Here is a 56205-nt window from a genome sequence, read left to right on the forward strand (position 1 = left end):
CAGCAGCGCTGCGTTTTCAGCAGCAGAGAAGCGAGATTATGAACCGTGTTTCGCAGCTCGTCAACAACTTTTTTACTGCTTCGTTGCGACTGCGGGGCTCAACTTCCTGGTCCAGTTGCGCGCCCCGCACTGCAGCACACCACCAGCTTCGCTTCCCTCTTCCGCGCTGCGTTTCCGTTAGCGCGAAAGAGGCGTGATTGTAGGCACCTGCCTCGAATCGCGCAAGGGGTGCGACGCAACTTTTTTACGAAAGCTGCGATATGGCCTGCCGACCACGTCTCGGCACGAGACCGCTTATGGTGCAAAGAACGGACTAGAATGTGAGGTTCTTCGCCTCTTTCTATATACGTGTTTAATATGCGCCAGCGAATCGCCAAACGCCTCCCCCCCGATGCCGACAAACTGGTCGGTCTGTCGCTTGCGCTCTTCGCCTCGGGCAGCCGCATCGAGGATCGCTTCTGGGAAGCGAAGCTCGATGCGCTGCTCGCCAAGATCGTCCGCAACGGTAACCAGACCACGCTCGACGCCGCGCTCGACCATCTCCAGCAGAATCACCCCGATGCCTACGGCGCACTCGCCGACATGGCCGAGACGCACAGCGAGTCGATGGTGATCGAGCACGACGGACAGCCGTTCGATGCCCTGCTGGTCGCCGTCCCGGTTCTCGCATGGACGCGCTACATGATTCCGTCGGGCCCGCTCAAGAGCGATGTTGCCGACGCCCTGCGAACGCATCTGCAGGCTCACGTTCTGGCGAACGGCACGCTCGTCGGGCTCGCGCCGTTTCTCTACAGCATCGATCAGTTGCCGCGCCACCATGTCGAGACCTACCGGCTTGCGCAGCAGCTCGCACACGGGGCAATCAGCCAGCATACGCCCAAGCTCAGCTTCGGCGACCTGCCTGAAACCTCGCCGATCCTGGCCGACCCGCGCTTCCTGCTCGCCGTCGTCGCCGCCCCCGCCGGCGCGCCGCTGTTCCGCTGGCAGGAAGAGGAAAACGGCAGCCGGATCGAACGCGGCCAGTGCCTCGAACAATGGACGGCCCAGGGCGGCCCGAACCTCTCGATCGCCCTGCCCGGCTGCGAATTCGAGTGCCTCCTTCCGGACGCGTACTATTCGGCCTGCCGCGATGCAGACGAGCGCATCCGTCCGCACACGGTTCGAACCGCCATTCGTTATCTATTCGACACACTTGGTGCAGCACCGCAAGAGCTGCGCGCGGTGGTCGCCGGCTTCGGCGAACGCCGTATCGACGAGTATCGCGTCGGCTTCACGCGACGCGCGAGCAACGACGTGATCTACGGCGTCGTGTGGCCGCTCTACGGCCGCGAAAACGGCGACGTGTCGATCGACAACGCGACGCTCGAAGGCGAAGCGCCAATCGAAGGGCCGCTCGAGGAAATCGTGAGCCTGCTGAAGGAGTGCGGCGTAACCGACGTCCGCCGGCACGCGGGCCGCTTCGAGCCCGAATACTGCGACGACTGCGGCGTGCCGCTCTACGCCGATCCGCTCGGTGAAATCGTCCATGCGGAAATGCCGGAAGACGCATCGCCGGCCCAGCCTCACTTCCACTGACCCGCCTCGCAGGCCCGTCAGGCCTGCCCGCGCCAAGCCGCTCCCGGTTCCCGCCGGAGCGGCTTTTTTCATGTCCTGCATTCCGTCGCCCGAAATTTCAGACTTTTCCTAAGCCTTTCAGCCAAGCAGACATCGTGTAAGGTCTTTGTCATTATCGAACCCAAGGCATGCCCGACGGCAGATCAATGACTCACATCACGGAGGTTGAATATGCGGTTCCTGGTGCTCAATTCAGACGCCGAGCGGCGTGACGGACTGAAGGCCCTGTTGCGGCAGATCGACCGTCACGCCAGCATCAACGATGCGCCCGACAGTTTCCAGGCGCGCCGGCTGTTGCGCACCCAGCGTTTCGACCTCGTCGCGATCGACTGGCTGGACGTCGGCCGCCTCAGCGAACTTCAGGCGCTTTGCAGCGCGTGCTCGCCGGCCCCCGCCGCCGTCCTCGTCGACGAAACCTCGCCGGAGGCCATCCAGCGCTTCTTCAACTACGGCGTCGCCGGCGTGATCCCGCATTCCACGCGACCGCACCTGATCGTCCGCGCGCTCGAGATGGTGCTGCTCGGCGGACACTTCATCCCGCCGCTCGCGCTCAGCCTGCTGCCCTCCACCGCCGCGGCACGCCATGACGCGCATTTCCAGTCGCTTGCCGGCTCGCTCCCGCGCCGCCCGCCGAGCGGCCTCCTGTCGCCGCGGCAGGCGCAGATCATGCGCTTCGTCCACATGGGCAGCACGAACAAGATGATCGCCCGCACGCTCGGCATCAGCGAAGGCACCGTAAAAATCCATCTCGCCAGCATCTTCCAGCAGCTGGGCGCCGCGAACCGCGCCGCCGCGGTCGCGATCTACAACGGGTGGCTGTCGCCGCACCTCGAGGTACTGCTGGCGAACCGCAATCGCACGCGCAAGCCCGCCATCGCCGAGCGCGGCACGGTCACGCTGCGTGCGCAACGGAACGACCGTCCGTACCCGTCGCCGGCCGCCGCTGCCGGCGCGCAAGACCTGCTGCTCGCCGCCGAACCGCCGGCGAGGTTCCGGCGCGAACGCTAGGCAAACAGTCTCGATATTGCGACGTTCGGTATGTGCGGATTCCCACCTTTGATGCTCAACGAGTAATATGAACGCATGGGTTTTCTTTTCACACCGCTTCCGCTCTGGGTTGGCATCGGTGGCTGGATCGCCGCCGCGGTCCTGCTCGCGCTCGCGATCTGGAAGCGCCCCTTCGTGCGTTTGCAGGACGCCACGCTCCAGCACGTGTGGCTCGCGCTCGTCACCGCGATTGCGGTCCTCTGGGCGTCGAACGCATGGCTCGAAGACGGCATCGTCATGCATCTGCTCGGCGCAACGCTGCTCGTCACATTGTTCGACTGGACGCTCGCACTGATCGCGATGGGCGCCGTCACGGCCGTTGCCGCGATCATCTTCGACGCGCCGTGGCAGGGCATTGGCCTGACTTATCTGATCTACGGCGCGCTGCCGGTCGCCGTATCGGCACTGCTGCAGCGCGCCGCACTCGCATGGCTGCCGCACAACCTCGCGTCGTTCATCACCGGCCAGGGATTCCTGTCGCCGGCCATCGCGATCGTTGCGGTTGCCGCTGCCGCGGCCGGGGTGCAGCTCTCGCTCGCCGATGGCGTGCCGGTCGTGATTCCGGCCGGCTATCTGCTGAACACGGCGCTGCTGGCACTTGGCGAAGCGTGGTTCACCGGCATGGCCACGGTACTCATCGCGGTCTATCGCCCCGCATGGGTCACGACCTTCGACGTCCGGCGCTATCGCCTCGGCGGCCCGCGCGCCTGATTTCCCGCGCCCGTCCGCGACACTGTCGGCCCGTGCCGGCAGCACCTTCCGCAACGCGGCAGAATGCGACATCTACTGCCGCACAACTTTTTTACGCTAAGATTGAACTCCGGTTCTTCATCGGGCATCTATACGTGCCCGATGTCTCATTCGCTCCTCACCAATAACCAGATGGACAGCTCTCCTGCGTCGCTCCGGATTTTCCGGGCGCTCGGCAAGCTGGCAGCCTGTATCGCGGGCCTGTCGCTTGCGCTTCCGACACCGGCACTCGCCGACCTGCTCGACCAGCGCTCCGAGTTGATCAACAAATTCGTCAACGAAATGCATGCCGACCCGCTCGCCGCCGATTGTGCGGCGCACGGCAGCTTCATCGCGAGCACGTCGTCCGCCTTCGACCGCGTCGACTTCGCACCGAATGCATTCGACAGCGGCAACACAACGATCACCCCGTGGAACGACTCGTTCGACCAGGGCAAGCAACGCGTGAAGGTCGACAACATCGTCACCGTCGACGGGCTCGGCATCCACAACGACGGCAGCGACCCGACGCCGCTGAAATTCCGATGCGGTTACGTCGGCCAGCAAATGCTCGCGTTCAGCTGGAACGATCCGGTTCCGCCGCTGAAGCCGCGCGTCGAACGCTCCACGTCCTCGACGAAGAAATTCAAGGGCAAGTCGCATCGCGGCAAAGCCAAGGCGAAGGCATCGGGCCGCACCGGCAGCAAGAAGGCCGTCGCAACGAAAAAGTCGAGCGGCCAGAAGAAAGCCGTGAAGAAGAAAACCGCGAAGAAGTCCTGATTCGACGGAGCGACAACGACGGAAGAAAAAAGCCGGGGCATCTCACGATGCCCCGGCTTTTTTCATGCGGCGACGCTACGCTTACGCGAACGCCTCGACGTGCACGAGGATCGCGGCCAACATCGCCGCGCCGAGCGCCGCGCTGCGCTCACCGTTCCAGCCGACACGCTCGTCGGGCAGGTTCGCGTTGTCCTTGAACGGCATCTCGAGCGTCAGCGACAGGCAGCCGAACTGGTGGCCGATGTATTTCGACGCGAGCTTGAGCGCATCTTCCTTGTACTTGCTCGCCGCGTAGCCATGTTCGGTCTGGAAGTCGGGACTCGCGACCTTGAACGCGTCGATGAATGCGCGCTGCTCCTTGCCCTGCTGCTCGGTAAAGCTCGGCAGCATTTCCGAACCTGCGACGAACACGTACGGCAGATCCTCATCGCCGTGGATGTCGAAGAACATGTCGCAGCCGGTCGCGTGGATCGCATCGCGCACGGCCAGCACCTCGGGGCTGCGTTCGCCATCGGGCTCCATCCACTCGCGATTCAGGTTCGCGCCCGCCGCATTGGTGCGCAGGTTGCCATGCACGCTGCCGTCCGGGTTCATGTTCGGGACGATGTGGAACGTCACGCGATCGTAGAGTTTGCGCGCGACCGGATCGCCGGCCCAGTCGCCCCATCCGGCCAGTCGCTTGACGAGACCCTCGACGAACCATTCGGCCATCGTCTCGCCCGGATGCTGGCGTGCGATGATCCAGACCTTCTTCTTCGACACGCCGTCGGTTTCCGGCGTACCGAGCGTCAGCAGCGACATCGGGCGGCCTTCGACCGTGCGGCCGAGCTCGACGACACCCGCCTGGGGCAACTGCTGAACCGCGCCGAGAAACGCCGCATGACGCTCTTCCGAATACGGCTCGAAATACGCGTAATAGATGCTGTCGAATTCGGGCACGTGATCGATGGTCATCGTCTTGCCATCGAACGTCGTCGGCACGCGAAACCAGTCGACACGGTCATAGCTCGCCACCGCGCTGTAGTTGCGCCAGCCTGACGGATAGGCGCACTCGGCCGCGTTCTCGAACGTCATCACGCATCGCTCGCCACGTGCGCCCGTGAGGCGGTAGTAAAACCATTGCGCGAATTCCGAGTGGCTGTCGCCGCGTACGCGCAGCCGAATCGCATCGGGGCTGTCGCACGACACGACGTCGATTGCGCCTGCGTCGAAATTGCTGGTGATCGAAAGGGTCATCTGTCTCTCCTCTGGTGCGACCGGAACCGGCGGTGTACCGCTTGCCCGGACTCATGCATGCGCCGGCCGTCTCGTGAACGGCCGGCATGGTCACTCGCCGACTCGCCGGCGATATACGTAAGTCGTATCGTTCGAAGCGGCCGCATCGAACGCGTAGCCTTCCGTCGCGAACGCTTTCAGCGCCTTCGGTTCGGCGATGCGGTTCTCGACGATGAAACGCGCCATCAGGCCGCGCGCGCGCTTCGCGTGGAAGCTGATGATCTTGTAACGGCCGCCTTTCCAGTCCTCGAACACCGGCGTGATGACGGGAGCGGCCAGCAATTTCGGCTTGACCGACTTGAAGTACTCGGTCGACGCGCAGTTGACCAGCACGCGCGCGGCGCCGCTGCGCGTTTCGAGCTGTTCGTTCAGCGCGCGCGTGATGCGGTCGCCCCAGAATGCGTACAGGTCCTTGCCGCGCGCGTTCGCGAATCGCGTCCCCATCTCGAGCCGGTACGGCTGCAGCAGGTCGAGCGGGCGCAACAGCCCGTACAGGCCCGACAGCACGCGCACGTGTTGCTGCGCATAGTCGAGATCGGTGGCGGACAGCGATTTCGCGTCGAATCCTTCGTAGACGTCGCCGTTGAACGCGAGTACGGCCTGCTTCGCATTGTCCGGCGTAAAGGTCGGCGACCAGTCCGCGTAGCGCTGGAAGTTAAGGCGCGCGAGCGGATCGGAAATATCCATCAACGTCGCGATGTCTTGCGGCGAAAGCTTGCGCAGGCCGTCGATCAGCTCCGACGCGTCGTCGACGAATGCAGGCTTCGTGTAAGACTGGACGTGCGCGGGCGTATCGTAGTCGAGGGATTTGGCAGGAGAGAGAACGATTATCATAGAGGCTCGCTGGCACGCCGTGCCTTGCGGTCAGACGAAAACCACCGATTGTAACGAATGACCCGCTCTCTCGCCCCGCACGCCGCGCATCGCGTCGTGCTCGACTCGAACGTCTGGATCGATATCCTCGTATTCGACGACCCCGCTACCCGCCCGATCCGCGCGGCACTGGAGCGCGGCGCGCTTGCCGCTGTGATCGACGGCCGCTGCCTGACCGAGCTCGAATACGTGCTCGACTATCCGCAGTTCCAGGCTCGCGCGGTCGACAAGGCGGCCGCGCTCGCGACCGTCGCCCGCCTGGCGAGCCTGGTCGAGCCGCCGCCGCTCGACGCCGATGCGCCGCCGCTGCCGAAGTGCAAGGATCGCGACGACCAGAAGTTTCTCGAACTCGCCCGCGCCGCACAGGCCGAATGGCTGGTCTCGAAAGACCGCGCGCTGCTGAAGCTCGCGAAGCGCACCGCACGCGACTTCGGTTTCCGGATCGCACAACCCGCACCTTTTGCCGAGGCTTGCGCGCTCGACGTCGCGCCGGCCGTCACCGTCACGCCGGCCTGACGCATCCGGCACCAACCGATTCCGACCGTATCGATGAACGCTCCTTCAGACATGCCAACGACTCCCGTTTTCCCCTCACGCCTGCCGAACGTCGGCACGACGATCTTCACGGTCATGAGCGCGCTTGCCGCGGAAAAAGGCGCCGTGAATCTCGGCCAGGGCTTTCCGGATTTCGACTGCGATCCGCGCATCATCGAGGCGGTTGCGGCCGCGATGCGCAACGGACACAACCAGTACCCGCCGATGGCCGGTGTCGCGCCGCTGCGCGACGCGATCGCCGACAAGATCGCACTGGTCTATGGCCGGCGTTACGACCCGGCCACCGAAATCACCGTCACGGCCGGCGCGACGCAGGCGCTGCTCACGGCGATCCTGTGTTCGGTGCATCCCGGCGATGAAGTGATCGTCGTCGAACCGACCTACGACAGCTACCTGCCGTCGATCGAGCTCGCGGGCGGCAAGCCCGTATTCGTCACGCTGGAGGCCCCCGATTACGCGATCCCGTTCGATCGCCTGGCGGCCGCGATCACGCCGAAAACGCGCATGATCCTGATCAACACGCCACATAACCCGACGGGCACCGTGTGGCGCGAGTCGGACATGCGCAAGCTCGAGGAGATCGTGCGCGACACCAACGTGCTGATCCTGTCCGACGAGGTCTACGAGCACATGGTCTACGACGGCGCACGCCACGAGAGCGTCGCGCGCTACCCGGAACTCGCCGCGCGCAGCTTCATCGTGTCGAGTTTCGGCAAGACCTATCACGTGACGGGCTGGAAGGTCGGCTACGTGGCGGCGCCTGCCGCGCTGACCGCGGAATTCCGCAAGGTCCATCAGTTCAACGTGTTCACGGTGAACACGCCGATGCAGATCGGGCTCGCCGACTATCTGCGCGACCCGGCGCCGTACCTGACGCTCCCCGACTTCTACCAGAAGAAGCGCGACTTCTTCCGGGCCGGCCTCGAACGCACGCGCTTCAAGCTGCTGCCGTGCACCGGCACCTACTTCCAGTGCGTCGATTATTCGGCGATCAGCGACCTGCCGGAAGCGGAATTCTCGAAGTGGCTGACGTCGGAGATCGGCGTGGCCGCCATTCCGGTGTCGGCGTTCTATCACGAGCCGCACGAATCGGGCGTCGTACGATTCTGCTTCGCGAAACAGGAAAGCACGCTCGCCTCCGCCCTCGAACGGCTCGCGAGGCTGTAAGGCTGTATGACCGGCACGGGCGGCATCGGGCCGCCGTGCCGGACCCGCGCGTTACGAACGCGCGCCACTCGTCGCTTCGACGTAAGCCTTGCGATCGGCCGCCACGCGCTGCGCGGCCGCGCGTTCGCCGACCTGCTTCGCGTGCGCCTTCCAGTCGATACCCGCATCGAACAGGAAGTCGCGTCCGAACACCGCCTTCGTCGCCATCCCGATGATCGGCAGATGGATCGATGCGGCAATGTCCGCCAGGGTGAACGACTCGCCGAGCACATAGGGCGAAAATTGCGTCATCTGCTTGAACGCCTCGATCGCGCGCGGCAGGCGCTTCTCGACGTGCGCTTTCATCCCGTCGCTGACCTTGCCGCCGAAAAACGCTTCGGTATAGACCTCGCGCGCCATCCATTCGAGATACAGCTCGAGCGTCCCGACCAGTTCGCGCACCTTCGCAGCCGCGAACGGGCTCGCCGGGAAGATGCCTTTTCCGGGATAGCGCGCCGCCAGGTATTCGACGATCGCCTGCGACTCGAACAGCGCGCCCTCTTCGGTCTTCAGGAACGGGATCTTGCCGAACGGCGAATCGACAAGCCGGGCCGGATCGTTGATCGGCAAGCCGCACACCGACTCTTCGAACGGGATGTCGTGCTCGAGCAGAACGAACTTCACCTTGTTGTAATAGTTGGACAACGGAATACCGCACAGCTGTAGCATCGGAGTCTCCTTCCTGGCTGGAACGCAGCCGCAACGGTGCCGGCCGCATCGGGATTCGTCGCGCTGAAAAGCACGTTCGTGCTAGTCTAAAGCAAGTTTTGCGTTCGTCACGACAACATTACATCCGCTGCGGCAGCGTATGCATCCGCGTGCGCTTCGCGCGCGGCGCCGCAGCCCCGCCCTACGATGGAGACACGCTCGCATGAGTGCTGAACTGCTGGCCTCGCGTCCGCCCGAGAGCGAATCGACGCTCGTCCTCACGCTGTCCAATCCGGGCGCGCGCAACGCGCTGCATCCCGACATGTACGCGGCCGGCGTCGAAGCGCTCGCCACGGCCGAGCGCGATCCGGGGATTCGCGCCGTCGTCCTGACCGGTGCCGATCGCTTCTTCTGCGCAGGCGGCAACCTGAACCGGTTGCTCGAGAACCGCTCGAAGGATCCGTCCTTTCAGGCGGACAGCATCGACCAACTCGCCGCATGGGTGACGGCGATCCACGCATCGACGAAACCGGTGATCGCGGCAGTCGAGGGCGCCGCGGCAGGCGCGGGCTTCTCGCTCGCCCTCGCGTGCGACCTGATCGTCGCCGCGCATGACGCGAAATTCGTGATGTCGTATGCGCGCGTCGGCCTGACGCCCGACGGCGGCGGTTCGTGGTTCATCGCCCGCGCACTGCCGCGTGCGATCGCGGCCGAGATCCTGTTCGAAGGCAAGCCGGTGACCGCCGAACGGCTGCAAGCGCTCGGCGTCGTGAATCGGCTCGCCGCCCCCGGGGCGGCACTGAGCGATGCGCTGGCATGGGCGGATGCGCTCGCCGGCATCTCGCCAAACGCACTCACGCGCATCAAGTCGCTGCTCGACGAAGCGACGACGCAGCCGCTCGACGCGCATCTCGGTACCGAGCGCGATCATTTCGTCGCGTCGCTGCATCACGCTGACGGGCTCGAAGGCATCACGGCATTCCTCGAAAAGCGCCAGCCCCGCTACAAGCGCTGATCCGCCTCGCCGTCCCCGCGGTCATCGCATCGCCGCCGCATCGATCCGTCCCAACACGGCGACGCTACCCGCCTCACTCGAGCGGGACGTCACGCCGCCGCCCGACGCGCGCGACCGCACGCGCGCGCATGCGCTGGCACGCCTGTTTCCGCCGCCAGCAGCCTGCGTCGATCCATGCTCTAATGACCGCCTTGCCGCGGCGCTGCCTGCGCCGTTTTCGCGCATGCCATAAAGGAGTTGACGATGATCGACGTCTACAGCTGGGCGACCCCGAACGGTCACAAGGTGCACATCCTGCTCGAGGAAACGGGCCTCGCCTATCGTGTGCATCCGATCGATATCGGCGCGGGCGACCAGTTCGCGCCCGAGTTCCTGAAGATCAGCCCGAACAACAAGATCCCCGCGATCGTCGATCCGGACGGCCCCGGCGGCCGGCCGATCTCGCTGTTCGAATCGGGCGCGATCCTGATCTACCTCGCGGAGAAGACCGGCAAGTTCCTGCCGACCGATCCGGCCGCGCGCTATGCGACGCTCGAGTGGCTGATGTTCCAGATGGGCGGCGTCGGCCCGATGCTCGGGCAGGCGCACCATTTCCGCCTGTATGCTCCGGAGAAGATCGAGTACGCGGTCAACCGCTATACGAACGAGGCAAAGCGCCTGTACAACGTGATGGACAGGCGCCTCGGCGAATCCGGATATCTCGCGGGCGACACGTACACGATCGCGGATATTGCGACGTTCCCGTGGACGCGCTCGTGGCAGAACCAGGGCATCGTGCTCGACGAATTTCCGAACGTGAAGCGCTGGTACGACACGATCGCCGCACGGCCGGCGGTGCAGCGCGGCGTCGAAGTACTCGCGTCGATGCGCAAGGCGCTGCAGGACGACAAGGCGCGCGAGGTGTTGTTCGGCGCGACGCAGTACGCGAAGCACTGACGCGCAGGTGACGAACGGGGCGGCATCCGTGCATGCCGCCCCGCGCTTCAGAAGTAATGCAGCGTGATGAATTCCGCCATGCACACCGGCAGCGGCGCATCGGGGTGCTCGGCCTGCACCGACACCGACCACGTCACCTGCACGCCGCCCCGCGCGGCCTCGGCGGTTTCCTTTACCGCGAACAGCGCGCGCACGCGCGAACCGACCGGCACCGGCTTCAGGAACCGCACGCGGTTCAACCCATAGTTCACGCCCATCTTCTGTTCGAGACGCATCGCATCGGTCATCAACGCGGGAATCAGCGACAGCGTCAGAAACCCGTGTGCGATCGGTCCGCCGAACGGCGACTCGCGCCGCGCGCGCTCGGGATCGACGTGAATCCATTGACGATCGCCGGTCGCATCGGCGAAGCGGTCGACGCGCTGCTGGTCGACCGGAATCCAGCTGCTCTCGAGCGGCTCCCCACCGACGAGCGCCTGCAGGGCTTGTGCCGATGCGAGCAGCGGCAATGTCGCATCAGTCATGCGTGCCTCCCGGATGACGCAGCCCGAAAATCACCTTGGAATGCACGGTGATCACCGTCTCGCCGCCGCCGTTCACGCCGATCCATTCCGTCGACACGATGCCGCGGTCGGGCTTGCTCTCCGACACGCGCTTGTCGTGGATCTTCTGGTACATCGTGATCGTGTCGCCGGCGCGCACCGGCTTGAGCCAGCGGATCGAGTCGATGCCGGGCGAGCCCATGCTGGTCGAGTCCGACCCGAGCTTCTTGATGAGCAGGCTCATGAACACCGAACACGTATGCCAGCCGCTCGCGACGAGACCGCCGAACGGCGACGCCTTCCCCGCCTCCTCGTCGAGGTGGAACGGCTGAGGGTCGTAGCGTTGCGCGAACGCCTTGATGTCGTCGGGTTCGAACGTGTAGCGGCCCACTTCGCTCGTGCTGCCGACTACCAGGTCTTCGTAACTGATGCCCACTGTATGTCTCCTTGTCTGGCGCGCTCACGCGTCGCCGTCATGCCGCATCGGCCTGCGCGAAATCGGGCAGCCCCGCGATGCGGGCAAGATGATGATCGGTGTCGCCGAGCGTCGTCTCGATGATCGACAGCCGCTTGAACAGATGCGCGGCGGCGACCTCGTCGGTCACGCCCATGCCGCCGTGCAGCTGCACGGCCTGCTGGCCGACGAAGCGTGCGGCGGCACCGACGCGCGCTTTCGCGGCCGACACGGCCTTGCGCCGTGCATCCGCGTCGCCGCTCGCGTAACGCACGGCCGCCAGATAGGTCAGCGACCGCGCCTGCTCGGCGTGGATCAGCATGTCGACCATCCGGTGCTGCAGCGCCTGGAAGCGCGCGATCGGCACGCCGAACTGCTCGCGCGTCTTCGTGTATTCGACCGTGGCGCGATTCAGTTCGTCGAGCGCACCGACCGCTTCCGCGCACAGCAGGAACGTCGCGTAATCGGCGATCTGCTCGAGCGCGGCCGCGTCGCGCGCCCCGCCCGTCAGCAGCCGGGCCGGCGTGTCATCGAACGCGAGCGTCGCGGCACGCTGGCCGTCGATGGTCCGGTAGTCGAGCACCTTCGCATTCGCGGCGTCGCGTTCGACCACAAAGAGGCCGATGCCGCCGCTGTCGACGCGCGCGGGCACGATCCACGCATGCGCCTGTGCGCCGTGCTGGACGACCGACTTGGTACCGGTCAGCCGGTACGCGCCGCCCTGCTCGCGCGCGTGCGTGTCGAGTTCGAACAGGTCGTAGCGCGCATGCGGCTCGTGGAACGCCACCGCCACGCGCTTCTGCCCCTGTGCGATCGCCTCGAGCAGCGCGGCATCCTCGCCCGCGCCGGAACCGGCGATCCGCAATGCCTCGACGCCGACCGCCGTCGCCCAGTACGGCTCGATCACGAGCGCGCGGCCGAGCGCCTGCATCGCAACCAGCATGTCGACCGGGCCGCCGCCCAGGCCGCCGTGTACATCCGGCACCGGCAGTGCGGTCAATCCGAGCTCGGCAAACGCGCTCCATTGCGCATCCGACACGCCCGCGTCGCTGCGCACGATCGCCTGGCGGGCATCGAAACCGTATCGCTCGCCGAGATAACGGCGCAGTGCGTCGGCGAATTGCTGCTGCTCATCGGTAAAGCTGAAGTCCATGGTTGTCTCCGCTCCCGTTCCGTGATCACAGACCCAGAATCATCTGCGCGATGATGTTCTTCTGGATCTCGTTCGAACCGCCGTAGATCGACGTTTTCCGGTAATTGAAGTAATACGCGGCAAGCGGCGCCGCATCGTCGTCGCCCGCCACGCTGTGCTCGCGCCGGCCGTCGAGGAACGATACGTCGAACGGGGCGGCCAGCGGGCCGATCGCCTCGAACATCAGCTCCGTAAGGGCCTGCTGCACTTCGGTGCCCTTGATCTTCAGCATCGACGCCTCGGGGCCCGGCCCCTTGCCGCTCGTCTCGCGGCTGACGACGCGCAGCACCGTCACCTCGAGCGCCATCAGTTCGACTTCGAGCGCCGCGACTTTCGCGGCGAATACCGGATCGGCGAGCAACGGCTTGCCGTTCTTGCGCTGGTTCGACGCCACCCGCTTCAGGAAAACAAGCTCGCGCTTCGACGCGCCGACGCGCGCAATGCCGGTGCGCTCGTGGCCGAGCAGGTATTTCGCGTAGGTCCAGCCGCGGTTCTCGTCGCCGACGAGATTCCCGACCGGCACCTTCACGTCCTCGAAGAACACCTCGTTGACCTCGTGGTCCTCATCGAGCGTGATGATCGGACGCACCGTGATGCCGGGCGTCTTCATGTCGATGAGCAGGAACGAGATGCCCTCCTGTTTCTTCGCATCCGGATCGGTGCGCACGAGGCAGAACATCATGTCGGCGTACTGGCCGAGCGTCGTCCAGGTCTTCTGGCCGTTCACGACATAGTGGTCGCCGTGACGCTCGGCGCGCGTACGCAACGAGGCGAGATCGGATCCGGAGCCGGGCTCGGAGTAGCCCTGGCACCACCAGTCCGAGCCGTCGAGAATGCGCGGCAGATAGTGACGCTTCTGCGCTTCGCTGCCGTACTTCATCAGCACCGGCGCGACCATCGATACGCCGAACGGCAGCACCGTCGGCGCACCGATCCGCGCGCACTCCTCATCCCAGATATGCCGCTGCGTCGCATTCCAGCCGGGGCCGCCGTATTCGGTCGGCCAGGCGGGCGCGGACCAGCCGCGCCGGCCGAGTGTCCGGTGCCAGCTCGCGAAATCCTCGCGATCGAGTCGTTTGTGATCGAGTACCTTGGCGCGCAGTGCGTGAGGCAGGTTGGCCTCGAGCCAGGCGCGGATGTCGGCGCGAAATGCGTCGTCGGCGGGGGAATAGTCCAGATCCATGCGCAGGGTCTCCTGTCGATCGGCGCGAGCGCTTCAGCGCTGACTCCGATCCCATGCTTCGCTATCGACCGGAGCGGGCGCTGCAGCGCTTGCCCCGGTCCCATGCTTCGCCATCGATCGGAGCGGGCGCTGCGGCGCTTACCCCGGCCTGTGCCCGGCGGCCGACCCGGGATGAGCGCTGTCGCGCCTGCTCGGGTCGCACGCAAGGCTTGCCGCGGCCATCCGACCCGGCAAGCCCCCCTGCATCCGTTATTGCAGTGGTTCTTTCAGCGCGGCAGGAATCGGCAGCGGCATCACGTCGATGCCTTCTTCGGCCAGGGATTGCGCATCTTCGGGCGTCGTGACGCCACGAATGCTGCGAGCCGGCGCCTCGTTGTAATGGATGCGCCGCGCTTCCTCGGCGAAGCGCTCGCCCACGTTCTCGGTCTTCTCCAGCACCTCGCGCAACGCGCGCATCACCTGCGCCTGCAGCGCACGCGGATCGGCCGGCTGTGCCTGCGTCGCGCCGGACAAATTCAGGCGCGGCGCCGACGGCAGACGGCTGACCTCGTTCGTCCCGCACACCGGGCATTCGACCAGCTTGCGGGACAACTGCGCTTCGAATTCATCGGCGGAAGCGAACCAGCCTTCGAACCGATGACCGTGCGGACACTGTAAATCGAGGACCTTCATGCTGAATCAGGGCGTGAGACGAGTGTAGCGCAAAAAGCGCTTTTGTGAACGATCGTGCTAAATACCGATCGTGAGACGCGATGGCATCGCGTCACCGGATTGTAACGCGGCGCTCCACCCGTCGCTGACGCCGCGCTCAAGGCGTCAGGATCGGCCCGAGCGGCCACGTGCCGGACAGCACCTTGTCGAGCCACATCGTGCCGATGATCGTCTTGACGTCGGAGATCTGGCCCGTGCGCACCCATTCCTGCAGGTCGGCCTGGGTGGCGATGAAGGTTTCGAGGAATTCGCCTTCGTCGAGCTTGCGCTCGCCCGCCGTCAGCCCGCGTGCAAGGTAGAGATCGATGAATTCGGTCGAGTAGGAAATGATCGGGTGAATCCGCGCCAGGAACACGTATTCGCGCGCCGTGTAACCCGTTTCCTCGCGCAGTTCGCGCACCGCGCACGCGAGCGCGCCCTCGTCCGGATCGAGCTTGCCGGCCGGGAATTCGGCCATCACCTTGCCGATCGGGTAACGGAACTGGCTTTCCATCAGCACGCGGCCGTCGTCGAACAGCGGGATCACCATCACGGCGCCCGGGTGCTGGACGTATTCGCGCAGGGCCTTGTTACCGTCCGGCAGGCGGACGGTATCGCGCTTGAGCTTGAGGAACGCGCCGTCGAAGATCGCCTCGCTGTCGAGGCAGGTTTCGGTCAGTGCGGCGTCGTGATTGGGTAGTTCGGCCATCGGCGGCTCCAAAATTGAGCGCGACGGCCAAGGGCCCGTCCGCGCTAACAACGAGCTTGCGCTGGCCGCGGGAAGGGCCGGGCGCAAGGCTTGCGACGAAGCGGATACTCAACGGTTTCGCAAGGAGCATGGCGCCGCGATCGACGCTTCCGGCGGCCAGCCCCACGCGTGATTTTTTCGGTCAGGGGAGCGCGCCGCCCGCCGCATTGCGGCGTCGATCGTCGACTGTCTGGCACGGCCGAACGACGCTACCCTCCCCTGCATTGCGGCCGGCAAGGCGCGTTCGCACGCTCGCTGTCGGCGCGGGCAGGCCCTGGTCAGCGCCGTTTGACGAGATACTGGAACGTGAAGCCGGGAAACGCGAACACGACGAAAAGACTGAACGTGATCGCGTAAAACTGCCAGCCCTGTTCGAAGCGGTTGCCGGCGCGCGACTCGAGCCAGAAGCCAAGCGCACCGACGACGAAGTACAGCACGATCAGCTCGCCGATCCGCACCCACGCACTCTTCTTCGCCGTGCCGAACGGCACGACGGCGAAGAGGCGTTGGTTCAGGAACGGCAGGTTGGCGCACACGAGCGCCAACAGCACGATGAACCAGCCGGCTGCCGACATTACAGCGGAAGCGTGTGACGAATTGCCTGCAGGCAGGCCGTCAGCAGCGGGCTCGGGATCAGGCCGAGCACGACGACCGCCAGGCCGTTCAGCACGAGGATCGTACGCTTGCAGAAGTCGCCCGAAATCGGCGTTGCATCCTGCGGTGCATCGAAGTACATCAGCTTCACGATGCGCAGGTAGTAGAACGCGCCGAACAGCGACGTGATCACGGCCAGCACGGCCAGCCACGTGAGGCCCGCGTTGACGGTCGCCTCGAGCACGGCAAGCTTCGCGTAGAAGCCGACGGTCGGCGGGATGCCGGCCAGCGAGAACATCATCACCATCATCACGAACGCGAACACCGGGCTGCGCTTGTTGAGGCCCTTGAAGTCGTCGATCGATTCGGCTTCGAAATCGCGGCGCGCGAGCAGCATCACCACGCCGAACGAGCCGAGCGTCGTGATCAGGTAGACGATCGCGTAGAACATCGCCGAGCTGTATGCATTCGCCGGTGCCGCTGCGTCGCCCTTCACGATGCCCGCGAGCAGGCCGAGCAACACGAAACCCATGTTCGAGATCGCCGAGTACGCGAGCATCCGCTTGATGTTGCGCTGGACGATACCGGTGATGTTGCCGACGATCAGCGACAGCGCGGCGAGGATCACGAGCGCGGTCTGCCAGTTCTGTGCGAGCGGCAGCAGGCCCATCACCAGGAAACGCAGGCCCCACGCGAACGCGGCAACCTTCGGGCCGCCGCCGACGAACAGCGTCATCGCGGTCGGTGCGCCCTGGTAGACGTCCGGCACCCACATGTGGAACGGCACGGCGCCGAGCTTGAATGCGATACCGGCGACGATGAAGACCACGCCGAACATCAGCACGGCCGCGTCGGTGTTGCCGCCGACCGCCTTGTACACCTCGCCCAGCTCGAGCGAGCCGGTCGCACCGTACAGCATCGAGATGCCGTACAGCACGAAGCCCGACGCGAGCGCGCCCAGCACGTAGTACTTCATCGCGGCTTCGCTCGACTGCGCGGCGTCGCGGCGCAGCGCGATGACCGCGTACAGCGACAGCGACATCAGCTCGAGGCCGAGGTACAGCGTCAGGAAGTTGTTGCCCGACACCATGACCAGCTGGCCGAGCAGCGAGAACATGCCGAGCAGGAACACGTCGCCGCGGAACATGTCGCGATCTTCGAGGTACTTGCGCGAATAGACGAGCGAGACCGCGAAACCGAACGACACGACAGCCTTCATCGTGCTCGCGAACGAGTCGACGACGACCATCTTCGAGAAGAAGTAGTACTGCTGCGGGTCGAGTGCCTGCACCGCGAACCACACGCCGGCGACGACCGACGATACGACCGCGATCAGATAGGTCAGGCGGCGGCCGGAAGCACCGGTAAAGGTGTCGTTCAGCCATGCGACGACGATGGCGGCCATCACCAGCGCGTCAGGCAACAGGACATTCATAGGAGCGTTCATGATCTTGATTTCCTCCGCTCGCGATTACTGCGCCAGCGGCAGCTTGGACTGCGCGACATGGGAGAGGAGGTTTTCCACGGAAACGTGCATCACGTCGGTGAAAGGCTTCGGATACAGGCCCATCAGCAGCGTGAACGCGGCGAGCACACCCAGCATCAGGAATTCGCGACGGCCGATATCCTTCAGCTTGGCAACGTGATCGTTCGCGACGGCACCGAAGTACACGCGCTTGTACATCCACAGCGTGTACGCCGCGCCGAGGATCAGCGTGAACGCCGCGCCGAATGCGATCCAGAAGTTGTACTGGACGGCAGCGAGAATCACCATGAACTCGCCGACGAAACCCGAGGTACCCGGCAGGCCGCAGTTGGCCATCGAGAACAGCATCGCGAATGCGGCGAACTTCGGCATCACGTTCACGACGCCACCGTAATCGGCGATCTGGCGCGAGTGCACGCGGTCGTACAGCACGCCGATGCAGAGGAACATCGCGCCCGACACGAAGCCGTGCGAGATCATCTGGATGATCGCGCCTTCGACGCCGAGCTGGTTGAAGATGAAGAAGCCGAGCGTGACGAAGCCCATGTGCGCGATCGACGAATACGCGACCAGCTTCTTCATGTCGGCCTGCACCATCGCGACGAGACCGATGTAGATCACCGCGATCAGCGACAGCGTGATCACGACGGGCGCCAGGAAGTGGCTCGCGTCAGGCGTGATCGGCAGCGAGAAGCGCAGGAAACCGTAGGCGCCGAGCTTCAGCATGATCGCCGCCAGCACGACCGAGCCGCCCGTCGGCGCTTCCACGTGGGCGTCCGGCAGCCAGGTGTGCACCGGCCACATCGGCACCTTCACCGCGAACGCGAGGAAGAATGCGATGAACAGCAGGATCTGCGGCGTCATCGCGATCTTCGCGTTCTGCCACGTCGCGAGGTCGAACGAGTGCGTTTCCGTGTACAGGTAGATCAGCGCGACCAGCATCAGCAGCGAGCCGGCCAGCGTGTACAGGAAGAACTTGAACGCCGCATACACGCGGTTCGGGCCGCCCCACACGCCGATGATGATGTACATCGGGATCAGGGTCGCTTCGAAGAACACGTAGAACAGCAGGCCGTCGGCCGCCGAGAACACGCCGATCATGATCCCGGACAGGATCAGGAACGCCGCGAGGTACTGCGCGACGTTCTCGGTGATCACTTCCCAGGCGGCGATCACGACGATCACCGTGATCAGCGCGGTCAGCACGACGAACCACATCGAAATGCCGTCGACGCCGAGGTGGTACGCGATGTCGAAGCGCTCGATCCAGGTCGACTTCTCGACGAACTGCAGCGCGGCCGTGCTCGAATCGAAGCCCGTGATCAGCGGGATCGTGACCGCCAGGCCGAGCAGCGAACCGATCAGCGCGATCCAGCGGGCCGTCCCCGGATTTTTGTCGTTACCCACCGCAAGCACGAGGAGGCCGAAAACGATCGGCAGCCAGATCGCGGTACTGAGAATCGGAAAAGCGTGCATTAAGTTGTCCCCCGCCTTATTTGCCGCCGAGCGTTACAAACAGGGTCAGGAGCCCCAGCATGCCGATGATCATGGCGAACGCGTAGTGATAGATGTAACCGGATTGGAGGAAGCGGATCACGCTGGCGAACCAGCCGATGAACCGGGCGCTGCCGTTGACGAGGCCGTCGATCACGACGACGTCACCTTCCTTCCACAGGCCGCGGCCGATCGCCACCGAACCACGGGCGAACACCACTTCGTTGATCTTGTCCATGTAGTACTTGTTGTCCAGCAGCGTGTAGATCGGGCCGAACGCGCGGCGGATCGACGCCGGCAGCTCCGGACGCTTCAGGTACAGGAACCAGGCGACAACGACACCGGCGAGCGCGAGCCAGACCGGCAGGCCCGACACCGAGTGCAGGCCCATGCCCACCCAGCCGTGGAACTCCTCGGCCATCTCGGACAGCGCCGGATGGTTTTCGCCGATGAAGATCACCTTGTCGAACGCCACGCCGTGCGAGAAGAAGTCGCCGAACAGCATCGGGCCGACCGCGATCGCACCGATGATCAGCGACGGGATCGCCAGCAGGACCAGCGGCACCCACACGACCCACGGGGTCTCGTGCGGTTCGTGCGCGTGGTCGTCATGACCGTGGCCATGGCCGTGGTCGTCGTGGCCGTGCGCAGCCGCCATGCCCATCGGCGATTCCGGATGCTTCGGCTTGCGGAAACGCTCTTCGCCGTGGAACACCAGGAAGTACATGCGGAACGAGTACAGCGCCGTGACGAACACGCTCGCGACGACTGCGAAGTACGCGAAGCCCGAACCCGGCAGGTGCGACAGCTTCACCGCGTCGATGATCGAGTCCTTCGAGTAGAAGCCCGAGAAGAACGGCGTACCGATCAGTGCGAGCGAACCGACGAGCGACGTGATCCACGTGATCGGCATGTACTTGCGCAGGCCGCCCATGTTGCGGATGTCCTGGTCGTGGTGCATGCCCATGATCACCGAGCCCGCGCCGAGGAACAGCAGCGCCTTGAAGAACGCGTGCGTCATCAGGTGGAACAACGCGACCGGGTAAGCGGACACGCCGAGCGCGACGGTCATGTAGCCGAGCTGCGACAGCGTCGAATACGCGACCACGCGCTTGATGTCGTTCTGGATGATGCCGAGGAAGCCCATGAAGAGCGCCGTGATCGCGCCGATCACCGTGATGAACGACAGCGCGGTGTCCGACAGCTCGAACAGCGGCGACATGCGCGACACCATGAAGATGCCGGCCGTGACCATGGTCGCCGCGTGAATCAGCGCCGAGATCGGGGTCGGGCCTTCCATCGAGTCCGGCAGCCACACATGCAGCGGGAACTGCGCCGACTTGCCCATCGCGCCGATGAACAGGCAGATACAGGCAACGGTCAGCAGGCCCCAGTCGGTGCCCGGGAAGTGCAGGCTCGCGAGTTCCGCGCGCTTCGCGAACACTTCGCCGTAGTTCATCGAGCCGGCGAATGCGAGCAGCAGGCCGATGCCGAGCAGGAAGCCGAAGTCGCCCACGCGGTTCACGAGGAACGCCTTCATGTTCGCGTAGATCGCGCTCTCACGCGTGAAGTAGAAGCCGATCAGCAGGTACGACACCAGACCCACCGCTTCCCAGCCGAAGAACAGCTGCAGGAAGTTGTTGCTCATCACGAGCATCAGCATCGAGAACGTGAACAGCGAGATGTACGAGAAGAAGCGCTGGTAGCCGTCTTCTTCCGCCATGTAGCCGATCGTGTACACGTGCACCATCAGCGAGACGAAGGTCACGACGACCATCATCATCGCGGTCAGCGAATCGACGAGGAAGCCGATCTCGAGCTTCAGCGAACCGACGTTCATCCATTCGTAGACGGTCGCGTTGAAGCTTGCGCCGCCCATCACGTCGAGGAAGACTTTCGCCGACAGGAGGAACGCGATCATGACGCCGAGGATCGTGATCCGGTGTGCGCCCTTGCGTCCGACTGCGTTCCCGAACAGCCCCGCAATCAGCGAGCCGGCCAGCGGAGCGAGCGGAATCGCCAGCAGCAGGTTTTCATTGAGTGTCGTTGACATAACAGCGTAGCCTGAGATTAACCTTTGAGCTGATCGAGATCCTCGACATTGATCGTGTCGAGCTTGCGGAACAGGGTCACCAGAATCGCGAGACCGATCGCGGCTTCCGCTGCGGCAACAGTCAGCACGAAGAACACGAAGATCTGGCCGTGTATATCGCCGAGGTAATGCGAAAACGCGACGAAGTTGGTATTCACCGCCAGCAGCATCAGTTCGATCGACATCAGGATGATGATGACGTTGCGGCGGTTCAGGAAGATCCCGACGATCGCGATCGCAAAGAGGATCGCGCCGAGCACGAGGTAATGAGCAAGAGTCAGCATGGTTTTCGTTTTCTCCGCTTAGCCGTTGGTGCTCGGACCGGCTTCGCTCTGCGCCGTTTCCGGCTGCGGCTTTTCCGCGTCCATCTTCACGAGGCGCACGCGATCGTTGCGGCGCACCTTGACCTGATCCGACACGCGCTGGCGCTTGCTGTCCTTGCCCTTGCGCTCGGTCAGCCCGATCGCGGCAATGATCGCGACCAGCAGCACGAGGCCGGCGATTTCAAACGCGAAGATGTAGTCGGTGTAGATCACCTTGCCGATCAGTCGCGTGTTCGACCAGTTGGCCATCTCGCCCGTCGCCATCGCGTGCACCGTCTGCGTGTCGCCGTAGCCGCGCCACAGGATCAGCGCGGTTTCGATCACGATGATCGCGCCGACCACGGTCGCCATCGGCACGAAGCGCTTGAAGTCTCGGCGCAGGTAGTCGATGTTGATGTCCAGCATCATCACGACGAACAGGAACAGCACCATCACCGCGCCCACGTAGACCAGCACGAGCAGGATCGCGAGGAACTCCGCTTCCAGCAGCATCCAGATCGCGGCGGCGTTGAAGAACGCCAGCACAAGGAAAAGCGCAGACGCCACCGGGTTGCGCGAAGTGATCACCTTCAGCCCTGATACCACCAGGAGCAGCGCGAAGATGTAGAACAGTACGGTCGTGAATTCCATGATTACCGGTTCATCGTTAGGCCATAGTCAGGCGCGGCTTGCGGGACGCTCTCGCGTGCCGCACCCGTCGCGGCGGCTCGGCCCTGGCTTCGGGCCGGCACTGCAAACACAATCAACGATACGGCGCGTCGGCAGCCTTCGCCGCGGCGATGTCCTTCTCGTAGCGATCGCCCACCGCGAGCAGCATTTCCTTCGTGAAATACAGGTCGCCGCGCTTTTCGCCGTGGTATTCGAGAATCTGCGTCTCGACGATCGAATCGACCGGGCAGCTCTCTTCGCAGAAGCCGCAGAAGATGCACTTCGTCAGGTCGATGTCGTAGCGCGTCGTGCGGCGCGTGTTGTCCGCGCGCGTTTCCGATTCGATCGTGATCGCCATCGCGGGGCACACGGCCTCGCACAGCTTGCACGCGATGCAGCGCTCTTCGCCGTTTTCGTAGCGGCGCAGCGCATGCAGCCCGCGGAAACGCGGAGAAATCGGGGTCTTCTCTTCCGGGAACTGCACGGTGAACTTGCGCTTGAACGTGTAACGACCGGTCAGCGCGAGCCCCTTCAGCAGCTCGGTCAGGAAGAAGGTCTTAAAGAAGTGTTGGATAGCCGTCATGATTTCGTCCTTACTTCACCCAGATGTTCAGCGGCGACATCATCCAGAAGCCGACCACGACCACCCAGATCACCGTGACGGGCAGGAACACCTTCCAGCCCAGACGCATGATCTGGTCGTAACGGTAGCGCGGGAACGTCGCGCGGACCCAGATGAACACCGACAGCAGCGCGAAGACCTTCAGCACCAGCCAGAAGATGCCCGGGATGAACGACAGGAATTCGAACGGTGCATCCCAGCCACCGAGGAACAGCGTCGCAGCCAGCGCCGAGATCACGATCATGTTGATGTACTCGGCGAGGAAGAACAGCGCGAACGCCATGCCCGAGTAGTCGATCATGTGACCTGCAACGATTTCCGACTCCCCTTCCACCACGTCGAACGGATGGCGGTTCGTTTCGGCGATGCCCGAAATGAAGTAGACGACGAACGCCGGCAGCAGCGGCAGCCAGTTCCACGACAGGAAGTTCACGCCGTGGCCGGCAAAGAAGCCGTGCTGCTGCGAGTTGACGATTTCCGACATGTTCAGGCTGCCGGCCGTCATCAGCACGAGCACCAGCGCGAAGCCCATCGAGATTTCGTACGAGACCATCTGCGCCGCGGCGCGCATCGCGCCGAGGAACGCGTACTTCGAGTTCGACGCCCAGCCCGCGAGGATCACCGCGTACACGCCGATCGACGAGATCGCCATCGCGTACAGCAGGCCCGCGTTGATGTTCGCGAGCACGGCCTGTGCCTGGAACGGGATCACCGCCCACACCGCGAATGCCGGCACGACGGTCATGACCGGCGCGATCAGGTACAGCCAGCGGCTGGCGGCGCTCGGCTGAATGACTTCCTTCAGCAGCAGCTTCAGCACGTCGGCGATCGGCTGCAGCAGGCCGCCGGGGCCGACGCGGTTCGGGCCGAGACGCACGTGCATCCAGCCGATCAGCTTGCGTTCCCACAGAATCAGGTACGCCACGCACAGCAGGATCACGACGGCGACGACGAGGATGCGCACGATTGCCCATACCGTCGGCCACGCGACGCCGAGAAGCTGGGCTCCGCCCGCGTTGATCGTATCGAACAAGCTCATTTACGCCTTCTCCACCACCAGTTCACCGGACAGGCTGCCGAGCGCTGCGCCGGCAGGCGTTGCTGCCGACACGCGAACGACCGTCTCCGCAAGATTCGCGTCGCGCACGGCCGGCAACTGCACCGCACGCTCGCCCTGGCGCACGCGCACGGCGTCGCCTTCCTTCAAGCCCAGCTTGTCGAACAGCGCGGCCGGCAAGGCTGCGGCATTCGCTGCCTTCGCGGCGGTCGTCAGATGCAGCGCACCTGCACGGCGCACGAGCGCGTCGGCGTGATAGATCGGCACATCGGCCAGGCGTTCGAAGCCGCCGTTCGCGGCATTCGCCGCGGCGCGCACCGGCGCAACCGACGTCTGGTTCGACAGGCGGCCCGCCACGCCGGCGTCGCCGAGCGCGGCGAGACGCACCTCGTCCGCCGTCTCGTATTCGAAGTTCGGCAGGCCGAGCAGGCTGCCGAGAACGCGCAGCACCTTCCAGCCCGGGCGCGTGTCGCCGAGCGGACGCACGACGCCGTTGAAGCTCTGCACGGTGCCTTCCGCGTTGACGAACGTACCGGCCGTTTCCGTGAACGGCGCAACCGGCAGCAGCACGTCGGCGTAGTCGAGGCCGTGCTTGAACGGCGACATCACGACGACCATCTCCGCCTGGTTCAGCGCGGCGAGCGCCTGTGCCGGATCGGCGGTGTCGAATTCCGGTTCGACGTTCAGCAGCACGTAACCCTTGCGCGGCTGTGCGAACGCTTCGCGTGCGTTCAGGCCGCCCGCGCCCGGCAGCGCGCCGACGACGTGCGCGCCGACCGTGTTCGCCGCTTCCGTCAGGAAGCCGAACGTGGCGCCGGTGTTGTCGGCGATCCACTGCGCGACGGCGTGCAGCTTCGCGAATTCCGGGTGGCGGACCGCGACGTTGCCGAGCAGCACCGCGCGGCGTTCGCCATTCGACAGCGACTGGGCCACGGCCTGCGCGGCCGGCGATGCGGTGACGCCCGCGAGCGTGTCGGGCAGCGCGACGCCGCGCAGCTGCGCGACGGCCGCGGCGATGCCGGCCAGTTCGTCGAGCCATGCCGACGGAGCGGCAACGATGCGCTGCGCGGTCGGGATCAGTGCGTCGTCACCGGTCGCGTGCAGGAAGTGCAGCTTCGCGCCGCCCTTCGCGGCCTGGCGCAGGCGCGACGCGAACAGCGGGTGGTCGCGGCGCAGGAACGAACCGACGACGAACGCGGCGTCCACGTTCGACAGATCGGCGATCGGCATGCCGAGCCACGGCGCGCCCTGGACCGGCGCCGAGAAATCCTGCTGGCGCAGACGGAAATCGACGTTCGGCGTCTTCAGTTCGCTGGCGAGCTGCTTCACGAGGAACAGCTCTTCCGCGGTGCTGTGCGCGCTCGCGAGCATCGCCAGCGCGTTCGCGCCGTGATCCGCGGCGATCCCCTTCAGGCCCTTCGCGACATATTCGAGCGCGGTCTGCCAGTCGGTCTCGATCCACTGGCCGCCCTGCTTCAGCATCGGCTTCGTCAGGCGCTCTTCGCTGTTGAGGCCTTCGTACGAGAAGCGGTCCTTGTCCGAGATCCAGCATTCGTTGATCGCTTCGTTCTCGAACGGCAGCACGCGCATCACGCGGTTGTTCTTCACCTGCACGACGAGGTTCGCGCCGACGGAATCGTGCGGGCTCACCGACTTGCGGCGCGACAGCTCCCACGTACGGGCGCTGTAGCGGAACGGCTTGCTGGTCAGCGCGCCGACCGGGCACAGGTCGATCATGTTGCCCGACATCTCGGAGTCGACCGTCTTGCCGACGAACGTCGTGATTTCCGAGTGCTCGCCGCGGCCCAGCATGCCGAACTCCATCACGCCGGCGACTTCCTGGCCGAAGCGGACGCAGCGCGTGCAGTGAATGCAGCGCGACATCTCTTCCATCGAGATCAGCGGGCCCACGTTCTTGTGGAACACCACGCGCTTCTCTTCCGAGTAGCGCGACGACGACTTGCCGTAGCCGACCGCCAGATCCTGCAGCTGGCATTCACCGCCCTGATCGCAGATCGGGCAGTCGAGCGGGTGGTTGATGAGGAGGAATTCCATCACCGACTGCTGCGCCTTCACGGCCTTGTCCGATTGCGTATGGACGATCATGCCGGCCGACACGGGCGTCGCACAGGCAGGCACGGCCTTCGGCATCTTCTCGACTTCGACGAGACACATCCGGCAGTTGGCCGCAACCGACAGTTTCTTGTGATAGCAGAAGTGAGGAATGTACTTGTCCGCCTTGTGCGCAGCCTGGATCACCATGCTGCCTTCGGGCACCTCGACCTTCTTGCCGTCTATTTCAAGTTCAACCATGATGGTGAATGGTCCTTAACCTATTTCCGCTCGTTCGCGCCTTCGCCCGACCGTGCGCTCAAATTCCGCAACCGGGTGCGCTTCAGGCTGCCGCCGCGTGCGCGTGGCCGCCGACCATGCAGTGCTTGTGCTCAACGTGGTACGCGAATTCGTCCCAGTAGTGCTTGAGCATCCCGCGTACCGGCATCGCCGCCGCATCGCCGAGCGCGCAGATCGTACGGCCCATGATGTTCTCGGCAACCGAGTTCAGCAGGTCCAGATCTTCCTGACGGCCTTCGCCGTGCTCGATACGGTTCACGACGCGATACAGCCAGCCGGTGCCTTCACGGCACGGCGTGCACTGGCCGCACGATTCCTCGTAGTAGAAGTACGACAGGCGCAGCAGCGAGCGCACCATGCAGCGCGTCTCGTCCATCACGATGACCGCGCCCGAACCGAGCATCGAGCCGGCCTTCGCGATCGAATCGTAGTCGAGATCCGTCTGCATCATGATGTCGCCCGGGATCACCGGCGCGGACGAACCGCCCGGAATCACGGCCTTGATCTTCTTGCCGCCGCGCATCCCGCCGGCGAGCTCCATCAGCGTCGCGAACGGCGTGCCGAGCGGCACTTCGTAGTTGCCCGGACGCTCGACGTCGCCCGACACCGAGAAAATCTTCGTGCCGCCGTTGTTCGGCTTGCCGATCTCGAGGTAATTCTGCGGCCCGATGGACAGCAGGAACGGCACCGCGGCGAACGTCTCGGTGTTGTTGATCGTGGTCGGCTTGCCGTACACGCCGAAGCTCGCCGGGAACGGCGGCTTGAAGCGCGGCTGGCCCTTCTTGCCTTCGAGCGACTCGAGCAGCGCCGTTTCCTCGCCGCAGATGTACGCGCCGTAACCATGGTGCGCATGCAGCTGGAACGAGAATTCCGAGCCCATGATGTTGTCGCCGAGGAACCCGGCGGCGCGCGCTTCATCAAGCGCGGCCTCGAAGCGTCGATACACTTCGAAGATTTCACCGTGGATGTAGTTGTAGCCGACGGTGATGCCCATCGCGTATGCGCCGATGGCCATGCCCTCGATCAGCGCGTGCGGGTTCCAGCGCAGGATGTCGCGATCCTTGAACGTGCCCGGCTCGCCTTCGTCCGAGTTGCAGACGAGGTACTTCTGCCCCGGGAACTGGCGCGGCATGAAGCTCCACTTCAGGCCGGTCGGGAAGCCCGCACCGCCACGGCCGCGCAGGCCCGACGCCTTGACGTCGGCGATCACCTGCTCGGGCGGAATCTTTTCTTCGAGAATGCGGCGCAGCTGCTTGTAGCCGCCGCGCGCAACGTAATCTTCGAGATGCCAGTTCTCGCCGTTCAGACCAGCGAGGATCAGCGGTTTGATGTGACGGTCGTGGAGGGACGTCATTTCGAGAGCTCCTCAAGCAGCTGGTCGATCTTGTCGCGGCTCATGAAGCTGCACATTCTGTGATTGTTCACCAGCAGCACCGGCGCATCGCCGCACGAGCCCATGCATTCGCCTTCCTTCAGCGTGAACTTGCCGTCGGGCGTGGTCTCGCCGAAGCCGATGCCCAGCTTCTGTTTCAGGTAGTCGGCAGTCGCTTCCGCGCCGCCGTCCGGGCCGAGCTGGCACGGCAGGTTCGTGCAGAGCGTGATCTTGTGCTTGCCGACCGGTTTGAGCTCGTACATCGTGTAGAACGTCGCGACTTCCTGCACGGCAACGGCCGGCATGCCGAGATAGTCCGCAACGAACTGCATCAGTTCGGGCGACAGCCAGCCGTGCTCTTCCTGAGCAACGGCCAACGCCGACATCACGGCGGACTGTTTCTGATCGGCGGGATACTTCGTCAACGCTCGATCGATTTCCTTCAGGCCTTCAGCTGAGATCATTTTCAGACACGACTCTTTCAATTCCTACCGAACGAACAACCTGCCGCACACTGTGGGTGCATGGACGGCAGACCTGGCGCTCACTCTGTTGACAGCTTGCGAAGCCGCGCCGGTTCAGCGCGCATCGCGTGTGACTTGCTGCTCGCCGCCCGCTCGCGCGGGCGGCGCAACCATTAGCGGTCGATTTCGCCGAACACGATGTCCTGCGTACCGATGATCGTGACGGCGTCGGCGATCATGTGACCGCGTGCCATTTCGTCGAGCGACGCCAGGTGCGCGAAACCCGGAGCGCGAATCTTGAGGCGATACGGCTTGTTGGCGCCGTCGGACACGAGGTAGATGCCGAACTCACCCTTCGGATGCTCGACCGCCGCGTACGCTTCGCCTTCCGGCACATGAAAACCTTCGGTGAAGAGCTTGAAGTGGTGAATCAAGTCTTCCATGTTGGTCTTCATGCCGACGCGCGACGGCGGTGCAACCTTGTGATTTTCGGTCATCACCGGGCCCTGATTCTTGCGGAGCCACTCAATACACTGTTTCGCGATACGTACCGACTGACGCATTTCCTCGACGCGCACCAGATAGCGGTCGTAGCAATCGCCGTTCACGCCGACCGGCACGTCGAAATCCATGCGATCGTACACTTCGTACGGCTGCTTCTTGCGCAGGTCCCACGCGATGCCCGAGCCGCGCAGCATCGGGCCCGTCAGGCCCATCTGCAGCGCGCGTTCCGGGCTGACCACGCCGATCCCGACCAGACGCTGCTTCCAGATCCGGTTGTCGGTCAGCAGCGTTTCGTATTCGTCGATGCACTTCGGGAAGCGCGTGAAGAAGTCGTCGATGAAGTCGAGCACCGAGCCGCTGCGCGCTTCGTTCATCTTCGCGAGCGCCTTCTCGTTGCGAATCTTCGACGCCTTGTATTGCGGCATTGCGTCAGGCAGATCGCGATAGACACCGCCCGGGCGGTAGTACGCCGCGTGCATCCGGGCGCCGGACACCGCTTCGTACACGTCCATCAGATCTTCGCGTTCGCGGAAAGCGTACAGGAACACCGCCATCGCACCGACGTCGAGTGCGTGCGCGCCGATCCACATCAGGTGGTTCAGCACGCGCGTGACCTCGTCGAACAGCACGCGGATGTACTGCGCGCGCTCCGGCACGTCGATGCCGAGCAGCTTTTCGATCGCGAGCACGTAGCCGTGCTCGTTGACCATCATCGACACGTAGTCGAGACGGTCCATGTACGGCACGGACTGAATGAAGGTCTTGGATTCCGCGAGCTTTTCCGTCGCGCGGTGCAGCAGGCCGATGTGCGGATCGGCGCGCTGGATGACTTCGCCGTCGAGCTCGAGCACGAGGCGCAGCACACCGTGCGCTGCCGGGTGCTGCGGGCCGAAGTTGAGCGTGTAGTTCTTGATTTCTGCCATGACGCCCCCTTAATGTTTCAGACCGCCATAGCGATCCTCGCGGATCACGCGCGGCGTGATTTCGCGCGGCTCGATCGTCACCGGCTGGTAGACGACCCGCTTCTCTTCCGGGTCGTAACGCATTTCGACGTAGCCCGACACCGGGAAGTCCTTGCGGAACGGGTGGCCGATGAAGCCGTAGTCGGTGAGGATGCGGCGCAGGTCGGGGTGGCCTTCGAACACGATGCCGTACAGGTCGAACGCTTCGCGCTCGTACCAGTTCGCGGAGGTCCAGATGTCGACCAGCGACGCCACGATCGGCAGGTCGTCGTCGGGCGCGAATGCGCGCAGGCGCAGGCGCCAGTTGTTCGTGACGGACAGCAGGTGCGACACGGCCGCGAAGCGCGGGCCGTCGTAGGCGCCGTCGCCGAAGGTCTGGTAGTCGACGCCGCAGAGGTCGATCAGCTGCTCGAAACGGAGCTTCGGATCGTCGCGCAGCATCGTTGCGACTTCGAGGTAATCGCTCGCCTTCACGACGAGCGTCAGTTCACCGATCGCTTCGGTGAGGCTCACCACGCGCGCGCCGAGCGCGGCTTCGAGGTTGGCCTTGAGGGTCTCGATTTTGCTTGCCATATTGAGGGGACGCTCGGGGCTTTATTGACGGGCGATGGTATTGGTGCGGCGGATCTTCGCCTGCAGCTGGATCACGCCGTAGACCAGCGCCTCGGCCGTGGGCGGACAGCCCGGCACGTAGACGTCGACCGGCACGATCCGGTCGCAGCCGCGAACCACCGAATACGAGTAGTGGTAGTAGCCGCCGCCGTTCGCGCAAGACCCCATCGAAATCACCCAGCGGGGCTCGGCCATCTGGTCGTACACGCGACGCAGCGCGGGCGCCATCTTGTTGCAGAGCGTGCCGGCGACGATCATCACGTCCGACTGACGCGGACTCGGACGGAACACGACGCCGAACCGGTCCAGATCGTAACGGGCCGCGCCCGCATGCATCATTTCGACGGCGCAACACGCGAGCCCGAACGTCATCGGCCACAGCGAGCCGGTACGCGTCCAGTTGATCAGCTTGTCAGCCGTCGTGGTGACAAACCCTTCCTTCAAGACCCCTTCGATACTCATTTGCTTTCCACTCCAGACGAGCGACCGAGCGTGGCCGCCCATGCAAACCGGCGATTAACCCATCACTCCCAATCGAGGCCGCCTTTCTTCCAGATATAGGCAAAGCCCAGCAGGAATTCGAGCAGAAAAATCATCATTGCGATGAAACCCGGCCAGCCGATATCCCGGAGCGCGACGCCCCACGGAAACAGGAATGCGGTTTCGAGATCGAAGATGATGAACAGGATGGCGACGAGGTAGTACCGGACGTCGAACTTCATCCGGGCGTCTTCAAAGGCTTCGAAGCCGCACTCGTACGGTGCGTTCTTCTCGACGTCCGGCTTGTTGGGACCAAGGAGCTTGCCGATGCTGACCAGCGCTATACCTAAACCAGTGCCCACGAGGAGGAACAACAAGACGGGGTAATAGGCTGCGAGGTTCAAGGCAATCCTCTATCGGTTGGTTCTGAGCGTCCGGAGAATACCACTTCCGGCGGAAGGAATCATTTCGGAGTGCGTTCGATCGCAAGACAACCGCAAGCACACCCCAGAAATGAAAAATGCCAGCCACTAGAAGCGGCTGGCATTGAGTAACTTTGGTGCCGACGGCGAGACTCGAACTCGCACAGCTTTCGCCACTACCCCCTCAAGATAGCGTGTCTACCAATTTCACCACGTCGGCACTGCATGCAACCGGGGTTGTAACTACTTGTTTCCCGCGAATCGCTTCAAGAATTAAATTCTAACCCGAGTTCCAGAATTGTTCAACGCACAATCGCAAATATTTTAACTTTTTATTTCGGGACGTCCTGGCCCGGTGCGCTTGCGGCCGAGCCTGCAGCAGCGGATGCCGCGACGGCCGGCGCAGACGCCGCGGGCGCCGATGCCGGCGCGGTCGCCACTGCGCCGAGCACGCCCGCCGACGGCGTCGACTTGTACGAACCGAGGTACGTCAGCGCGAGCGTCGCGACAAAGAAGATCGTTGCGAGAATGCCCGTCGTACGCGACAGGAAGTTCGCCGAGCCCGTCGCGCCGAACAGGCTGCCCGACGCGCCGCTGCCGAAGGCGGCGCCCATGTCGGCGCCCTTGCCGTGCTGCAGCAGCACGAGACCAATCACACCCAGCGCAGACAGCACCTGCACCACAATAATCAGCGTTTTGAATAACAGCATCACACCCACCCGAATGGATCGGGCGACCGGACCGACCGGCCGCCGTCATGGTTCAATTCGATCGCGGACCGCTCAACGCGCGGCCCGGCAGATCGCCAGGAAATCTTCCGCCTTCAGCGACGCGCCGCCGATCAGGCCGCCGTCGATATCCGGCTGCGCGAACAGCTCTTCCGCGTTGTCCGGCTTCACGCTGCCGCCGTACAGCACGGACACGTCCGCCGCGCCCTTTGCCGCGAGACGCGCGCGCAGGAACGCATGCACGTCCTGCGCCTGCGCCGACGTCGCGCTCCTGCCCGTGCCGATCGCCCAGACCGGCTCGTAGGCCACGACGATGCGCGCCGCCTCGTCGGCCGTCAGCACGGCCAGCACCGCGTCGAGCTGCGTACCGACCACCTGCTCGGTCGCACCCGACTCGCGCTCGTCGAGCGTCTCGCCGACGCACACGACGGGCGTGAGGCCCGCCGCGAGCGCGCGCTGCGCCTTCGCCGCGACCGTCTCGTTGCGTTCGCCGTGATACGCGCGACGCTCCGAGTGACCGACGATCGCATAGCGTGCGCCGAACTCCGCGACCATCGCAGCCGCCACTTCGCCGGTGAATGCACCCTGCTCGTGCGCCGACACGTCCTGCGCGCCCCACGCGACACGGCCGCCGTCGAGCTGCGCCTGAACCTGCGCGAGATACGGGAACGGCACGCACACGCCGACCGACGTTTCGGCCGCCACCGCGCCCACACCCTGCACCACTTCGTTCAGCAACGCCTGGTTGCCGGCCAGCCGGCCGTGCATCTTCCAGTTGCCGATCACCCGCTTAGTTCTCTGTTTCGACATCGTGTCTGTCTCGTCATCGACGCACCGGAAACCGGCCGTCAGGTTTGATCTGGCGAAGCAAACCCGCGATTTTACTGCGCACGGCTTGAACCGGTCAAACCGCCCATGTCAAGCCCGGCCGCACGGACCGTCAGGCGTTCGTACCCCAATCGAGGACGATCTTGCCGGTGTGCTCGCTGCTCTCCATCAGCGCATGCGCCTGCGCGGCATCCGCGGCCGGCAGCACGCGGTAAATCACCGGCTTGATGCGGCCGTCGGCGATCAGCGGCCACACGCGCGCCTTCAGCTGCGCGGCGATGCGCGCCTTGAACTCGACCGGGCGCGGGCGTAGCGTCGAACCCGTGATCGTGAGCCGGCGGCGCAGGATCTCGCCCAGGTTGATGTCGGTCTTCGCGCCGCCGAGCAGCGCGATCAGCACGAGACGGCCGCCGTCCGCGAGTGCGGACAGCTCACGCGGCACGTACGAGCCGGCCACCATGTCGAGGATCACGTCGACGCCGCGATCGTGCGTCAGCGACTTCACGACTTCGACGAAATCCTCGGTCTTGTAGTTGATCGCGCGCTCGGCGCCGAGCGCCTCGCATGCACGGCACTTGTCAGCCGTGCCGGCGGTCGCGAACACGCGAAAGCCGAGGGCGTGCGCGATCTGGATCGCCGTCACGCCGATGCCGCTCGAGCCGCCCTGCACGAGCAGCGTCTCCTGCTCGCCGCCCTCGCCCGCCCCGAGCTGCGCGCGATCGAACACGTTGCTCCACACGGTGAAGAACGTCTCGGGCAGCGACGCGGCCTCGATATCGGTGAGCCCGCCGGGCACCGGCAGGCATTGCGGCAGCGGCGCGACCGCATATTCGGCATAGCCGCCGCCCGCGAGCAGCGCGCAGACGCGATCGCCGAGCTTCAGGCCGAACGGGTTCAGCGCGGCATCGGACAGGTCGCCGCCGACGATCTCGCCCGCGACCTCGAGGCCCGGCAGATCCGACGCGCCCGGCGGCGGCGCGTAGGCGCCCTTGCGCTGGAATACGTCGGGCCGGTTCACGCCGGAGGCCGCCACCTTGATCAGCACCTCGCCGCGCTTCGGCTCCGGACGCGGACGCTCCGCGAGCTTCAGCACGTCGGGGGCGCCGAATTCGGTGATTTCAATGGCTTTCATGGTGAGGGTCGCTCCAGGATCGGAATCTGATGGTGCGCCCGCGCGCGGCACGGACGCCCGGCCGGCGCTGCTGCGCCGCACAACGATGCTACAGAAAAAACGGCCGGCGCGCTTTCGCGCTGCCGGCCGTTGATCCGCCCTTCCGCTTACTGCTGCGGCGGCGTGTCCGACTGCGCGGCCGCCGCTGCTTCATTCAGCAGCGCCTTGGCCGACAGGCGCACGCGACCCTTCTCGTCCGTCTGGATCACCTTGACCTTGACCTGCTGACCTTCCTTCAGGTAGTCGTTGATGTCCTTCACGCGCTCGTTGACGATTTCCGAGATGTGCAGCAGGCCGTCCTTGCCCGGCAGCAGGTTCACGATCGCACCGAAATCGAGCAGCTTGAGGACCGTGCCCTCGTACACCTGGCCGACTTCGATCTCGGCCGTGATGTTCTCGATGCGCTTCTTCGCTTCGGCCATGCCTTCGCTGCTCGTGCTGGCAATCGTCACGACGCCGTCATCCGAGATGTCGATGGTCGTGCCCGTTTCTTCCGTCAGCGCACGGATCACCGAACCGCCCTTGCCGATCACGTCGCGGATCTTTTCCGGGTTGATCTTGATCGTGATCATGCGCGGCGCGAATTCCGACAGTTGCGTGTTCGCACCCGAGACCGCCGACGTCATCTTGCCGAGGATATGCATGCGGCCTTCCTTCGCCTGCGCGAGCGCGACCTGCATGATTTCCTTCGTGATGCCCTGGATCTTGATGTCCATCTGCAGCGCCGTCACGCCTTGTTCCGTGCCGGCCACCTTGAAGTCCATGTCGCCGAGGTGATCTTCGTCGCCGAGGATGTCGGTCAGCACCGCGAACTTGTTGCCTTCGAGGATCAGGCCCATCGCGATGCCCGCGACGTGTGCCTTCATCGGCACGCCTGCGTCCATCAGCGCGAGGCAGCCGCCGCACACCGACGCCATCGACGACGAACCGTTCGATTCGGTGATTTCCGACACGACGCGGATCGAGTAGCCGAATTCGTCGGCGCTCGGCAGGCACTTGACCAGCGCACGCTTCGCGAGGCGGCCGTGACCGATTTCGCGGCGCTTCGGCGAGCCGACGCGGCCCGTTTCGCCGGTCGCGAACGGAGGCATGTTGTAGTGGAGCATGAAGCGCTCGCGGTACTCGCCTTCGAGCGCGTCGATGATCTGCTCGTCACCCTTCGTGCCGAGCGTCGCCACCACCAGCGCCTGCGTCTCGCCGCGCGTGAACAGCGCCGAGCCGTGGGTACGCGGCAGCACGCCGGTGCGGATTTCGATCGGACGCACGGTGCGCGTGTCGCGACCGTCGATGCGCGGCTCGCCGTTCAGGATCTGCGAACGGACGATCTTGGCTTCGATGTCGAACAGCACGTTGCCGACGGTCGCCTTGTCGGCTGCTGCCGTACCGGCCGCCTGAGCGTCTTCCTCGAGCTTCGCCGAGGTCGCCGAGTAGACTTCCTTCAGCTTCGCCGAGCGCGCCTGCTTGTCGCGGAGCTGGTAAGCGGCGAGCAGGTCGTTCTGCGCCAGCTCGGTCACGCGCGCGATCAGCGCCTCGTTCTTCGGCGCCGGCTGCCAGTCCCACTCGGGCTTGCCGCCTTCGCGGACCAGTTCGTGGATCGCATCGATCGCGACCTGCATCTGCTCGTGGCCGAACACCACGGCGCCCAGCATCACGTCTTCCGACAGCTGGTCGGCTTCCGATTCCACCATCAGCACCGCGCGTTCCGTACCGGCGACGACGAGGTCGAGGCTCGACGCCTTGATCTGGTCACGCGTCGGGTTCAGCACGTACGCATTGTCGATGTACGCAACGCGAGCGGCACCGACCGGGCCGTTGAACGGCAGGCCCGACACGGCGAGCGCAGCCGATGCGCCGATCAGCGCGGGGATGTCCGCCGGAATTTCCGGGTTCACGGACAGCACGTGGATCACGACCTGGACTTCGTTGTAGAAGCCTTCCGGGAACAGCGGGCGCAGCGGACGGTCGATCAGGCGCGACGTCAGCGTCTCGTGCTCCGACGGACGGCCTTCGCGGCGGAAGAAGCCGCCCGGGATCTTGCCGGCCGAGTAGGTCTTTTCGAGGTAGTCGACGGTCAGCGGGAAGAAATCCTGACCCGGCTTCGCCGACTTCGCGCCGACGACGGTTGCCAGCACGACGGTGTCTTCGACGTCGACGATCACCGCGCCGCTCGCCTGGCGAGCGACTTCACCGGTTTCGAGGCGCACCTTGTGCTGGCCCCACTGGAATTCCTTCACGACCTTGTTGAACATGGACATGGTTGCTCCTTTGAATTCATGCATTTCATTCGCCGCGCCGGCCATCCCGCGCGGCGGCGTCCCGACCGAATCACCCGGAGCAAGGTGTGTTTTTTATGCCATTCCGGCGCGGCGCTCGTGCAGCGCCGCGCTGGAATGACACAAATCCCGCCCCGGTACCAGTCGTTGGGCAGCCCCGCACGAACGTGCCGGGCAACCTGCGGTGCGCGTGACGCTACGCACCGCGCAAAAACAAAATGCCTGTATCAGCGGACTGACACAGGCATCTTGCTGGCGGCAATCGCCTCGATTACTTACGCAGACCCAGCTTCTCGATCAGTGCGCGGTAACGGTCGGCATCCTTGCCCTTGAGGTAGTCGAGCAGCTTGCGGCGGCGGCTCACCATGCGCAGCAGGCCGCGGCGGCTGTGGTGATCCTTCGCGTGGGTCTTGAAGTGACCCGTCAGTTCGACGATACGTGCGGTCAGCAGTGCGACCTGGACTTCGGGCGAACCCGTGTCGTTGGTACCGCGGGCGAACTGAGCAACGACTTCCGACTTCTTGATATCTGCAACGGACATGTGATTTCCTTTCTGACTGAACAGGCGGACACGGAAGAATGGCCGTGCCGTGACTTACAACCGGCGGGCATTGTAGCACAACTTGCGTGCCATTCTTGCCGCCCCTGTCACGGGCGTGCCATCGAGCACGTCGACGGCATCTCCGTGCGCTGCGCCGGCACCGCCAGCACTGTCCGGAAACCGTAGCCCGACCCTTCGTTGTCGAAGCGCACACCCGGCGTGCCGGCCTTGTCCATGTCCATCACGTAAAGGGGCTGGATCAATTGATGATCCTGCGCGCGCATCCGTGACGCATGGAAGCCGTCGTCGAACGACAGCCCCTCGAGCGCGCGGGCGACCGCGACGGGGTCGGCCGACCCCGCGCGGTTCATCGCGGCGGCCAGCATCTCGATCATCAGGCTCATGCGCCGCACCGGATAGTCGTCCTGCGCGGACGGAAAACGGTTCCGGAAGGCACGGTAAAACGCGTCGGATTTCGCACCGCCCGCGTTCGGATGCCAGTCCGCCACGGCCACGACCCGCCCCACACCGGCGTCGCCGAGTGCCGCCGGCGCACCGAGGCTGTTGCCGTAGAACGTGTAGAACTTCGCGTTCAGCCCCTGCTCGCGCGCCGCCTTCACGAGCAGCGTGAGGTCGTTGCCCCAGTTGCCGGTCACGACGGCGTCCGCGCCGCTCGCGCGGATCTTCGCGATGTAAGGCGAGAAATCCTTGATCCGGCCGATCGGATGGAACTCGTCGCCGGCGATCGTCACGTCGGGGCGCCGCGCGGCCAGCGCCTGCCGCGCGAGCGTGCTGACGTCATGGCCGAAGCTGTAGTCCTGGTTCAGCAGATAGACCTTGCGCAGCGCGCGGTCGCTCGCCATGACGTCCGCGAGCGCGGCCATCCGCATGCCGGCGTGCGCGTCGAAGCGGAAATGCCAGAAGCTGCAGCGCGCGCCGGTCAGCGCCGGATCGTCGGCCGAATAGTTGAGGAACAGCATCCGGCGGTCCGGATCGCGCGCGTTGAGCTTGTCGAGCGCCGCGACGAGCGCGGCCGCGACGGCCGAGCTGTTGCCCTGCGCGACGAAGCCGATATGACGGTCTGCGGCCGCGCGCAACTGCACGAGGGCCTCCTCCGGGCTGCCCTTGCTGTCGAGCACGACCAGCTCGAGCGGATGCGCGCCGTCGCGCAGCTTCACGCCGCCCGCCGCATTGACCTGCTCGACGCCAAAGCGCAGGTTGCGCTCGACCGCCGCGCCCGCGTTCGCGAACGGACCCGACATCCCTTCGATCAGCGCGATCCGCACCGGCTCGCCGCCGGCAAACGCGGACGACGCCAGCATCCACCCCGCGCTCAACGCGAGCGCGCACCGCTTCCATCCCTGCATCGGCCACCTGCCCTTCAATCTGCCCGAGAAGCGCGGATCATAGGCCGGCGCGCCCGCCGCCCGCAAGCGCGGCGGCGCCGGCGATCCGCACCGATTTTTTCCGCGCGATGCGCCGTCGCCCGCCGTCCGTGATACAACGGGACTTGTTTCCGTGTTCTGGAGGATTCCCATGCGCATTCGCATTCCCGTGCGCGCGCCGGTGCTGCTCGTCTGTGCCGCCGCGCTGCTGGCCGGTTGCGCGCAACCGTGGCAGCAATACCAGGCCGGCCAGGACGAGTCGGCGATCGTCGCGCGCATGGGCCCGCCGCGCGAGGTCTACGACCTGCCCGACGGCGGCAGGCGCCTGATGTGGCCGACCCAGCCGATGGGCGAAGTGACCGTGGCGGCCGACGTCGACGCGGCCCACAAGATCGTCAACGTGCGCCAGGTCCTGCAGCCGAGCGAGTTCTATCGCGCGGAGATCGGCAAGTGGACGAAGACCGACGTGCTCGTCAACTTCGGACGCCCCGTCGAGACGTCCTACTTCCCGCTGATGAAGCGCGAGGTGTGGACGTACCGGTATCTCGAGGACAACGTCTGGTACATGATGTACAGCTTCTATTTCGATCCGCAGGGCATCCTGCGCATCACGCAGAAAACGCCGGATCCGCTGCACGACCCCGACCGCCGCAACCTGTTCTGACCGATTGCGCATTTACGCGCAATTGTCGCCATGGCCATTTACGAATCATTGCGTAAATGGCCATTTCTTTTTTCCGTCTTCTTATTCATTCCGGAAGTACGACAGAAATATTTTCCGATCGATGACACGCCGATGGCGATCCGCTGACACCCCCGTCACGCGGCGCGTTGCGGGGAGAAACAGGCATGCGTCATGCATGTCATGCGTGCGTGTGGTGCATGCCATGCACTGCATCCAGTCAATTTGAAACAATTTGTTTCAACACCCCCGGAGCGCCAGGGCATACCCCTAATATCAGTCGAAACCAAACCTTTCAATTTAGAAAGATTGCAATTGCGTCATTTCGACCGATATTCATTTTTGTTTAACATATAGGAGTCCCTATGAATCGCCCCAAGAGCATGCTGGTCGCCAACATCGCCTGGGCCCGCGAAACGCGTGAACACACGCCCGGGTTCTTCGACGCTCTCGCGCGCGGCCAGAACCCGCGCGTGCTGTGGATCGGTTGCGCCGACAGCCGCGTGCCGGCCGAAACCATCACGCACTGCGCGCCCGGCGAGCTGTTCGTCCATCGCAACATCGCGAACCTGTTCCACCCCGACGACGACAATTCTGCCAGCGTGCTCGAGTACGCGGTGCGCGTGCTGCAGGTCGACCATGTGATCGTGTGCGGGCACTACGGTTGCGGCGGCGTACGCGCGTCACTGTTGCCGCCGCCGGCCGACCTGCCCCATGTCGCCCGTCGCATCGCGCCGCTCTGCGCGCTCGCGCGGCGCCATCGCGACGCACTCGACGGGCTCGACGACACGGCCGCCGCCGATCGCCTTGCCGAGCTGAACGTCCTCGAACAGGTGCGGCTGCTGCGCGCGTCGCCGATCGTGCGCGGCCGCGAACGGCCGCCGCTCGTGCATGGCTGGATCTTTTCGCTCGCCGACGGCCGCCTGCTGGAGCTCGATTCCGGCTACACAACACCGCCCGCGGACACCGAACCCGCGCAGGCCGTCGCGGCCGCCGCGCTCGCCTGATCCCGCCCCCGCCCCTCACGCCAATGAAATCGCCCCAACCATGAAACTGAACGAGCGCCTGTCCACCCTGCCGCGCGACATCGTCGCGGGCATCGTCGTCTTCCTCGTCGCGCTGCCGTTGTGCCTGGGCATCGCCAATGCATCCGGCGTCGAACCGTTCGCCGGGCTCGTGTCCGGCATCGTCGGCGGCATCGTCGTCGCGCTGCTGAGCGGCTCGTCGCTGTCCGTCAGCGGGCCGGCCGCCGGCCTCGTCGTGATCGTCGTCGAAGGCATCGCGCAACTCGGCAGCTTCTCCGCGTTCCTGCTCGCGGTGCTGCTGTCCGGCGTGCTGCAATTCGGGTTCGGCGTGCTGCGCGCCGGTCGCTTCGCCGCCTACGTGCCGTCGCCCGTCATCAAGGGCATGCTCGCCGCGATCGGCCTGCTGCTGATCGTGAAGCAGATTCCGTTCGCGCTCGGTATCGGCGGCCCGGCCGCGCAATCGTTTGCAGGCTGGCCGGATCTGCCGGTCGCGTGGGCCGCGACCGCCATCGCGCTCGCATCGCTCGCCCTGCTGATCGCGTGGGATACGCGCGCGCTGCGCCGCTTCGCGCTGGTGCGCTCGGTGCCCGCGCCGCTCGCGGTCGTCGTGCTGGGCATCGGCGCCACGCTCGTGCTGGGTATCGTCGCGCCGTCGGTCGCGCCGGGCGCCGCGCATCGCGTGACGCTGCCCGAGCTCGGATCGTTCGCGGCCCTCGCCGCATCGCTCAAGCATGCCGAGCTCGGCCCGAACTTCGCGCAGCTCGTCAATCCGGACGTGTGGCGCGTCGCGATCACGCTCGCCGTCGTCGCGAGCCTCGAGACGCTGCTGAGCCTCGAAGCGGTCGAACAGATCGACCCGAAGCGCCGCCCCACCCAGCCCGACCGCGAACTGAAGGCGCAGGGGGTCGGCAATCTCGTCGCGGGCGCGGTCGGCGGCCTGCCGATCACGTCGGTCATCGTGCGCAGCTCGGTCAACGTCAACGCGGGCGCGCAAAGCCGGATGTCGGCGGTCGTTCACGGGGTGCTGCTGCTCGCGAGCGTATTCGCGCTAACCGGCCTGATCAACCTGATCCCGCTCGCCAGCCTGGCCGCGATCCTGATCCACACCGGCTTCAAGCTCGCGAAACCGGCCCTGTTCCGCTCGACGATGAAGCAAGGGCCCGCCGCGTTCGTGCCGTTCATCGCAACGATCGCCGGCGTGCTCGCGGTCGACCTGCTGTTCGGCATCGCGCTCGGCCTCGCCTGCAGCGTGCTGGCGGTCGCCATCGCGAACCTGAAGAGCCCCGTCACGCTCGCGCAGCACGACGACCACTTCCTGCTGTCGTTCCGCAAGGACGTGTCGTTTCTCGGCAAGGTGCAGGTCAAGCACCACCTGCGGCACATTCCCGACCGGGCGGCCGTGATCATCGACGCCACGCGTGCCGACTACATCGATCACGACGTGCTCGAACTGCTCGACGCATTCGTCGCCGATGCGCCGCGGCGCGGGATCGCGGTGGAATTCCGCCGGCGCAGCCCGGCGCCACGCCCGGCCGCACGCCGCTGGCTGTTCCGCGCGCCGGCCGCCGAATGAGCGGATGGAAAAAAGCCCCGGCGGCACAGGGCCGCTCGGGGCTTTTCGACAACGCGCGGCGCTTACGAGCGCTGCGGGTTGAGCTTGTCGTCCTTCGAATGCAGCTTGTTCAGCGCGGAGATGTACGCCTTCGCGGATGCGGCCACGATGTCCGGATCGGTGCCGACGCCATTGACGATCCGCCCGCTCCTCGACAGCCGGACGGTCACTTCGCCCTGCGCCTGCGTGCCGGTCGTGATCGCGTTCACCGAGTACAGCAGCAATTCGGACCCGCTGCCGACTTCGCCCTCGATCGCGTTGAACGTTGCATCCACCGGACCGTTGCCGCGCGCCTCGCCGGTCACCTCCTTGCCCTCGACCGCGAACACGACCTTCGCCTGCGGCTGTTCGCCCGTTTCCGAACGCTGGGACAGCGACACGAACTTGAAGTGCTCCTGCTCCTGCGCGAGCGCCGACTCCTCGGACACGATCGCGATGATGTCCTCGTCGAAAATCTCGGCCTTGCGGTCGGCCAGATCCTTGAAACGCATGAACGCGGCGTTCAGTTCGCCCTCGCTGTCGAGCGACACGCCGAGCTCCTGCAGGCGCTGCTTGAATGCGTTGCGCCCCGACAGCTTGCCGAGCACGATCTTGTTCGCGGTCCAGCCCACGTCTTCCGCGCGCATGATCTCGTAGGTGTCGCGCGCCTTCAGCACGCCGTCCTGGTGGATGCCCGACGCATGCGCGAACGCGTTCGCGCCGACCACCGCCTTGTTCGGCTGCACGACGAAACCGGTGATCTGCGACACGAGCTTCGACGTCGGCACGATTTGCGACGTGTCGATGCCGACGTCGAGACCGAAGTAGTCCTTGCGCGTCTTCACCGCCATCACGATTTCTTCGAGCGACGTGTTGCCCGCGCGCTCGCCGAGCCCGTTGATCGTGCACTCGACCTGACGCGCGCCGCCGATCTTCACGCCGGCCAGCGAGTTCGCGACGGCCATCCCGAGGTCGTTGTGACAATGCACCGAGAAGATCGCCTTGTCCGAGTTCGGAATGCGTTCGCGCAGCGTCTTCACGAGGTTGCCGTAGAGTTCCGGCACGCCGTAGCCGACCGTGTCGGCGATGTTGATCGTCGTCGCGCCCTCGGCGATCACGGCTTCCAGCACGCGGCAGAGGAAGTCCATGTCGGAGCGGCTGCCGTCTTCCGGCGAGAATTCGACGTTGTCGGTGAATTTGCGCGCGAAGCGCACCGCGAGACGCGCCTGCTCGAACACCTGGTCCGGCGTCATCCGCAGCTTCTTCTCCATGTGCAGCGGCGACGTCGCGATGAACGTGTGGATCCGGAAGCTGCCGGCCGGCTTCAGCGCGTCGGCTGCCCGCTGGATGTCCTTGTCGTTGGCCCGCGCCAGCGAACAGATCGTGCTGTCCTTCACGAGACCGGCGATCGTGTGGATCGCGTCGAAATCGCCGTTTGAACTGGCCGCGAAGCCGGCCTCGATCACGTCGACCTTCATCCGCTCGAGGTGCTTCGCGATGCGGATTTTCTCTTCCTTCGTCATCGACGCGCCGGGCGATTGCTCGCCGTCACGCAACGTCGTATCGAAAATGATCAGCTTGTCTGTCATGGGGGGCTCCAGGGCTCTTTATACGGATGTCAAACGTAACGAGGTCGCGCCACCGCTGGCGACGCTCAACAACAGACGAAGCTTGACGGGGGGCGAGAACGGTCAGCGCGGCAGGCGCGCCGAGGCTAGCGCGCGTAGCGGCGCACCGGCTGGAAGGAGGGAGAAGCGGGGAAATGCAGTCATGCCGACGACTATAGCGACATTCCGCGGGGTGCGCAATCGGACGGCACCCCGGGGTGCCGCCTGCCCCGTTCGTAAAAGGGGCCAATGAAAACGGCGGCCCAGGGCCGCCGTTTCGGTGCAGATCGCGCGTCAGTGATCGCGCTGCGACGAGCGCGCCGGATTCGCGCGCCCGCGGACGGCCATGTAGGCCCAGAACACGTAGCCGGACAGCCCGTACAGCACGAACAGGCAGAACAGCATCAACGGCGGATCGGACGACACGAGCACGAACGCGACGACGACCAGCAGGATTGCCGCGAACGGCACGCGATGCCGCACGTCCAGCGCCTTGCCGCTGTAGAACGGCGCGTTCGACACCATCGTCACGCCCGCGTAGATCGTCAGCACGAACGCGACCCACGGCAGCCAGCCGAGCTTCATCGGCACGCGGTTGTCGGTGGCCAGCCACACGAAGCCCGCGATCAGTGCGGCGGCGGCCGGACTCGGCAGCCCCTGGAAGAAACGCTTGTCGACGACGCCGATGTTCGTGTTGAAGCGTGCGAGACGCAGCGCGGCGCCCGAGCAATAGACGAACGCGGCGAGCCAGCCCCAGCGGCCGAGATCCTTCAGCACCCACTCGTACATCACCAGCGCGGGCGCCACGCCGAACGACACCATGTCGGACAGGCTGTCGAACTGCTCGCCGAACGCGCTCTGCGTATGCGTCATGCGCGCGACGCGCCCGTCCATCCCGTCGAGCACCATCGCGACGAAAATCGCGATCGCGGCGATTTCAAAGCGCACGTTCATCGCCTGCACGACCGCGAAGAAGCCGCAGAACAGCGCCGCGGTGGTGAATGCGTTCGGCAGCAGATAGATGCCGCGCGTCTTCAGGAAGCGCTGGCGCGCGGCGCGGCGGCTCTCGATGGGCGCCGGATCGGGCGCCATCACCTTGTTGCGGCGAAACGGGCGTGGCGTCTGGCCGGCGCCGTTGCGCGGCCGACGCGGTTTGAATGCGGCCATCGTGCGCCCCGCCGCTTACTGCTCGAGTTCGGCGAGGATCGTCGACGACGCGTAGACTTTCTCGCCGATCGACACCTTCGCGCGGCTGCCGAGCGGCAGGTACACGTCGACGCGCGAACCGAAGCGGATGAAACCGTAGCGCTGGCCGCGCGACAGCGGCTCGCCGGCGCGGACGTAGCAAAGGATCCGGCGGGCGACGAGGCCGGCGATCTGCACGGCGGTGACGGTCTTGCCGCTCGCCGTCTGGATCACGACCGCATTGCGTTCGTTCTCGGTCGACGCCTTGTCGATCGCGGCGTTCAGGAACGCGCCCGGGAAGTATTCGACCTTGGTGATCGCGCCATCGACCGGCGAACGCTGCGAATGGACGTTGAAGACATTCATGAACACGCTGATCTTCAGCGCTTCGCGGTTCGCGTACGGATCCTGCGCGGTCTCGACCGCGACGATGCGGCCGTCGGCGGGGCACAGCACCGCGTTCGGCTGCGCGGGGATCGGGCGCTGCGGATCGCGGAAGAACTGGACGACGAAGACGAGCAGCAGCCAGAACGGCCACGCGAAGCCGAAGCCCCCGACGGCATGGATCAACAGCGCGATGACGGCTGCAATCGCGATGAACGGCCAGCCTTCGCGCGCGATGATCGGATGAGGATAGTTCATGGATTCGTTCTGTGTTCGGTGAATTGCAAAGCCCGTAGGATAGCAAAAGCCGCCCGGGGCACTGCTGCCTTCGGACGGCTTTTTGATACCGACCCTTCACTCGAAGGGCCGGAACAGCACGCGGTGCTTAGTTCTTCGTCTGGTCGACGAGCTTGTTCTTCGCGATCCACGGCATCATCGCACGCAGCTTCGCACCGACCTGCTCGATCTGGTGCTCGGCCGTCAGGCGGCGACGCGACTGCAGCGTCGGTGCGCCTGCCTTGTTCTCGAGAATGAAGCTCTTCGCGTACTCGCCCGTCTGGATGTCGGTCAGGCACTGCTTCATCGCCTTCTTCGTCTCTTCCGTGACGACGCGCGGGCCCGTCACGTACTCGCCGTACTCGGCGTTGTTCGAGATCGAGTAGTTCATGTTCGCGATGCCGCCTTCGTAGATCAGGTCGACGATCAGCTTCAGTTCGTGCAGGCACTCGAAGTACGCCATTTCCGGCGCGTAGCCTGCCTCGACCAGCGTCTCGAAGCCTGCCTTGATCAGCTCGACGGTGCCGCCGCACAGCACGGCCTGCTCGCCGAACAGGTCGGTTTCGGTCTCTTCACGGAAGTTCGTCTCGATGATGCCGGCACGGCCGCCGCCGTTCGCCGCCGCGTACGACAGCGCGATGTCGCGTGCCGCGCCCGACTTGTTCTGCGCAACCGCGATCAGGTGCGGCACGCCGCCACCTTGCGAGTACGTGCCGCGCACGGTGTGGCCCGGTGCCTTCGGCGCGATCATGATCACGTCGAGGTCGGCGCGCGGGATCACCGCACCGTAGTGGACGTTGAAGCCGTGCGCGAATGCCAGCGCCGCGCCTTGCTTGATGTTTTCGTGCACTTCCTTCGCGTACACGTCGGCGATCTGCTCGTCCGGCAGCAGCATCATCACGACGTCGGCGCCCTTCACCGCTTCCGCGACTTCCTTGACCGACAGGCCGGCGTTTTCGGCCTTGCTCCACGACGCGCCGCCCTTGCGCAGGCCGACCGTCACGTTCACGCCGCTGTCCTTCAGGTTCAGCGCGTGGGCATGGCCCTGCGAGCCGTAGCCGATGATCGTGACTTGCTTGCCCTTGATGAGGGAGAGGTCGGCGTCTTTGTCGTAGAAAACGTTCATGATGGTTCCTTCGCTAATTCAAAAATTCAACAATTCGTTCGGATGGAGTACTGCGGGCCGGGACATGACGGCGCACCCGGCGTGCCTGTTCGGCATCACACCTTCAGGATGCGCTCGCCGCGTCCGATGCCCGAGCTGCCGGTGCGCACGGTCTCGAGGATCGCGCCCGCGTCCAGCCCCTGGATGAATGCGTCGAGCTTGTCGCTCGCGCCCGTCAATTCGATCGTGTAGGTCTTTTCGGTCACGTCGATGATGCGGCCGCGGAAAATGTCCGACATCCGCTTCATTTCTTCGCGCTCCTTGCCCACTGCACGGACCTTGATCAGCATCAGCTCGCGTTCGATGTGTGCACCGTCGGTCAGGTCCACCACTTTCACCACCTCGATCAGGCGGTTCAGATGCTTCGTGATCTGTTCGATCACGTCGTCGGAGCCGATGGAAACGATGGTGAGCCGCGACAGCGATTGGTCTTCGGTCGGCGCCACCGTCAAGGTTTCGATGTTGTAGCCGCGTGCGGAAAACAGGCCGACCACGCGCGACAGCGCGCCCGGTTCGTTCTCCAGCAGGACGGAAATGATGTGTCTCATGTTCGCTTCTTCCAGAATGTACCGTGTCGATTCACTCGCGCCGCGCGCCGCCGCGTGCCGCACCGCCCTTCGTGAAGGCGGCCGCATCCGGGCCGGTGCGCGTCGCGCCGTTACAGATCTTCCGATCCGAGCAGCATCTCGGTGATGCCCTTGCCGGCCTGTACCATCGGCCAGACGTTTTCGGTCGGATCGGTCTGGAAGTCGAGAAACACGGTGCGATCCTTCAGGCGCAGCGCCTCCTTCAGCGCAGGCTCCACATCCGAGGTCTTTTCGATCCGCAGCCCGACATGGCCGTACGCTTCGGCGAGCTTCACGAAATCGGGCAGCGCATCCATGTACGAATGCGAATAGCGCTTGCTGTATTCGATCTGCTGCCACTGGCGGACCATGCCGAGGTAGCGGTTGTTCAGCGAAATGATTTTCACGGGCGTGTCGTACTGCAGGCAGGTCGACAGCTCCTGGATGCACATCTGGATCGAGCCTTCGCCCGTGATGCACAGCACGTCGTCGTCCGGGTGCGCCATCTTGACGCCCATCGCCGCCGGCAGGCCGAAGCCCATCGTGCCGAGGCCGCCGGAGTTGATCCAGCGACGCGGCTTGTTGAATCGGTAGAACTGCGCCGCCCACATCTGGTGCTGGCCGACGTCCGAGCACACGAACGCATTGCCGTCCGTCAGCTCCCACGCCTTCTCGACCACGTACTGCGGCTTGATGATCTCGCTTGCGCGGTCGTATTTCAGGCAGTCCTTCGAGCGCCAGCCTTCGATGTCCTTCCACCATTGCGCGAGCGCCTCGGTGTCGGGGCCGTGCTCGGCCGTCTGCAGTTGCTCGATCAGCTCCTTCAGCACTTCCTTCACGTCGCCGACGATCGGGATGTCGACCTTCACGCGCTTCGAGATCGACGACGGGTCGATGTCGATATGGATGATCTTGCGCGGACGCGACGCGAAGTGCGCCGGATCGCCGATCACGCGGTCGTCGAAGCGGGCGCCGATCGCGATCAGCACGTCGCAGTGCTGCATCGCCATGTTCGCTTCGTAGGTGCCGTGCATGCCGAGCATGCCGAGGAATTTCCGGTCCGACGCGCGATAGCCGCCGAGGCCCATCAGCGTGTTCGTGACCGGGTAGCCGAGCAGGTCCGCGAACTGGTTCAACTCGCGCGACGCGTCGGCGAGGATGATGCCGCCACCCGTGTAGATGTAGGGACGCTTCGCCGTCAGCAGCAGCGACACCGCCTTGCGGATCTGGCCCGAATGGCCCTTCGTGACGGGATTGTACGAACGCAGCGACACGCTCTTGACGGGCTCGTACTGGCACGGCGTCTTCGAGACGTCCTTCGGGATGTCGATCAGCACCGGGCCCGGACGGCCGGTGCGGGCGATGTAGAACGCCTTCTTGACGGTTTCCGCGAGGTCGCGCACGTCCTTCACGAGGAAGTTGTGCTTCACGCACGGACGCGTGATGCCGACGGTGTCGCACTCCTGGAAGGCATCCTGACCGATCGCGGCCGTCGGCACCTGGCCGCTGATCACGACCATCGGGATCGAATCCATGTACGCCGTTGCGATGCCGGTCACCGCGTTGGTGACACCGGGGCCCGACGTCACGAGACAGACGCCGACATTGCCGGTGGAACGCGCATACGCATCGGCTGCGTGCACGGCCGCCTGTTCGTGGCGCACCAGCACGTGCTGAATCTTGTCCTGCTTGTAAAGCTCGTCGTAGATGTAGAGAACCGAGCCGCCGGGGTAGCCCCAGATGAATTCGACGTTTTCGTCGGCCAGTGCCTTCATGAGCACGGTACCGCCGATGGAGTCGCTATCGGGAAGGGAAAGGGGTTCCGACGTGGAGAATTCCGCGCTGGGCATGTTCATGTTGACCTTTCGAATTTTCGGCAAAAAATTGATCGGGTGCTCTCTGCCGGGCTTGTGGCTCGGGTTCAAGCGGCGCGTCCAGTTTGAAGGGCGGGCTTCTTGGGCCAGCCTCAAATGAGACCATCACTTCATGTTGCGAATCGTTGACGATAGCGGGTCGTGCATGGGGCGTCAAGCAAAATATCCCGCAGTGCATCACGGGCACCGCCCGGCACCCGCCGCCGCGGCTCGCGCGCAACGTACGACGCCCGACCCGGTGCCAAGCGGCACGAAAATTTGATAGCATCCGCGGGTTTTACGAAATTTTTCGACCTTTTTCACACGCAGCAGCCCGCAGCGCATACCTTCACGGAATGGCATCAGACAAGGAACTCGCCGACTTTCTGGCGGGCGTCGAAAGGCGCGCGTTCAAGCAAGCTGCGTACGCCGTGCGTGACGACGATGCGTCGCTCGACATCGTGCAGGACGCGATGATCAAGCTCGCGGAGAAATACGGCGACCGGCCGGCGGCCGAGTTGCCGCTGCTTTTTCAGCGGATCCTGCAGAACGCGATCCACGACTGGTTCCGCCGGCAGAAAGTCCGCAACACCTGGGTCACGCTCTTCTCGTCACTGAACAACACCGACGACGACGACTTCGACCCCCTCGAAACGCTCGAATCCGCGGACGACAATGCGGGCGTCGAGAGCAGCGAGCACCGGCTCGAAAGAGAACAGGTTCTGGCCCTGATCGACGAAGAAATCCAGAAGCTTCCGGCACGTCAACGGGAAGCGTTCCTGATGCGTTATTGGGAAGATATGGATGTCGCCGAGACTGCCGCCGCAATGGGGTGCTCCGAAGGCAGCGTCAAGACGCACTGCTCACGAGCCACCCACACGCTGGCGCAAGCGCTCAAGGCCAAAGGAATCACGCTATGAGCTCCGCTCCCGCAAATCGAGAACACGAATTCGCGCTGAAGGTGCGCCGCGCGCTGGACGAGCGCGCGGCCGCCCTGCCTGCCGCGACCACCGACCGTCTGGCCGTCGCCCGACGGGCCGCGCTCGCGCGCAAGAAGCCCGAAGCCGTGACCGCACCGGTGTTCGTGCCGGCCTTCGCCGGCGCGCCCGGCGCCTACGGCACGGGGCCCGCGAACCGCCCGCAGGCGTCGTTCGCTCGCCGCCTGCTGCGCGCGTGGCCGCTCGCGCTGCTGCTCGCGGGGCTCGTCGGCATCGCCTACTGGGAAGACATGCAGCGCACCGCCGAACTCGCCGACATCGACGCGGCGATGCTCAGCGACGACCTGCCGCTCAACGCGTATCTCGATCACGGGTTCAACGCGTATCTTTCGCGCGCTCACTAACAGACAATAACGAGGGGATCGCACGGGTGAGTCAGAAGCGCGGCCTGGCCGTATTTTTCGGATGCGTGATCGCGATCGCCGTTTCCTACGTCGCCACGTACTCCCGATTTCACCCGCCCCCCGCGACGACCGCCGTCGCGGCCAACAGCCCGGCCACGCCCGCGTCGGCCGCGACCGGGCTGACCACCGAACTCCCTCCGCTGCCGCTGCCGGCCGCCACCGGCCCGTTGTCGTGGGCGCGCCTCACGCCGGCGCAGCATGCGGCGCTCGCGCCGTTCGCCGACCAGTGGGACGGCTTCAGCGACGCCCGCAAGCGAAAATGGCTGAAGATCGCGTCGCGTTTCTCGAAATTGACGCCTGATGACCAGAAGCGCCTGCAGGAGCGGATGACCGAATGGGCGAAGATGACGCCCGAGCAGCGTCGCGTCGCGCGCGAGAACTACCAGAGCGCGAAGGAACTGTCCGCGCAGGCGCGCGAGCGCGCCTGGAAGGCGTACCAGCAGCTCCCCGAGGAACAGAAGGAACGTCTCGCGGCTGCCGAGCGCCGCCGCCGGCCGAGCGTCGTCAGTGCGCCGCCGACCGTCGCCGACCGCGACGTGCGCCGCCTCGTCAATTCGCACGAACACCCGGCGAGCGGCGCGGCCGCCGTGCCGGCGCCCGCGTCGGCCGGTGCCGCCGCGCAACCGGTGCCGGCATCGGCGACGTCCGGCGCCGCATCCGTGCCGGCCGCCGTGTCGCCGGTGTCGCCCGCCGACGCGCCCTCGCTGTTCAAGGGCTCCTGAGCGGCCGTGGCCGACGCCCGCGCGCCCGCTGCCCCCGCCGTCGCTCCGTCCGTACGACGGCGCCTTGCCGCGCTGCTCTACGAAGGCGTGCTGCTGTTCGGCGTGGTGTTCTTCGCCGGGCTCGCGTTCAGCCTCGCGACGCAGCAACGCAACGGCCTCGTCCACCACAACCTGCTCGCCGCCTGGATCGCGCTGGTCGTCGGCGCGTATTTCGTCTGGTTCTGGACGCACGGCGGCCAGACCCTGCCGATGAAGACCTGGCGGCTGCGGCTCGAATCGTCGAGCGGCCGGCCGCTGAGCGCGGGCCACGCGCTCGTGCGCTACGCGCTCGGCTGGCTGTGGTTCCTGCCGCCGCTCGCGCTGCATCCGCTCCTCGGCCTGTCGGTGCCCGTCACGCTCGCACTGACCGCCGCCTGGATCGTCGCGTGGGCCGGCGCCGCCCGCCTGCATGCCGGCCGCCAGTTCCCGCACGACCGGATCGCGCGCACGCGCGTCGTTGCGATGCCGCGCTGACGCGCCGCATTCGCCAGACGAAAACCGCTCCCCCGCTCCGTCGATCCGGCCCCAGGCCTTGCCGGACAACCGCCGACCGCTCCGTTCGGCAGGTCGCACAACGCCCGCGCATTCACTGCTAAACACCCTTCAGCGGCCGTAATAAGAACGTCTTGTGACTGTCACGGCACAGTCACGCCCGCATGGCGGAATGCCGTTAATGTCAACCGGCGCGAGTCATGCATGGGCCAGAAAACGTCCGCGACCTCACTGTTACGTCACCCTCTCGGCGCACGCGCCGCCACCGCGTTCCTGTCCGATTCCGCCACGGCCGACGGCCTGGCGTCGCAAGAACCGCATGCCGGGCACGCCACGCAGCACGACGACCCCGATTCGGCCACGCATCGCTATCGCACCATCTGGCTGTCCGACATCCACCTCGGCTCGAGCGGCTGCCAGGCGCCGTACCTGCTCGACTTCCTGCGTCACAACGATTCGGAATACCTGTACCTCGTCGGCGACATCATCGACGGCTGGCAACTGAAGAAGGGCTGGTACTGGCCGCAGGCGCACAACGACGTCGTGCAGAAGATCCTGCGCAAGGCGCGCAAGGGCACGCAGGTCATCTATATCCCCGGCAACCACGACGAAGGCGCGCGGCAATTCTGCGATCTCGCGTTCGGCGACATCCACGTGCGCGGCGAGGCGTTCCACACGACGCTCGCGGGCAAACGTTTGTGGATCGTGCACGGCGACCTGTTCGACGGCGTGATCCAGCACGCGAAATGGCTCGCGTACCTCGGCGACACGCTCTACACGCTGATCCTCGTGCTGAACCGCTGGTTCAACCGGATCCGCAGCCGGCTCGGCTTCCAGTACTGGTCGCTGTCGCAGTACCTGAAGCACCAGGTCAAGAACGCGGTCAACTTCATCTCGCAGTTCGAGACCGTGATGACCGACGAGGCGCGTCGCCGCGGCTGCGACGGCGTCGTGTGCGGCCACATCCACAAGGCGGAGATCCGCGACATCGACGGCGTGCTGTACTGCAACGACGGCGACTGGGTCGAAAGCCTGTCCGCGCTCGTGGAAACGATGGAAGGCGAACTGAAGATCGTGTACTGGACAGTGATGCGCAGCGCACCGTCGGAAGCCCCGTCGCGCAAGGCCAAGGCCACCGCCTGACACAACCCTACTCACAGGACAATGCCGCGATGAAGATCATGATCGTCACCGACGCATGGGAACCGCAGGTCAACGGCGTCGTGCGCACGCTGAAGAGCACGTCGCGCGAACTCGTGGCGCTCGGCCATCGCGTCGAACTGCTGACACCGCTGGAATTCCGCACGGTGCCCTGCCCGACCTACCCCGAGATCCGCCTGTCGATCCTGCCGTACCGCAAGCTGCGCGCGCGGATCGACGCGTTCGCGCCCGACGCGCTGCACATCGCGACCGAAGGCCCGCTCGGCCTCGCCGCGCGGCGCTACGCGCGCGCGCGCAAGCTGCCGTACACGACCGCGTACCACACGCGCTTTCCGGAATACGTGCAGGCGCGCTTCGGCATCCCGCTGGCCGCGACCTACCGCTTCCTGCACTGGTTCCACGGGCCGTCGCTCGCGGTGATGGCGCCGACGCCGGTCGTCAAGCAGGACCTCGAGAAATACGGCTTCACGAACGTCGTGCTGTGGACCCGCGGCGTCGATCTCGACGTGTTCCGGCCGATGGAATCGAAGGTGCTCAATACCGCGCGGCCGATCTTCCTGTACGTGGGCCGCGTCGCGATCGAGAAGAACGTCGAGGCGTTCCTGCGTCTCGACCTGCCCGGCTCGAAGTGGGTCGCGGGCGAAGGCCCCGCGCTCGCGGAACTGAAGTCGCGCTATCCGGAGGCGAATTATCTCGGCGTGCTGTCACAGGCGGAGCTCGCGAAGGTGTATGCTGCGGCCGACGTGTTCGTATTCCCGAGTCGCACCGACACGTTCGGCCTCGTGCTGCTCGAGGCGCTCGCCTGCGGTACGCCGGTCGCCGCGTATCCCGTGACGGGCCCGATCGACGTGCTCGGCGAAGGCGACGCCGGCGCGATGCACGAGGACCTGCAGGAAGCCTGCCTCGAGGCGCTGAAGATCGAACGCACGACTGCGCGTGCCTGGGCGGAACGCTTTTCGTGGCGCGCGGCCTCCGAGCAGTTCGCGTCGCATCTGAAGCCGCTGCCGAAGACCGCGTACTCGCCAGCCGAAGGTGCCGCCGTTTGAAACGAGACCTGAACGACAAGACCCCGCCCCCCGCCGCGACGCCGCACCGGCATCGCCCGTTCGACGAGGAAGAGCCGCACGCCGAAGCGGACGCGCATGCGCACGAGCCGCTCGGTCCCGACGATCAACTCACGCCGCTGCCGCCGAACCCGTACAAGCGCCACCGCGGCATCACGCGCGCCTGGTTCGCGCTCAAGCATTCGCTGAACGGCTTTCGTGTCGCGATCCGCGAGGAGAGCGCGTTTCGGCAGGAGCTCACGCTCGCCGCGCTGATGCTGCCGATCGGCGCATTCGCGCCGGTGCCGGCCGCGTCGCGCGCACTGCTGATCGCGTCGGTGCTGCTCGTGCTGATCGTCGAGCTGCTGAACTCGAGCGTCGAGGCCGCGATCGACCGCATCTCGCTCGAGCGCCACGAACTCTCCAAGCGCGCCAAGGATCTCGGCAGTGCGGCCGTGACGGTCGCGCTGTTCGCGTGCGTGACGACGTGGGGCTTCGTGCTCGGCCCGGTCGTCGCACGCTGGCTCGGCTTCTAGCGAACAGCCCGGCGGGCACGCCGCGCACCGCCCCGCGTGCGGCGCTGCACCATGCGCCGCGCGGGGCCGCGAACACGAAATGCGCCCGATGTTGCGAAACCCCGGTTTATAATCGTCCGCTAGACATAGAACAGCAACCCGCGCCGGACGAATCACGCAGCATCGATTGCAGCGCCCGCCAGTCCGGCACACACAGGGCCGGACGACATGGAAGCGAAACCTCCCCGCCGCACCCGCGAACGGATTCTCGAGTTGTCGTTGAAACTCTTCAACGAGATCGGCGAGCCGAACGTCACGACCACGACGATCGCCGAGGAAATGGAAATCAGTCCAGGCAACCTGTACTACCATTTCCGCAACAAGGACGACATCATCAACAGCATCTTCGCGCAGTTCGAGCAGCAGATCGAACGGCGGTTGCGTTTCCCGGAAGATCATCGTCCGACGATCGACGAAACCTGGTCGTACCTGCAGTACATGGCCGATTTCATGTGGACCTACCGGTTCCTGTATCGCGACCTCAACGACCTGCTCGCACGCAACCGCACGCTCGAGACGCACTTCAAGCAGATCATCAGCCACAAGGTGCGCTTCGCGCGCGAGATGTGCGAGCTGCTCGTGTCGGACACCGAAATGGTCGCGACGCCCGCCGAGATCGAGGTCATCGCCACCAACATGGCCGTGATCTCGACATACTGGCTGTCGTACCAGTACGTGATGCACCCGCGCAAATACAACGACCAGGATGCGATCCGCGAGGAACTGCACCAGGTCAGCATGCACGTGATCTCGGTGATGGCGCCGTACCTGCGCGGGCGCTCGCGCCAGCTGTTCGACGATCTGGTCTCCGGCAAGCTGCCGAAGCGCCAGTTCACCGATTATCTGCCGCCGCGCGACGGTTCGCCGCGGCCGGCCGGCGGGCACGCGCCCGCCAAGGATGCCAAGCAATGAAGGCAGTCTGTGTTTACTGCGGCTCGTCGTCCGGCGTGCGGCCCGTCTATGCCGACGCCGCGCGTGCGTTCGGGCGTGCGCTCGTCGATGCGGGCCTCACGCTCGTCTACGGCGGCGGCCGTGTCGGCCTGATGGGCGTGATCGCCGACGAAGTGATGGCGGCCGGCGGCCGTGCGGTCGGCGTGATTCCCGAACTGCTCGTCGACAAGGAAGTGGGCCATACGGGGCTGTCGGAACTGCACGTCGTGCCCGACATGCACCACCGCAAGAAAATGATGGCCGACCTGTCCGACGCGTTCGTCGCGATGCCCGGCGGCGCCGGCACGCTCGAGGAACTCTTCGAGGTCTACACGTGGGCGCAGCTTGGCTATCATCGCAAGCCCGTCGCGCTCTACAACATCGACTCGTTCTACGATCCGCTGATCGCGCTGCTGCGTCATACGGTCGACGAAGGCTTCATGCGCCCGGCCTATTTCGACGCACTGTGCGTCGAATCGGAACCCGTCGAACTGATCGAGCGGCTGCGTCGCTACCAGCCGCCCGCCCGCGACAAGTGGGCGCCCGACTCGGCAAAGTAACCCTCGACAAAACCTGTACGCCATGACCGCACCCACCGACCGCAAGGCTGTCCTCATCACCGGCGCGAGCCGCGGCATCGGCCGCGCGACCGCCGTGCTGGCGGCCGAGCACGGCTGGGACGTCGGCATCAACTATGCGCGCGACGCAGCGGCGGCCGAACTCACCGCGCAGGCAGTCCGCGACGCGGGCGGCCGTGCGTGCATCGTCGCGGGCGACGTCGCGAACGAGGCGGACGTCATCAAGATGTTCGATACCGTCGCGGCGGCGTTCGGACGCCTCGACGCGCTCGTCAACAACGCCGGCATCGTCGCGCCGTCGCTGCCGCTTGCCGACATGCCGGCCGACCGGCTGCGGCGGATGTTCGACACCAACGTGCTCGGCGCATACCTGTGCGCACGCGAAGCCGCGCGCCGGCTGTCCACCGACCGCGGCGGCCGCGGCGGCGCGATCGTCAACGTCTCGTCGATCGCGGCCCGGATCGGCTCGCCGAACGAATACGTCGATTACGCAGGCTCGAAAGGCGCGGTCGATTCGCTGACGATCGGCCTCGCGAAGGAACTCGGCCCGCACGGCGTGCGCGTCAACGCGGTACGCCCCGGCCTGATCGAGACCGACATCCACGCAAGCGGCGGCCAGCCGGGCCGGGCGGCCCGCCTCGGCGCCACGACGCCGCTCGGTCGCGCGGGTGAAGCGCGGGAGATCGCCGAGGCGATCGTCTGGCTGCTCGGCGACGCGGCGTCTTACACGACGGGCGCCCTGCTCGACGTCGGCGGCGGCCGGTAATCCCGCGCCGAGGTCCATCCAGTTTCATCGCCGGACGCAATCCGTCGTCAGGACACCACAAATCTCCACAATTTCGAGACAGTTTCAGTAAGCCCCCGTAACAATTCCGTGGTTTACTACCAGACATCAGACAGGTGCCTGAAAACACCTGTCCGTCGCCCCCTGATGTGGCCCTTACCGGTCCTGCCCATGTAGCCGGACCCGCTCGACTCGACCCGAGACTCCTTCCATGCCTGGAACCGCAGCGCCCGGCCGGCGACGCACGT

Annotated in this window: 59 protein-coding genes and 1 tRNA gene (1 of these 60 only partly in view); 23 read left to right on the top strand and 37 right to left on the bottom strand. The window is 65.2% G+C overall.

The genetic code is table 11. The features are described from left to right. The 5 genes from GQ56_RS46725 to GQ56_RS0128440 form a co-directional block, all read left to right on the top strand. The coding region (locus GQ56_RS46725; protein ID WP_235212785.1) for a hypothetical protein at window positions 1-197 on the top strand (197 nt) is incomplete at its 5' end. A 160-nt stretch (window positions 198-357) separates the two neighbouring features. Further along, complete coding sequence (locus tag GQ56_RS0128425) at window positions 358-1575, top strand: DUF2863 family protein (protein WP_031401885.1); 1218 nt, start codon at window positions 358-360, stop codon at window positions 1573-1575. A gap of 210 nt (window positions 1576-1785) precedes the next feature. After that, window positions 1786-2622 (top strand): response regulator transcription factor, encoded by an 837-nt coding sequence (locus GQ56_RS0128430; protein ID WP_031401886.1) that lies wholly within the window; start codon window positions 1786-1788, stop codon window positions 2620-2622. A 75-nt stretch (window positions 2623-2697) separates the two neighbouring features. Next, the gene (locus GQ56_RS0128435; protein WP_031401887.1) at window positions 2698-3372 is read left to right on the top strand and encodes an energy-coupling factor ABC transporter permease; all 675 of its coding nucleotides are present in this window, start codon (window positions 2698-2700) and stop codon (window positions 3370-3372) included. 141 nt (window positions 3373-3513) lie between these two features. Further along, window positions 3514-4170, top strand: a complete 657-nt coding sequence (locus tag GQ56_RS0128440) for a BspC domain-containing protein (RefSeq protein ID WP_031401888.1) — start codon at window positions 3514-3516, stop codon at window positions 4168-4170. An 81-nt stretch (window positions 4171-4251) separates the two neighbouring features. Here the strand turns inward: GQ56_RS0128440 and GQ56_RS0128445 are convergent, their stop codons facing one another. Together GQ56_RS0128445 and yaaA are read right to left on the bottom strand one after the other, a co-directional pair. Further along, complete coding sequence (locus GQ56_RS0128445) at window positions 4252-5406, bottom strand: M14 family metallopeptidase (protein WP_031401889.1); 1155 nt, start codon at window positions 5404-5406, stop codon at window positions 4252-4254. Between the two features lie 90 nt (window positions 5407-5496). Then, entirely contained in the window at window positions 5497-6279 is a 783-nt protein-coding gene (gene yaaA, locus GQ56_RS0128450) for a peroxide stress protein YaaA (protein WP_031401890.1), read from the bottom strand. Window positions 6280-6336: 57 nt separating this feature from the next. Between yaaA and GQ56_RS0128455 the strand changes: the two genes are divergently transcribed. Together GQ56_RS0128455 and GQ56_RS0128460 are read left to right on the top strand one after the other, a co-directional pair. Further along, window positions 6337-6834 (top strand): putative toxin-antitoxin system toxin component, PIN family, encoded by a 498-nt coding sequence (locus GQ56_RS0128455; RefSeq protein WP_031401891.1) that lies wholly within the window; start codon window positions 6337-6339, stop codon window positions 6832-6834. 33 nt (window positions 6835-6867) lie between these two features. Further along, window positions 6868-8040 (top strand): pyridoxal phosphate-dependent aminotransferase, encoded by a 1173-nt coding sequence (locus tag GQ56_RS0128460; RefSeq protein WP_031401892.1) that lies wholly within the window; start codon window positions 6868-6870, stop codon window positions 8038-8040. Window positions 8041-8091: 51 nt separating this feature from the next. On the opposite strand, the gene GQ56_RS0128465 is transcribed toward GQ56_RS0128460, so the two are convergent. Continuing rightward, window positions 8092-8748, bottom strand: coding sequence for a glutathione S-transferase family protein (locus GQ56_RS0128465; RefSeq protein ID WP_031401893.1), 657 nt, complete (start codon window positions 8746-8748; stop codon window positions 8092-8094). Between the two features lie 202 nt (window positions 8749-8950). On the opposite strand from GQ56_RS0128465, the gene GQ56_RS0128470 reads away from it, so the two are divergent. Both GQ56_RS0128470 and GQ56_RS0128475 read left to right on the top strand, forming a co-directional pair. Next, window positions 8951-9742: an oxepin-CoA hydrolase, alternative type gene (locus GQ56_RS0128470; RefSeq protein ID WP_031401894.1), complete on the top strand. Its 792-nt coding sequence runs from the start codon at window positions 8951-8953 to the stop codon at window positions 9740-9742. Window positions 9743-9985: 243 nt separating this feature from the next. Then, window positions 9986-10678 (top strand): glutathione binding-like protein, encoded by a 693-nt coding sequence (locus tag GQ56_RS0128475; protein ID WP_031401895.1) that lies wholly within the window; start codon window positions 9986-9988, stop codon window positions 10676-10678. A 47-nt stretch (window positions 10679-10725) separates the two neighbouring features. Here the strand turns inward: GQ56_RS0128475 and GQ56_RS0128480 are convergent, their stop codons facing one another. From GQ56_RS0128480 to GQ56_RS0128615, 28 genes are all read right to left on the bottom strand, one after another. Next, window positions 10726-11202, bottom strand: a complete 477-nt coding sequence (locus GQ56_RS0128480; protein WP_031401896.1) for a MaoC family dehydratase — start codon at window positions 11200-11202, stop codon at window positions 10726-10728. Beyond that, window positions 11195-11656: a MaoC family dehydratase gene (locus GQ56_RS0128485; RefSeq protein ID WP_031401897.1), complete on the bottom strand. Its 462-nt coding sequence runs from the start codon at window positions 11654-11656 to the stop codon at window positions 11195-11197. The genes GQ56_RS0128480 and GQ56_RS0128485 overlap by 8 nt, the downstream gene beginning before the upstream one ends. 37 nt (window positions 11657-11693) lie before the next feature. Then, window positions 11694-12827, bottom strand: a complete 1134-nt coding sequence (locus GQ56_RS0128490; protein WP_031401898.1) for an acyl-CoA dehydrogenase family protein — start codon at window positions 12825-12827, stop codon at window positions 11694-11696. Window positions 12828-12852: 25 nt separating this feature from the next. Further along, a complete protein-coding gene (locus GQ56_RS0128495) occupies window positions 12853-14049 on the bottom strand; it encodes an acyl-CoA dehydrogenase family protein (RefSeq protein ID WP_031401899.1) in 1197 nt (398 codons plus the stop codon). 249 nt (window positions 14050-14298) lie between these two features. After that, window positions 14299-14721 carry a DUF1178 family protein gene (locus GQ56_RS0128500; protein WP_031401900.1) on the bottom strand — a complete coding sequence of 141 codons (423 nt, stop codon included), beginning with the start codon at window positions 14719-14721 and terminating at the stop codon, window positions 14299-14301. 136 nt (window positions 14722-14857) lie between these two features. Then, window positions 14858-15448 (bottom strand): NUDIX domain-containing protein, encoded by a 591-nt coding sequence (locus GQ56_RS0128505; RefSeq protein ID WP_031401901.1) that lies wholly within the window; start codon window positions 15446-15448, stop codon window positions 14858-14860. A gap of 317 nt (window positions 15449-15765) precedes the next feature. Beyond that, a complete protein-coding gene (locus GQ56_RS0128510; RefSeq protein ID WP_031401902.1) occupies window positions 15766-16062 on the bottom strand; it encodes a DUF2818 family protein in 297 nt (98 codons plus the stop codon). Then, window positions 16062-17516, bottom strand: a complete 1455-nt coding sequence (gene nuoN, locus GQ56_RS0128515; protein ID WP_031401903.1) for an NADH-quinone oxidoreductase subunit NuoN — start codon at window positions 17514-17516, stop codon at window positions 16062-16064. The genes GQ56_RS0128510 and nuoN overlap by 1 nt, the downstream gene beginning before the upstream one ends. A gap of 36 nt (window positions 17517-17552) precedes the next feature. Beyond that, on the bottom strand, window positions 17553-19043 hold the full coding sequence (locus GQ56_RS0128520; RefSeq protein WP_031401904.1) for an NADH-quinone oxidoreductase subunit M: 1491 nt from the start codon (window positions 19041-19043) through the stop codon (window positions 17553-17555). A gap of 16 nt (window positions 19044-19059) precedes the next feature. Then, window positions 19060-21114 (bottom strand): NADH-quinone oxidoreductase subunit L, encoded by a 2055-nt coding sequence (gene nuoL / locus GQ56_RS0128525; RefSeq protein ID WP_031401905.1) that lies wholly within the window; start codon window positions 21112-21114, stop codon window positions 19060-19062. 17 nt (window positions 21115-21131) lie between these two features. Continuing rightward, a complete protein-coding gene (nuoK, locus tag GQ56_RS0128530; RefSeq protein WP_031401906.1) occupies window positions 21132-21437 on the bottom strand; it encodes an NADH-quinone oxidoreductase subunit NuoK in 306 nt (101 codons plus the stop codon). Window positions 21438-21455: 18 nt separating this feature from the next. Next, entirely contained in the window at window positions 21456-22106 is a 651-nt protein-coding gene (locus tag GQ56_RS0128535) for an NADH-quinone oxidoreductase subunit J (RefSeq protein WP_031401907.1), read from the bottom strand. A 112-nt stretch (window positions 22107-22218) separates the two neighbouring features. Beyond that, on the bottom strand, window positions 22219-22707 hold the full coding sequence (gene nuoI / locus GQ56_RS0128540) for an NADH-quinone oxidoreductase subunit NuoI (protein WP_009691265.1): 489 nt from the start codon (window positions 22705-22707) through the stop codon (window positions 22219-22221). Window positions 22708-22717: 10 nt separating this feature from the next. Then, a complete protein-coding gene (gene nuoH, locus GQ56_RS0128545; protein WP_031401908.1) occupies window positions 22718-23785 on the bottom strand; it encodes an NADH-quinone oxidoreductase subunit NuoH in 1068 nt (355 codons plus the stop codon). Then, window positions 23786-26116 (bottom strand): NADH-quinone oxidoreductase subunit NuoG, encoded by a 2331-nt coding sequence (nuoG, locus tag GQ56_RS0128550; RefSeq protein WP_031401909.1) that lies wholly within the window; start codon window positions 26114-26116, stop codon window positions 23786-23788. It abuts the gene before it with no gap. Window positions 26117-26198: 82 nt separating this feature from the next. After that, window positions 26199-27509 carry an NADH-quinone oxidoreductase subunit NuoF gene (gene nuoF / locus GQ56_RS0128555; protein ID WP_006478267.1) on the bottom strand — a complete coding sequence of 437 codons (1311 nt, stop codon included), beginning with the start codon at window positions 27507-27509 and terminating at the stop codon, window positions 26199-26201. Beyond that, a complete protein-coding gene (nuoE, locus tag GQ56_RS0128560; protein ID WP_031401910.1) occupies window positions 27506-27991 on the bottom strand; it encodes an NADH-quinone oxidoreductase subunit NuoE in 486 nt (161 codons plus the stop codon). The genes nuoF and nuoE overlap by 4 nt, the downstream gene beginning before the upstream one ends. Window positions 27992-28164: 173 nt before the next feature. After that, on the bottom strand, window positions 28165-29418 hold the full coding sequence (locus GQ56_RS0128565) for an NADH-quinone oxidoreductase subunit D (protein WP_031401911.1): 1254 nt from the start codon (window positions 29416-29418) through the stop codon (window positions 28165-28167). Between the two features lie 9 nt (window positions 29419-29427). Continuing rightward, window positions 29428-30030: an NADH-quinone oxidoreductase subunit C gene (locus GQ56_RS0128570; protein WP_031401912.1), complete on the bottom strand. Its 603-nt coding sequence runs from the start codon at window positions 30028-30030 to the stop codon at window positions 29428-29430. A 21-nt stretch (window positions 30031-30051) separates the two neighbouring features. After that, the gene (locus GQ56_RS0128575) at window positions 30052-30531 is read right to left on the bottom strand and encodes a NuoB/complex I 20 kDa subunit family protein (RefSeq protein ID WP_006398799.1); all 480 of its coding nucleotides are present in this window, start codon (window positions 30529-30531) and stop codon (window positions 30052-30054) included. 62 nt (window positions 30532-30593) lie between these two features. After that, on the bottom strand, window positions 30594-30953 hold the full coding sequence (locus tag GQ56_RS0128580) for an NADH-quinone oxidoreductase subunit A (RefSeq protein ID WP_006398798.1): 360 nt from the start codon (window positions 30951-30953) through the stop codon (window positions 30594-30596). Window positions 30954-31106: 153 nt separating this feature from the next. Further along, window positions 31107-31191: transfer RNA gene (locus GQ56_RS0128585), tRNA-Leu, on the bottom strand. Window positions 31192-31303: 112 nt separating this feature from the next. Next, window positions 31304-31681 (bottom strand): preprotein translocase subunit SecG, encoded by a 378-nt coding sequence (gene secG / locus GQ56_RS0128590; protein ID WP_031401913.1) that lies wholly within the window; start codon window positions 31679-31681, stop codon window positions 31304-31306. Between the two features lie 72 nt (window positions 31682-31753). Then, entirely contained in the window at window positions 31754-32509 is a 756-nt protein-coding gene (gene tpiA / locus GQ56_RS0128595; protein WP_031401914.1) for a triose-phosphate isomerase, read from the bottom strand. Window positions 32510-32639: 130 nt separating this feature from the next. After that, on the bottom strand, window positions 32640-33659 hold the full coding sequence (locus GQ56_RS0128600) for an NAD(P)H-quinone oxidoreductase (protein WP_031401915.1): 1020 nt from the start codon (window positions 33657-33659) through the stop codon (window positions 32640-32642). A 146-nt stretch (window positions 33660-33805) separates the two neighbouring features. Further along, entirely contained in the window at window positions 33806-35953 is a 2148-nt protein-coding gene (pnp, locus tag GQ56_RS0128605; RefSeq protein ID WP_031401916.1) for a polyribonucleotide nucleotidyltransferase, read from the bottom strand. A 289-nt stretch (window positions 35954-36242) separates the two neighbouring features. Continuing rightward, window positions 36243-36512, bottom strand: coding sequence for a 30S ribosomal protein S15 (gene rpsO, locus GQ56_RS0128610; RefSeq protein ID WP_006398792.1), 270 nt, complete (start codon window positions 36510-36512; stop codon window positions 36243-36245). A 107-nt stretch (window positions 36513-36619) separates the two neighbouring features. Then, on the bottom strand, window positions 36620-37879 hold the full coding sequence (locus tag GQ56_RS0128615) for a branched-chain amino acid ABC transporter substrate-binding protein (RefSeq protein ID WP_031401917.1): 1260 nt from the start codon (window positions 37877-37879) through the stop codon (window positions 36620-36622). Between the two features lie 169 nt (window positions 37880-38048). On the opposite strand from GQ56_RS0128615, the gene GQ56_RS0128620 reads away from it, so the two are divergent. The 3 genes from GQ56_RS0128620 to GQ56_RS0128630 all read left to right on the top strand — a co-directional run bounded on the left by GQ56_RS0128620 (window position 38049) and on the right by GQ56_RS0128630 (window position 41177). Continuing rightward, entirely contained in the window at window positions 38049-38561 is a 513-nt protein-coding gene (locus GQ56_RS0128620; protein WP_031401918.1) for a hypothetical protein, read from the top strand. A 383-nt stretch (window positions 38562-38944) separates the two neighbouring features. After that, entirely contained in the window at window positions 38945-39586 is a 642-nt protein-coding gene (locus GQ56_RS0128625) for a carbonic anhydrase (protein WP_031401919.1), read from the top strand. Between the two features lie 40 nt (window positions 39587-39626). Continuing rightward, entirely contained in the window at window positions 39627-41177 is a 1551-nt protein-coding gene (locus tag GQ56_RS0128630; RefSeq protein ID WP_031401920.1) for a SulP family inorganic anion transporter, read from the top strand. Between the two features lie 62 nt (window positions 41178-41239). On the opposite strand, the gene GQ56_RS0128635 is transcribed toward GQ56_RS0128630, so the two are convergent. The 6 genes from GQ56_RS0128635 to GQ56_RS0128660 all read right to left on the bottom strand — a co-directional run bounded on the left by GQ56_RS0128635 (window position 41240) and on the right by GQ56_RS0128660 (window position 48234). Next, the gene (locus GQ56_RS0128635; RefSeq protein ID WP_031401921.1) at window positions 41240-42784 is read right to left on the bottom strand and encodes a 2-isopropylmalate synthase; all 1545 of its coding nucleotides are present in this window, start codon (window positions 42782-42784) and stop codon (window positions 41240-41242) included. 312 nt (window positions 42785-43096) lie between these two features. Beyond that, window positions 43097-43969, bottom strand: coding sequence for a CDP-diacylglycerol--serine O-phosphatidyltransferase (gene pssA / locus GQ56_RS0128640; protein WP_031401922.1), 873 nt, complete (start codon window positions 43967-43969; stop codon window positions 43097-43099). Between the two features lie 15 nt (window positions 43970-43984). Further along, window positions 43985-44629, bottom strand: a complete 645-nt coding sequence (locus GQ56_RS0128645; RefSeq protein ID WP_031401923.1) for a phosphatidylserine decarboxylase — start codon at window positions 44627-44629, stop codon at window positions 43985-43987. Between the two features lie 127 nt (window positions 44630-44756). After that, on the bottom strand, window positions 44757-45773 hold the full coding sequence (ilvC, locus tag GQ56_RS0128650; RefSeq protein ID WP_014896490.1) for a ketol-acid reductoisomerase: 1017 nt from the start codon (window positions 45771-45773) through the stop codon (window positions 44757-44759). Window positions 45774-45868: 95 nt separating this feature from the next. Next, the gene (gene ilvN / locus GQ56_RS0128655) at window positions 45869-46360 is read right to left on the bottom strand and encodes an acetolactate synthase small subunit (protein ID WP_006398781.1); all 492 of its coding nucleotides are present in this window, start codon (window positions 46358-46360) and stop codon (window positions 45869-45871) included. A gap of 110 nt (window positions 46361-46470) precedes the next feature. Next, complete coding sequence (locus GQ56_RS0128660) at window positions 46471-48234, bottom strand: acetolactate synthase 3 catalytic subunit (RefSeq protein ID WP_031401924.1); 1764 nt, start codon at window positions 48232-48234, stop codon at window positions 46471-46473. Between the two features lie 353 nt (window positions 48235-48587). On the opposite strand from GQ56_RS0128660, the gene GQ56_RS0128665 reads away from it, so the two are divergent. The 11 genes from GQ56_RS0128665 to GQ56_RS0128715 form a co-directional block, all read left to right on the top strand. Then, the gene (locus GQ56_RS0128665) at window positions 48588-49151 is read left to right on the top strand and encodes an RNA polymerase sigma factor (protein WP_021162797.1); all 564 of its coding nucleotides are present in this window, start codon (window positions 48588-48590) and stop codon (window positions 49149-49151) included. After that, entirely contained in the window at window positions 49148-49573 is a 426-nt protein-coding gene (locus GQ56_RS0128670) for a DUF3619 family protein (protein WP_031401925.1), read from the top strand. The genes GQ56_RS0128665 and GQ56_RS0128670 overlap by 4 nt, the downstream gene beginning before the upstream one ends. A 26-nt stretch (window positions 49574-49599) precedes the next feature. After that, window positions 49600-50355, top strand: a complete 756-nt coding sequence (locus GQ56_RS0128675; RefSeq protein ID WP_031401926.1) for a DUF3106 domain-containing protein — start codon at window positions 49600-49602, stop codon at window positions 50353-50355. Window positions 50356-50361: 6 nt separating this feature from the next. Continuing rightward, window positions 50362-50868 (top strand): RDD family protein, encoded by a 507-nt coding sequence (locus GQ56_RS0128680; RefSeq protein WP_031401927.1) that lies wholly within the window; start codon window positions 50362-50364, stop codon window positions 50866-50868. Between the two features lie 222 nt (window positions 50869-51090). Beyond that, on the top strand, window positions 51091-52029 hold the full coding sequence (locus GQ56_RS0128685; protein ID WP_031401928.1) for a UDP-2,3-diacylglucosamine diphosphatase: 939 nt from the start codon (window positions 51091-51093) through the stop codon (window positions 52027-52029). A 29-nt stretch (window positions 52030-52058) separates the two neighbouring features. Then, the gene (locus GQ56_RS0128690) at window positions 52059-53093 is read left to right on the top strand and encodes a glycosyltransferase family 4 protein (RefSeq protein WP_031401929.1); all 1035 of its coding nucleotides are present in this window, start codon (window positions 52059-52061) and stop codon (window positions 53091-53093) included. After that, a complete protein-coding gene (locus GQ56_RS0128695; RefSeq protein ID WP_031401930.1) occupies window positions 53090-53626 on the top strand; it encodes a diacylglycerol kinase in 537 nt (178 codons plus the stop codon). Before GQ56_RS0128690 ends, GQ56_RS0128695 begins: the two co-directional genes overlap by 4 nt. Before the next feature lie 207 nt (window positions 53627-53833). After that, a complete protein-coding gene (locus GQ56_RS0128700) occupies window positions 53834-54577 on the top strand; it encodes a TetR/AcrR family transcriptional regulator (RefSeq protein ID WP_031401931.1) in 744 nt (247 codons plus the stop codon). Continuing rightward, complete coding sequence (locus GQ56_RS0128705) at window positions 54574-55155, top strand: LOG family protein (protein ID WP_031401932.1); 582 nt, start codon at window positions 54574-54576, stop codon at window positions 55153-55155. Before GQ56_RS0128700 ends, GQ56_RS0128705 begins: the two co-directional genes overlap by 4 nt. A 22-nt stretch (window positions 55156-55177) precedes the next feature. Beyond that, window positions 55178-55939 carry an SDR family oxidoreductase gene (locus GQ56_RS0128710; protein WP_031401933.1) on the top strand — a complete coding sequence of 254 codons (762 nt, stop codon included), beginning with the start codon at window positions 55178-55180 and terminating at the stop codon, window positions 55937-55939. Window positions 55940-56168: 229 nt separating this feature from the next. Then, window positions 56169-56205: the 5' portion of an ArnT family glycosyltransferase gene (locus GQ56_RS0128715; RefSeq protein WP_031401934.1), read on the top strand. 1856 nt of this gene lie beyond the right edge of the window; the window shows 37 of its 1893 coding nt (coding positions 1-37); it begins with the start codon at window positions 56169-56171; the stop codon falls past the right edge of the window.

It is taken from the genome of Burkholderia paludis (assembly GCF_000732615.1).
GTDB lineage: Bacteria > Pseudomonadota > Gammaproteobacteria > Burkholderiales > Burkholderiaceae > Burkholderia > Burkholderia paludis.

Excerpts from the sequence above, each read along its gene's own strand:
- GQ56_RS0128425 (WP_031401885.1), top strand. The coding sequence starts at position 358 with ATGCGCCAGCGAATCGCCAAACGCCTCCCCCCCGATGCCGACAAACTG.
- GQ56_RS0128430 (WP_031401886.1), top strand. The coding sequence starts at position 1,786 with ATGCGGTTCCTGGTGCTCAATTCAGACGCCGAGCGGCGTGACGGACTG.
- GQ56_RS0128435 (WP_031401887.1), top strand. The coding sequence starts at position 2,698 with ATGGGTTTTCTTTTCACACCGCTTCCGCTCTGGGTTGGCATCGGTGGC.
- GQ56_RS0128440 (WP_031401888.1), top strand. The coding sequence starts at position 3,514 with ATGTCTCATTCGCTCCTCACCAATAACCAGATGGACAGCTCTCCTGCG.
- GQ56_RS0128445 (WP_031401889.1), bottom strand. The coding sequence starts at position 5,406 with ATGACCCTTTCGATCACCAGCAATTTCGACGCAGGCGCAATCGACGTC.
- yaaA (WP_031401890.1), bottom strand. The coding sequence starts at position 6,279 with ATGATAATCGTTCTCTCTCCTGCCAAATCCCTCGACTACGATACGCCC.
- GQ56_RS0128455 (WP_031401891.1), top strand. The coding sequence starts at position 6,337 with ATGACCCGCTCTCTCGCCCCGCACGCCGCGCATCGCGTCGTGCTCGAC.
- GQ56_RS0128460 (WP_031401892.1), top strand. The coding sequence starts at position 6,868 with ATGAACGCTCCTTCAGACATGCCAACGACTCCCGTTTTCCCCTCACGC.
- GQ56_RS0128465 (WP_031401893.1), bottom strand. The coding sequence starts at position 8,748 with ATGCTACAGCTGTGCGGTATTCCGTTGTCCAACTATTACAACAAGGTG.
- GQ56_RS0128470 (WP_031401894.1), top strand. The coding sequence starts at position 8,951 with ATGAGTGCTGAACTGCTGGCCTCGCGTCCGCCCGAGAGCGAATCGACG.
- GQ56_RS0128475 (WP_031401895.1), top strand. The coding sequence starts at position 9,986 with ATGATCGACGTCTACAGCTGGGCGACCCCGAACGGTCACAAGGTGCAC.
- GQ56_RS0128480 (WP_031401896.1), bottom strand. The coding sequence starts at position 11,202 with ATGACTGATGCGACATTGCCGCTGCTCGCATCGGCACAAGCCCTGCAG.
- GQ56_RS0128490 (WP_031401898.1), bottom strand. The coding sequence starts at position 12,827 with ATGGACTTCAGCTTTACCGATGAGCAGCAGCAATTCGCCGACGCACTG.
- GQ56_RS0128495 (WP_031401899.1), bottom strand. The coding sequence starts at position 14,049 with ATGGATCTGGACTATTCCCCCGCCGACGACGCATTTCGCGCCGACATC.
- GQ56_RS0128500 (WP_031401900.1), bottom strand. The coding sequence starts at position 14,721 with ATGAAGGTCCTCGATTTACAGTGTCCGCACGGTCATCGGTTCGAAGGC.
- GQ56_RS0128505 (WP_031401901.1), bottom strand. The coding sequence starts at position 15,448 with ATGGCCGAACTACCCAATCACGACGCCGCACTGACCGAAACCTGCCTC.
- GQ56_RS0128510 (WP_031401902.1), bottom strand. The coding sequence starts at position 16,062 with ATGTCGGCAGCCGGCTGGTTCATCGTGCTGTTGGCGCTCGTGTGCGCC.
- nuoN (WP_031401903.1), bottom strand. The coding sequence starts at position 17,516 with ATGAATGTCCTGTTGCCTGACGCGCTGGTGATGGCCGCCATCGTCGTC.
- GQ56_RS0128520 (WP_031401904.1), bottom strand. The coding sequence starts at position 19,043 with ATGCACGCTTTTCCGATTCTCAGTACCGCGATCTGGCTGCCGATCGTT.
- nuoL (WP_031401905.1), bottom strand. The coding sequence starts at position 21,114 with ATGTCAACGACACTCAATGAAAACCTGCTGCTGGCGATTCCGCTCGCT.
- nuoK (WP_031401906.1), bottom strand. The coding sequence starts at position 21,437 with ATGCTGACTCTTGCTCATTACCTCGTGCTCGGCGCGATCCTCTTTGCG.
- GQ56_RS0128535 (WP_031401907.1), bottom strand. The coding sequence starts at position 22,106 with ATGGAATTCACGACCGTACTGTTCTACATCTTCGCGCTGCTCCTGGTG.
- nuoI (WP_009691265.1), bottom strand. The coding sequence starts at position 22,707 with ATGACGGCTATCCAACACTTCTTTAAGACCTTCTTCCTGACCGAGCTG.
- nuoH (WP_031401908.1), bottom strand. The coding sequence starts at position 23,785 with ATGAGCTTGTTCGATACGATCAACGCGGGCGGAGCCCAGCTTCTCGGC.
- nuoG (WP_031401909.1), bottom strand. The coding sequence starts at position 26,116 with ATGGTTGAACTTGAAATAGACGGCAAGAAGGTCGAGGTGCCCGAAGGC.
- nuoF (WP_006478267.1), bottom strand. The coding sequence starts at position 27,509 with ATGACGTCCCTCCACGACCGTCACATCAAACCGCTGATCCTCGCTGGT.
- nuoE (WP_031401910.1), bottom strand. The coding sequence starts at position 27,991 with ATGATCTCAGCTGAAGGCCTGAAGGAAATCGATCGAGCGTTGACGAAG.
- GQ56_RS0128565 (WP_031401911.1), bottom strand. The coding sequence starts at position 29,418 with ATGGCAGAAATCAAGAACTACACGCTCAACTTCGGCCCGCAGCACCCG.
- GQ56_RS0128570 (WP_031401912.1), bottom strand. The coding sequence starts at position 30,030 with ATGGCAAGCAAAATCGAGACCCTCAAGGCCAACCTCGAAGCCGCGCTC.
- GQ56_RS0128575 (WP_006398799.1), bottom strand. The coding sequence starts at position 30,531 with ATGAGTATCGAAGGGGTCTTGAAGGAAGGGTTTGTCACCACGACGGCT.
- secG (WP_031401913.1), bottom strand. The coding sequence starts at position 31,681 with ATGCTGTTATTCAAAACGCTGATTATTGTGGTGCAGGTGCTGTCTGCG.
- tpiA (WP_031401914.1), bottom strand. The coding sequence starts at position 32,509 with ATGTCGAAACAGAGAACTAAGCGGGTGATCGGCAACTGGAAGATGCAC.
- GQ56_RS0128600 (WP_031401915.1), bottom strand. The coding sequence starts at position 33,659 with ATGAAAGCCATTGAAATCACCGAATTCGGCGCCCCCGACGTGCTGAAG.
- pnp (WP_031401916.1), bottom strand. The coding sequence starts at position 35,953 with ATGTCCATGTTCAACAAGGTCGTGAAGGAATTCCAGTGGGGCCAGCAC.
- rpsO (WP_006398792.1), bottom strand. The coding sequence starts at position 36,512 with ATGTCCGTTGCAGATATCAAGAAGTCGGAAGTCGTTGCTCAGTTCGCC.
- GQ56_RS0128615 (WP_031401917.1), bottom strand. The coding sequence starts at position 37,879 with ATGCAGGGATGGAAGCGGTGCGCGCTCGCGTTGAGCGCGGGGTGGATG.
- GQ56_RS0128620 (WP_031401918.1), top strand. The coding sequence starts at position 38,049 with ATGCGCATTCGCATTCCCGTGCGCGCGCCGGTGCTGCTCGTCTGTGCC.
- GQ56_RS0128625 (WP_031401919.1), top strand. The coding sequence starts at position 38,945 with ATGAATCGCCCCAAGAGCATGCTGGTCGCCAACATCGCCTGGGCCCGC.
- GQ56_RS0128630 (WP_031401920.1), top strand. The coding sequence starts at position 39,627 with ATGAAACTGAACGAGCGCCTGTCCACCCTGCCGCGCGACATCGTCGCG.
- GQ56_RS0128635 (WP_031401921.1), bottom strand. The coding sequence starts at position 42,784 with ATGACAGACAAGCTGATCATTTTCGATACGACGTTGCGTGACGGCGAG.
- pssA (WP_031401922.1), bottom strand. The coding sequence starts at position 43,969 with ATGGCCGCATTCAAACCGCGTCGGCCGCGCAACGGCGCCGGCCAGACG.
- GQ56_RS0128645 (WP_031401923.1), bottom strand. The coding sequence starts at position 44,629 with ATGAACTATCCTCATCCGATCATCGCGCGCGAAGGCTGGCCGTTCATC.
- ilvC (WP_014896490.1), bottom strand. The coding sequence starts at position 45,773 with ATGAACGTTTTCTACGACAAAGACGCCGACCTCTCCCTCATCAAGGGC.
- ilvN (WP_006398781.1), bottom strand. The coding sequence starts at position 46,360 with ATGAGACACATCATTTCCGTCCTGCTGGAGAACGAACCGGGCGCGCTG.
- GQ56_RS0128660 (WP_031401924.1), bottom strand. The coding sequence starts at position 48,234 with ATGAACATGCCCAGCGCGGAATTCTCCACGTCGGAACCCCTTTCCCTT.
- GQ56_RS0128665 (WP_021162797.1), top strand. The coding sequence starts at position 48,588 with ATGGCATCAGACAAGGAACTCGCCGACTTTCTGGCGGGCGTCGAAAGG.
- GQ56_RS0128670 (WP_031401925.1), top strand. The coding sequence starts at position 49,148 with ATGAGCTCCGCTCCCGCAAATCGAGAACACGAATTCGCGCTGAAGGTG.
- GQ56_RS0128685 (WP_031401928.1), top strand. The coding sequence starts at position 51,091 with ATGGGCCAGAAAACGTCCGCGACCTCACTGTTACGTCACCCTCTCGGC.
- GQ56_RS0128690 (WP_031401929.1), top strand. The coding sequence starts at position 52,059 with ATGAAGATCATGATCGTCACCGACGCATGGGAACCGCAGGTCAACGGC.
- GQ56_RS0128700 (WP_031401931.1), top strand. The coding sequence starts at position 53,834 with ATGGAAGCGAAACCTCCCCGCCGCACCCGCGAACGGATTCTCGAGTTG.
- GQ56_RS0128705 (WP_031401932.1), top strand. The coding sequence starts at position 54,574 with ATGAAGGCAGTCTGTGTTTACTGCGGCTCGTCGTCCGGCGTGCGGCCC.
- GQ56_RS0128710 (WP_031401933.1), top strand. The coding sequence starts at position 55,178 with ATGACCGCACCCACCGACCGCAAGGCTGTCCTCATCACCGGCGCGAGC.